The organism is Gemmatimonadaceae bacterium (genome assembly GCA_036003045.1).
Taxonomy (GTDB): domain Bacteria; phylum Gemmatimonadota; class Gemmatimonadetes; order Gemmatimonadales; family Gemmatimonadaceae; genus JAQBQB01.
In genome coordinates this window covers 1-50,865 of record DASYSS010000071.1, presented here as the reverse complement: position 1 = coordinate 50,865, position 50,865 = coordinate 1, and the positions used below count along the sequence as shown (strand labels likewise).

Annotated in this window: 77 protein-coding genes (1 of these 77 only partly in view); 6 read left to right on the top strand and 71 right to left on the bottom strand. The window is 65.5% G+C overall.

What is annotated here, in order from left to right:
- The 6 genes from VGQ44_17465 to VGQ44_17440 form a co-directional block, all read right to left on the bottom strand.
- Positions 1-78, bottom strand: the 5' portion of a protein-coding gene (locus tag VGQ44_17465; protein ID HEV8448625.1) for a hypothetical protein. The gene continues 378 nt to the left of window position 1, outside the view; the window shows 78 of its 456 coding nt (coding positions 1-78); the start codon lies at positions 76-78; its stop codon lies beyond the left edge, outside the window.
- Positions 75-407: a hypothetical protein gene (locus VGQ44_17460; protein HEV8448624.1), complete on the bottom strand. Its 333-nt coding sequence runs from the start codon at positions 405-407 to the stop codon at positions 75-77. The genes VGQ44_17465 and VGQ44_17460 overlap by 4 nt, the downstream gene beginning before the upstream one ends.
- Complete coding sequence (locus VGQ44_17455; GenBank protein HEV8448623.1) at positions 404-958, bottom strand: HNH endonuclease signature motif containing protein; 555 nt, start codon at positions 956-958, stop codon at positions 404-406. Before VGQ44_17455 ends, VGQ44_17460 begins: the two co-directional genes overlap by 4 nt.
- Complete coding sequence (locus VGQ44_17450) at positions 955-1,341, bottom strand: hypothetical protein (GenBank protein ID HEV8448622.1); 387 nt, start codon at positions 1,339-1,341, stop codon at positions 955-957. The genes VGQ44_17455 and VGQ44_17450 overlap by 4 nt, the downstream gene beginning before the upstream one ends.
- A gap of 249 nt (positions 1,342-1,590) precedes the next feature.
- On the bottom strand, positions 1,591-1,728 hold the full coding sequence (locus VGQ44_17445; GenBank protein ID HEV8448621.1) for a hypothetical protein: 138 nt from the start codon (positions 1,726-1,728) through the stop codon (positions 1,591-1,593).
- A 77-nt stretch (positions 1,729-1,805) separates the two neighbouring features.
- Positions 1,806-2,054 (bottom strand): hypothetical protein, encoded by a 249-nt coding sequence (locus VGQ44_17440; GenBank protein HEV8448620.1) that lies wholly within the window; start codon positions 2,052-2,054, stop codon positions 1,806-1,808.
- A gap of 125 nt (positions 2,055-2,179) precedes the next feature.
- On the opposite strand from VGQ44_17440, the gene VGQ44_17435 reads away from it, so the two are divergent.
- The 5 genes from VGQ44_17435 to VGQ44_17415 all read left to right on the top strand — a co-directional run bounded on the left by VGQ44_17435 (position 2,180) and on the right by VGQ44_17415 (position 4,038).
- Positions 2,180-2,434 (top strand): helix-turn-helix domain-containing protein, encoded by a 255-nt coding sequence (locus tag VGQ44_17435; protein ID HEV8448619.1) that lies wholly within the window; start codon positions 2,180-2,182, stop codon positions 2,432-2,434.
- A gap of 342 nt (positions 2,435-2,776) precedes the next feature.
- A complete protein-coding gene (locus VGQ44_17430; protein ID HEV8448618.1) occupies positions 2,777-3,196 on the top strand; it encodes a hypothetical protein in 420 nt (139 codons plus the stop codon).
- Positions 3,196-3,513: a hypothetical protein gene (locus VGQ44_17425; GenBank protein ID HEV8448617.1), complete on the top strand. Its 318-nt coding sequence runs from the start codon at positions 3,196-3,198 to the stop codon at positions 3,511-3,513. The genes VGQ44_17430 and VGQ44_17425 overlap by 1 nt, the downstream gene beginning before the upstream one ends.
- A 40-nt stretch (positions 3,514-3,553) precedes the next feature.
- Positions 3,554-3,769, top strand: a complete 216-nt coding sequence (locus VGQ44_17420; GenBank protein ID HEV8448616.1) for a hypothetical protein — start codon at positions 3,554-3,556, stop codon at positions 3,767-3,769.
- Positions 3,766-4,038: a hypothetical protein gene (locus VGQ44_17415; GenBank protein ID HEV8448615.1), complete on the top strand. Its 273-nt coding sequence runs from the start codon at positions 3,766-3,768 to the stop codon at positions 4,036-4,038. The genes VGQ44_17420 and VGQ44_17415 overlap by 4 nt, the downstream gene beginning before the upstream one ends.
- Here VGQ44_17415 and VGQ44_17410 read toward each other — a convergent pair.
- The 10 genes from VGQ44_17410 to VGQ44_17365 form a co-directional block, all read right to left on the bottom strand.
- A complete protein-coding gene (locus tag VGQ44_17410; protein ID HEV8448614.1) occupies positions 4,035-4,436 on the bottom strand; it encodes a hypothetical protein in 402 nt (133 codons plus the stop codon). The genes VGQ44_17415 and VGQ44_17410 overlap by 4 nt on opposite strands.
- Positions 4,433-5,947 (bottom strand): hypothetical protein, encoded by a 1,515-nt coding sequence (locus VGQ44_17405; protein ID HEV8448613.1) that lies wholly within the window; start codon positions 5,945-5,947, stop codon positions 4,433-4,435. Before VGQ44_17405 ends, VGQ44_17410 begins: the two co-directional genes overlap by 4 nt.
- A gap of 9 nt (positions 5,948-5,956) precedes the next feature.
- Complete coding sequence (locus tag VGQ44_17400; protein HEV8448612.1) at positions 5,957-6,331, bottom strand: hypothetical protein; 375 nt, start codon at positions 6,329-6,331, stop codon at positions 5,957-5,959.
- Positions 6,331-7,566, bottom strand: a complete 1,236-nt coding sequence (locus VGQ44_17395) for a hypothetical protein (GenBank protein HEV8448611.1) — start codon at positions 7,564-7,566, stop codon at positions 6,331-6,333. Before VGQ44_17395 ends, VGQ44_17400 begins: the two co-directional genes overlap by 1 nt.
- Positions 7,563-7,757, bottom strand: a complete 195-nt coding sequence (locus tag VGQ44_17390) for a hypothetical protein (protein HEV8448610.1) — start codon at positions 7,755-7,757, stop codon at positions 7,563-7,565. Before VGQ44_17390 ends, VGQ44_17395 begins: the two co-directional genes overlap by 4 nt.
- Before the next feature lie 7 nt (positions 7,758-7,764).
- Positions 7,765-8,103 carry a carboxypeptidase-like regulatory domain-containing protein gene (locus tag VGQ44_17385; protein HEV8448609.1) on the bottom strand — a complete coding sequence of 113 codons (339 nt, stop codon included), beginning with the start codon at positions 8,101-8,103 and terminating at the stop codon, positions 7,765-7,767.
- A gap of 3 nt (positions 8,104-8,106) precedes the next feature.
- Positions 8,107-8,331, bottom strand: coding sequence for a hypothetical protein (locus VGQ44_17380; protein HEV8448608.1), 225 nt, complete (start codon positions 8,329-8,331; stop codon positions 8,107-8,109).
- 70 nt (positions 8,332-8,401) lie between these two features.
- Positions 8,402-8,959: a hypothetical protein gene (locus VGQ44_17375; protein HEV8448607.1), complete on the bottom strand. Its 558-nt coding sequence runs from the start codon at positions 8,957-8,959 to the stop codon at positions 8,402-8,404.
- 22 nt (positions 8,960-8,981) lie between these two features.
- Positions 8,982-9,353, bottom strand: coding sequence for a hypothetical protein (locus tag VGQ44_17370; protein HEV8448606.1), 372 nt, complete (start codon positions 9,351-9,353; stop codon positions 8,982-8,984).
- Between the two features lie 27 nt (positions 9,354-9,380).
- Positions 9,381-10,121, bottom strand: a complete 741-nt coding sequence (locus VGQ44_17365) for a hypothetical protein (GenBank protein ID HEV8448605.1) — start codon at positions 10,119-10,121, stop codon at positions 9,381-9,383.
- Here VGQ44_17365 and VGQ44_17360 point away from each other — a divergent pair.
- Complete coding sequence (locus VGQ44_17360) at positions 10,105-10,335, top strand: hypothetical protein (protein HEV8448604.1); 231 nt, start codon at positions 10,105-10,107, stop codon at positions 10,333-10,335. The two genes, VGQ44_17365 and VGQ44_17360, sit on opposite strands and share 17 nt — an antisense overlap.
- A 317-nt stretch (positions 10,336-10,652) precedes the next feature.
- On the opposite strand, the gene VGQ44_17355 is transcribed toward VGQ44_17360, so the two are convergent.
- The 55 genes from VGQ44_17355 to VGQ44_17085 all read right to left on the bottom strand — a co-directional run bounded on the left by VGQ44_17355 (position 10,653) and on the right by VGQ44_17085 (position 50,825).
- A complete protein-coding gene (locus tag VGQ44_17355) occupies positions 10,653-11,282 on the bottom strand; it encodes a hypothetical protein (protein HEV8448603.1) in 630 nt (209 codons plus the stop codon).
- Between the two features lie 2 nt (positions 11,283-11,284).
- Positions 11,285-11,776, bottom strand: a complete 492-nt coding sequence (locus tag VGQ44_17350; protein HEV8448602.1) for a hypothetical protein — start codon at positions 11,774-11,776, stop codon at positions 11,285-11,287.
- A complete protein-coding gene (locus VGQ44_17345) occupies positions 11,776-12,459 on the bottom strand; it encodes a hypothetical protein (protein HEV8448601.1) in 684 nt (227 codons plus the stop codon). Before VGQ44_17345 ends, VGQ44_17350 begins: the two co-directional genes overlap by 1 nt.
- Positions 12,456-12,800: a DUF6527 family protein gene (locus VGQ44_17340; GenBank protein ID HEV8448600.1), complete on the bottom strand. Its 345-nt coding sequence runs from the start codon at positions 12,798-12,800 to the stop codon at positions 12,456-12,458. Before VGQ44_17340 ends, VGQ44_17345 begins: the two co-directional genes overlap by 4 nt.
- Positions 12,797-13,165: a DUF1353 domain-containing protein gene (locus VGQ44_17335; GenBank protein HEV8448599.1), complete on the bottom strand. Its 369-nt coding sequence runs from the start codon at positions 13,163-13,165 to the stop codon at positions 12,797-12,799. Before VGQ44_17335 ends, VGQ44_17340 begins: the two co-directional genes overlap by 4 nt.
- The gene (locus tag VGQ44_17330) at positions 13,162-13,839 is read right to left on the bottom strand and encodes a glycoside hydrolase domain-containing protein (GenBank protein ID HEV8448598.1); all 678 of its coding nucleotides are present in this window, start codon (positions 13,837-13,839) and stop codon (positions 13,162-13,164) included. Before VGQ44_17330 ends, VGQ44_17335 begins: the two co-directional genes overlap by 4 nt.
- Before the next feature lies 1 nt (position 13,840).
- Entirely contained in the window at positions 13,841-14,338 is a 498-nt protein-coding gene (locus tag VGQ44_17325; protein ID HEV8448597.1) for a hypothetical protein, read from the bottom strand.
- A complete protein-coding gene (locus VGQ44_17320) occupies positions 14,335-14,601 on the bottom strand; it encodes a hypothetical protein (GenBank protein ID HEV8448596.1) in 267 nt (88 codons plus the stop codon). Before VGQ44_17320 ends, VGQ44_17325 begins: the two co-directional genes overlap by 4 nt.
- Entirely contained in the window at positions 14,601-14,792 is a 192-nt protein-coding gene (locus VGQ44_17315) for a hypothetical protein (GenBank protein HEV8448595.1), read from the bottom strand. The genes VGQ44_17320 and VGQ44_17315 overlap by 1 nt, the downstream gene beginning before the upstream one ends.
- A 19-nt stretch (positions 14,793-14,811) precedes the next feature.
- Positions 14,812-15,378 (bottom strand): hypothetical protein, encoded by a 567-nt coding sequence (locus tag VGQ44_17310; protein ID HEV8448594.1) that lies wholly within the window; start codon positions 15,376-15,378, stop codon positions 14,812-14,814.
- Positions 15,379-15,609 carry a hypothetical protein gene (locus VGQ44_17305; GenBank protein HEV8448593.1) on the bottom strand — a complete coding sequence of 77 codons (231 nt, stop codon included), beginning with the start codon at positions 15,607-15,609 and terminating at the stop codon, positions 15,379-15,381.
- A 13-nt stretch (positions 15,610-15,622) separates the two neighbouring features.
- On the bottom strand, positions 15,623-16,012 hold the full coding sequence (locus VGQ44_17300; protein ID HEV8448592.1) for a hypothetical protein: 390 nt from the start codon (positions 16,010-16,012) through the stop codon (positions 15,623-15,625).
- A 24-nt stretch (positions 16,013-16,036) separates the two neighbouring features.
- Positions 16,037-16,519 carry a hypothetical protein gene (locus VGQ44_17295; protein ID HEV8448591.1) on the bottom strand — a complete coding sequence of 161 codons (483 nt, stop codon included), beginning with the start codon at positions 16,517-16,519 and terminating at the stop codon, positions 16,037-16,039.
- 1 nt (position 16,520) lies between these two features.
- Positions 16,521-16,940 carry a hypothetical protein gene (locus VGQ44_17290; protein HEV8448590.1) on the bottom strand — a complete coding sequence of 140 codons (420 nt, stop codon included), beginning with the start codon at positions 16,938-16,940 and terminating at the stop codon, positions 16,521-16,523.
- Between the two features lie 153 nt (positions 16,941-17,093).
- On the bottom strand, positions 17,094-17,309 hold the full coding sequence (locus VGQ44_17285) for a hypothetical protein (protein HEV8448589.1): 216 nt from the start codon (positions 17,307-17,309) through the stop codon (positions 17,094-17,096).
- The gene (locus VGQ44_17280; GenBank protein ID HEV8448588.1) at positions 17,306-17,491 is read right to left on the bottom strand and encodes a hypothetical protein; all 186 of its coding nucleotides are present in this window, start codon (positions 17,489-17,491) and stop codon (positions 17,306-17,308) included. Before VGQ44_17280 ends, VGQ44_17285 begins: the two co-directional genes overlap by 4 nt.
- Positions 17,491-22,515 (bottom strand): hypothetical protein, encoded by a 5,025-nt coding sequence (locus VGQ44_17275; protein HEV8448587.1) that lies wholly within the window; start codon positions 22,513-22,515, stop codon positions 17,491-17,493. The genes VGQ44_17280 and VGQ44_17275 overlap by 1 nt, the downstream gene beginning before the upstream one ends.
- Positions 22,516-22,520: 5 nt before the next feature.
- Positions 22,521-23,285 carry a hypothetical protein gene (locus tag VGQ44_17270; protein ID HEV8448586.1) on the bottom strand — a complete coding sequence of 255 codons (765 nt, stop codon included), beginning with the start codon at positions 23,283-23,285 and terminating at the stop codon, positions 22,521-22,523.
- A gap of 3 nt (positions 23,286-23,288) precedes the next feature.
- The gene (locus VGQ44_17265; GenBank protein HEV8448585.1) at positions 23,289-26,702 is read right to left on the bottom strand and encodes a hypothetical protein; all 3,414 of its coding nucleotides are present in this window, start codon (positions 26,700-26,702) and stop codon (positions 23,289-23,291) included.
- The gene (locus VGQ44_17260) at positions 26,695-26,889 is read right to left on the bottom strand and encodes a hypothetical protein (GenBank protein ID HEV8448584.1); all 195 of its coding nucleotides are present in this window, start codon (positions 26,887-26,889) and stop codon (positions 26,695-26,697) included. Before VGQ44_17260 ends, VGQ44_17265 begins: the two co-directional genes overlap by 8 nt.
- A gap of 68 nt (positions 26,890-26,957) precedes the next feature.
- Complete coding sequence (locus VGQ44_17255; GenBank protein ID HEV8448583.1) at positions 26,958-27,467, bottom strand: hypothetical protein; 510 nt, start codon at positions 27,465-27,467, stop codon at positions 26,958-26,960.
- Positions 27,468-27,584: 117 nt separating this feature from the next.
- The gene (locus VGQ44_17250) at positions 27,585-27,740 is read right to left on the bottom strand and encodes a hypothetical protein (GenBank protein HEV8448582.1); all 156 of its coding nucleotides are present in this window, start codon (positions 27,738-27,740) and stop codon (positions 27,585-27,587) included.
- A gap of 221 nt (positions 27,741-27,961) precedes the next feature.
- Entirely contained in the window at positions 27,962-28,873 is a 912-nt protein-coding gene (locus tag VGQ44_17245) for a phage tail tube protein (GenBank protein HEV8448581.1), read from the bottom strand.
- A gap of 10 nt (positions 28,874-28,883) precedes the next feature.
- Positions 28,884-29,534 (bottom strand): phage tail terminator-like protein, encoded by a 651-nt coding sequence (locus VGQ44_17240; GenBank protein HEV8448580.1) that lies wholly within the window; start codon positions 29,532-29,534, stop codon positions 28,884-28,886.
- Positions 29,531-29,905, bottom strand: coding sequence for a hypothetical protein (locus tag VGQ44_17235; protein HEV8448579.1), 375 nt, complete (start codon positions 29,903-29,905; stop codon positions 29,531-29,533). Before VGQ44_17235 ends, VGQ44_17240 begins: the two co-directional genes overlap by 4 nt.
- A complete protein-coding gene (locus VGQ44_17230) occupies positions 29,902-30,276 on the bottom strand; it encodes a hypothetical protein (GenBank protein HEV8448578.1) in 375 nt (124 codons plus the stop codon). The genes VGQ44_17235 and VGQ44_17230 overlap by 4 nt, the downstream gene beginning before the upstream one ends.
- 1 nt (position 30,277) lies before the next feature.
- Complete coding sequence (locus tag VGQ44_17225; protein HEV8448577.1) at positions 30,278-30,838, bottom strand: DnaT-like ssDNA-binding protein; 561 nt, start codon at positions 30,836-30,838, stop codon at positions 30,278-30,280.
- A 94-nt stretch (positions 30,839-30,932) separates the two neighbouring features.
- The gene (locus VGQ44_17220; GenBank protein ID HEV8448576.1) at positions 30,933-31,154 is read right to left on the bottom strand and encodes a hypothetical protein; all 222 of its coding nucleotides are present in this window, start codon (positions 31,152-31,154) and stop codon (positions 30,933-30,935) included.
- Positions 31,155-31,184: 30 nt separating this feature from the next.
- Positions 31,185-32,252: a hypothetical protein gene (locus tag VGQ44_17215; GenBank protein ID HEV8448575.1), complete on the bottom strand. Its 1,068-nt coding sequence runs from the start codon at positions 32,250-32,252 to the stop codon at positions 31,185-31,187.
- 17 nt (positions 32,253-32,269) lie between these two features.
- The gene (locus VGQ44_17210; GenBank protein ID HEV8448574.1) at positions 32,270-32,671 is read right to left on the bottom strand and encodes a hypothetical protein; all 402 of its coding nucleotides are present in this window, start codon (positions 32,669-32,671) and stop codon (positions 32,270-32,272) included.
- Between the two features lie 251 nt (positions 32,672-32,922).
- Entirely contained in the window at positions 32,923-33,600 is a 678-nt protein-coding gene (locus VGQ44_17205; protein ID HEV8448573.1) for a hypothetical protein, read from the bottom strand.
- Positions 33,601-33,630: 30 nt separating this feature from the next.
- Positions 33,631-33,975, bottom strand: a complete 345-nt coding sequence (locus VGQ44_17200; protein ID HEV8448572.1) for a hypothetical protein — start codon at positions 33,973-33,975, stop codon at positions 33,631-33,633.
- A complete protein-coding gene (locus tag VGQ44_17195) occupies positions 33,972-35,030 on the bottom strand; it encodes a minor capsid protein (GenBank protein ID HEV8448571.1) in 1,059 nt (352 codons plus the stop codon). Before VGQ44_17195 ends, VGQ44_17200 begins: the two co-directional genes overlap by 4 nt.
- Complete coding sequence (locus VGQ44_17190) at positions 35,031-36,581, bottom strand: DUF4055 domain-containing protein (protein ID HEV8448570.1); 1,551 nt, start codon at positions 36,579-36,581, stop codon at positions 35,031-35,033.
- 4 nt (positions 36,582-36,585) lie between these two features.
- On the bottom strand, positions 36,586-37,998 hold the full coding sequence (locus VGQ44_17185; GenBank protein HEV8448569.1) for a PBSX family phage terminase large subunit: 1,413 nt from the start codon (positions 37,996-37,998) through the stop codon (positions 36,586-36,588).
- Positions 37,995-38,786 carry a hypothetical protein gene (locus VGQ44_17180; GenBank protein ID HEV8448568.1) on the bottom strand — a complete coding sequence of 264 codons (792 nt, stop codon included), beginning with the start codon at positions 38,784-38,786 and terminating at the stop codon, positions 37,995-37,997. The genes VGQ44_17185 and VGQ44_17180 overlap by 4 nt, the downstream gene beginning before the upstream one ends.
- A gap of 102 nt (positions 38,787-38,888) precedes the next feature.
- Positions 38,889-39,254, bottom strand: a complete 366-nt coding sequence (locus VGQ44_17175; protein HEV8448567.1) for a hypothetical protein — start codon at positions 39,252-39,254, stop codon at positions 38,889-38,891.
- A gap of 23 nt (positions 39,255-39,277) precedes the next feature.
- The gene (locus tag VGQ44_17170) at positions 39,278-39,415 is read right to left on the bottom strand and encodes a hypothetical protein (protein HEV8448566.1); all 138 of its coding nucleotides are present in this window, start codon (positions 39,413-39,415) and stop codon (positions 39,278-39,280) included.
- Positions 39,412-39,663, bottom strand: coding sequence for a hypothetical protein (locus VGQ44_17165; protein ID HEV8448565.1), 252 nt, complete (start codon positions 39,661-39,663; stop codon positions 39,412-39,414). The genes VGQ44_17170 and VGQ44_17165 overlap by 4 nt, the downstream gene beginning before the upstream one ends.
- Positions 39,664-40,231: 568 nt before the next feature.
- Complete coding sequence (locus VGQ44_17160) at positions 40,232-40,672, bottom strand: hypothetical protein (protein HEV8448564.1); 441 nt, start codon at positions 40,670-40,672, stop codon at positions 40,232-40,234.
- A complete protein-coding gene (locus tag VGQ44_17155; GenBank protein HEV8448563.1) occupies positions 40,669-41,061 on the bottom strand; it encodes a hypothetical protein in 393 nt (130 codons plus the stop codon). Before VGQ44_17155 ends, VGQ44_17160 begins: the two co-directional genes overlap by 4 nt.
- Positions 41,058-41,306 (bottom strand): hypothetical protein, encoded by a 249-nt coding sequence (locus tag VGQ44_17150; GenBank protein ID HEV8448562.1) that lies wholly within the window; start codon positions 41,304-41,306, stop codon positions 41,058-41,060. Before VGQ44_17150 ends, VGQ44_17155 begins: the two co-directional genes overlap by 4 nt.
- A gap of 89 nt (positions 41,307-41,395) precedes the next feature.
- Positions 41,396-42,004 (bottom strand): hypothetical protein, encoded by a 609-nt coding sequence (locus tag VGQ44_17145; GenBank protein HEV8448561.1) that lies wholly within the window; start codon positions 42,002-42,004, stop codon positions 41,396-41,398.
- Positions 42,001-42,462, bottom strand: coding sequence for a hypothetical protein (locus tag VGQ44_17140; protein HEV8448560.1), 462 nt, complete (start codon positions 42,460-42,462; stop codon positions 42,001-42,003). The genes VGQ44_17145 and VGQ44_17140 overlap by 4 nt, the downstream gene beginning before the upstream one ends.
- A complete protein-coding gene (locus tag VGQ44_17135; GenBank protein ID HEV8448559.1) occupies positions 42,462-43,517 on the bottom strand; it encodes a DnaB-like helicase C-terminal domain-containing protein in 1,056 nt (351 codons plus the stop codon). Before VGQ44_17135 ends, VGQ44_17140 begins: the two co-directional genes overlap by 1 nt.
- Positions 43,514-44,335 (bottom strand): hypothetical protein, encoded by an 822-nt coding sequence (locus tag VGQ44_17130; GenBank protein HEV8448558.1) that lies wholly within the window; start codon positions 44,333-44,335, stop codon positions 43,514-43,516. Before VGQ44_17130 ends, VGQ44_17135 begins: the two co-directional genes overlap by 4 nt.
- Before the next feature lie 390 nt (positions 44,336-44,725).
- Complete coding sequence (locus tag VGQ44_17125; GenBank protein ID HEV8448557.1) at positions 44,726-45,055, bottom strand: hypothetical protein; 330 nt, start codon at positions 45,053-45,055, stop codon at positions 44,726-44,728.
- On the bottom strand, positions 45,055-47,838 hold the full coding sequence (locus VGQ44_17120) for a hypothetical protein (protein HEV8448556.1): 2,784 nt from the start codon (positions 47,836-47,838) through the stop codon (positions 45,055-45,057). Before VGQ44_17120 ends, VGQ44_17125 begins: the two co-directional genes overlap by 1 nt.
- Positions 47,835-48,080: a hypothetical protein gene (locus VGQ44_17115; protein HEV8448555.1), complete on the bottom strand. Its 246-nt coding sequence runs from the start codon at positions 48,078-48,080 to the stop codon at positions 47,835-47,837. The genes VGQ44_17120 and VGQ44_17115 overlap by 4 nt, the downstream gene beginning before the upstream one ends.
- Entirely contained in the window at positions 48,073-48,297 is a 225-nt protein-coding gene (locus tag VGQ44_17110; GenBank protein ID HEV8448554.1) for a hypothetical protein, read from the bottom strand. Before VGQ44_17110 ends, VGQ44_17115 begins: the two co-directional genes overlap by 8 nt.
- Positions 48,294-48,809, bottom strand: a complete 516-nt coding sequence (locus tag VGQ44_17105) for a hypothetical protein (protein HEV8448553.1) — start codon at positions 48,807-48,809, stop codon at positions 48,294-48,296. The genes VGQ44_17110 and VGQ44_17105 overlap by 4 nt, the downstream gene beginning before the upstream one ends.
- Complete coding sequence (locus tag VGQ44_17100; GenBank protein ID HEV8448552.1) at positions 48,806-49,195, bottom strand: hypothetical protein; 390 nt, start codon at positions 49,193-49,195, stop codon at positions 48,806-48,808. Before VGQ44_17100 ends, VGQ44_17105 begins: the two co-directional genes overlap by 4 nt.
- Positions 49,192-49,350: a hypothetical protein gene (locus tag VGQ44_17095; protein ID HEV8448551.1), complete on the bottom strand. Its 159-nt coding sequence runs from the start codon at positions 49,348-49,350 to the stop codon at positions 49,192-49,194. Before VGQ44_17095 ends, VGQ44_17100 begins: the two co-directional genes overlap by 4 nt.
- A gap of 459 nt (positions 49,351-49,809) precedes the next feature.
- Positions 49,810-50,334, bottom strand: coding sequence for a hypothetical protein (locus tag VGQ44_17090; protein HEV8448550.1), 525 nt, complete (start codon positions 50,332-50,334; stop codon positions 49,810-49,812).
- Positions 50,331-50,825: a hypothetical protein gene (locus VGQ44_17085; GenBank protein HEV8448549.1), complete on the bottom strand. Its 495-nt coding sequence runs from the start codon at positions 50,823-50,825 to the stop codon at positions 50,331-50,333. The genes VGQ44_17090 and VGQ44_17085 overlap by 4 nt, the downstream gene beginning before the upstream one ends.
- Positions 50,826-50,865 lie beyond the last annotated feature (40 nt).

The following is a 50,865-nucleotide window of genomic DNA, read 5'->3' as shown; positions in this document are numbered from 1 at the left end:
GTGCGCGTCCCATTGGCCAGGGACGGTGTCGGCGAGCATGGCGCGCAGAATCGCGACCGCAGTCCCCGGCGCGCTCATCGCCCCGCCTTCGCAAATGCCGCCCACGCGACAACGAGATCCAGCACGCACGACCGCATCAGACTTTTCTCAGCCCACCGCATCGGCCGCTGTAATTCCTTCACCGCGTGGAACTCGGCGATGATCTGCGCCTCGTCTTCGGGCAGGTCCGAGCCAATCCCGCCGAGTTCCTGCTGGACCCACCGGCGCATATCGGCGCGCTTCGCCTTCCAATACCGAGGCGCGAACCCGTAGCCAGCGTCTGACGGGAATTCGACGCGCGCCGGTGGCTCTCGATCTTCGGCGTCGAGAACGCCTATCGGGAGCGAGTGGTCGGGGCGGGCGCTCATGCGACCGCCTTTTGTCGTGGCGCAATCCCCCGCGCCCGTCGCTGCTCGGCCTTCTTCGCGAGAATCGCAATTCGATTGAGCCGATACCTTTCGGCGTTTTCTCGCTGCTGACACGACTTGCAGACTCGCTTACCAGCGGGACGCACAATTCCATCGCGCGTTCGGCGCGCCAGCGTGAAGGGCGTGCCGCATGAACAGACGGGCGTGCGTCGCGCTCGCTCGGCTAGCACATTGCGGTTCCGGCCCTTCGCCATCATGTCGGCGTTATTGTCAGCGAGCGTACCGAGAAACAGATGGTCCACGTTTACGCACGCGGGAACGTCGCACCGATGAAGGACGCAGAGTCCGTTGGGTATTTCGCCGTGCCGGATCAACCAAGCAACGCGGTGGGCGCGTTCTTGAATCCGCTTCGAAATCGCAAAACGTCCGTACCCGTTCACGTGAGCAGATGCAGTCCACAGCAGACAGCCGGAGTTAGGCTCGGGCACCGTCTTGGCGAAGAAGCGCCGAGCCAGAGACGGCGAAGCAATGCGCGCGAGAATGTCGTTCATCGCGCCATCGCCTCGGGCTCGCACTGCTGCCGAAAATTGAATAAGGCGACCACCGCCATTCCGATCAGGCTGTCGGCGAACGTGCCCAGATACTTTCCGTACGCCGCCGTGATCTTCCTCGAGACGAGCGCGTGCAGCTCGATCCCGTCGGCGATGTTCGCCTTCTCCTCGTCCGTGGCATCGATGCGCTGGACGGCGACGAGGATCTCGTCGGTCACGTAGTAGCCCATCCGCGACAGCGCGGCGAGCGTGAAGTCGGCGAGCGTCTCGTTGTCGCGAAAGACGGGCTTCGCGCGAAGGGTGGCGAGCTTTTCGTTACGCTCGTCTCTGAGCTGGTCGGCGAGACTGTGATCTTGGAGATCTTGCTGCCATGAGCGGAGCATGATTACCTTGCCTCTGTTGGTTGCGAGGCGTCGCGAGAAACCCTGCCCGGGTTCGCGGCGCTTCGTTGTTTCGGGGTACTGCGCCGGCTGACGAGCCCTAAGGCCCGTCTCTCCTCTTCGCTGGCCGGCCAGCGAACCTTCCTTTTGCATGCCCCGCGCGACGCCGACTCTTGGCGTAGAAGGCCCGCGGGATTCCCCGGTATCGATTGCGCTCGACAGCGCCCCGGTTCGCATCATCATGAGCATTTGCTAGAGCGCGAGCTGACGTCGGCGCTGCTCCGCGCACAGTGCGGCCGTCGCGTCGTATTCGGCCTTCCGCTCCTCGCGACGCTGGCGGAGCCACGCGATCGCGGCGAGGACAACGGTGGCGATCAGGATTTGTAGCATTTCGTTACGCCTCCGAAGAGGGGTGGAAAGAGTTGGCGCTGGCGAGTCGCGGCGCGGCTGCTAGCGTTGGCGGGCTTTCAGGCGGCTTCGCCTGCTTCGGCCGGCAGGTACTTCGCGATCAGCGCATCGATCGCGGCGTTGAGCTCTGCCGAGCCGTCACGCTCGCCCTTCAGGACTTCCAGGAGGTGGTGGACCGTGACCCGGTAGTGCTCGGTTCGCCACTGTTCTTGCGTCATCCCCGAGAGTGCTAAAGCCGCGTCAAATCGCTGCTTACGCGTCGGGGCGTTGTCAGGTAGACCCATGCGTCTCACCGTGATAAGTTTCACGGTGAGCAATGTGTGTTGGACATTGCGGTTTCCGCAAGGTCCAGAGCGCAGACCCCAGACATTGTTACAAAGTGTCCACAAAACCGGGCAGCGAACTAATTCGGCGAGCGGAGCGCGGGGGGCGGGTGAAGGACATCCGTGAGGCCGCTGGGCTGAGCCAGGCGGCCCTCGCCGCGGAGTTGACGACGATGGCCGAGACCTATGGTCTCGACGAGCTGTACGACGACAGCAAGGTCAGTCGGATCGAGGCTGGCCTGCGTGGGCTATCGCTTGAGGAGGGCGCCTTGGTCGTGCTGATCGACCCCGAGGGCCGCGGGGTCGTGTGGCTGGCCTTTGGCGGCCCCGTCGCCAAGGCGATGCGACGGGGGAAGGCTAGATGATGCGCAACGGAGGGATAGGGTCTGCTGCGTCCAGCGTTTCGAGAAGCCCGTCGGCCGCCTGCATGCGATTCGCGCCGTGCGGCACGACGAGAGGCGGGGCGACGAGCCGACTCCGACTATCCGTCGCGACGAGCACGAGTTCCCCGTCCGGTCCAAAGAAATCCGCCTGCCAAACGCCGCGAGCCGAGCTAGGCGTCGGCCGTTTTCCCGTCACCCGCATATCAGATGTCCTCCGTTGAGGCCGACGAAAATGGGGCCACCCTCAGCGTTCTGCAACGTCCTGTTACAGCAGCCCAATTATTAGACCGCTCTAATCTTCTCACCACGATGAGGATCTCAACCATGCGCGCCCGCCAAGCTGTCACGCTGTTCGGTCTCGGAATCGTACTCGGCTGCAAGGGCGCGGACGGCGCGACGGGGCCGCAAGGTCCGGCAGGTGCGCAAGGTCCGAACGGTCCCGCGGGCCCGCAGGGGCCGTCCGGTCCAGCAGGCTCAACGAATCGCGCCGACTTCACGGGCAACCTGTCCGGGACCGGCTCCGTCTCTGTTCCGTTGCCCGCGGCGTCGGTCGCTGGGAATAAGGTGCCCGTCGTCGCCTGTTACGTGAGCACGGATCGGATCACGTGGCTCGCGGTGGCGCAGACGCCATCGAATAGCCCCTTCGTGTTCTGCGGTCTCACGGGGATCGGCAGCGCGACGCCCGGCGTCACGCTCATCAACGGGATCGCGAACGAAGCCTACTACATCATCGCGGTCTGGTAGTGCGCCGCCTCTGGATCTCTCTCGCCATCGTCGCCGTGATAGCTCTCGCCGTGCTCGCCCGCGTCCGCAACCGTGGCGCGCCGTCCGCCGAGGGGCCGCCCGTGGACGGCTTTGTCGAGGGCGCGATCATGAACACGACCGCCGCGGCATTCGGCTGCGCGAGCCGTGACTCGCTCAGTTCGCACGGCGGGTGTCGGCCCGTGGCCCGCGGGACGCCGATGCTCATCGAGCGGATCGACTCGTCGGCGGTTCAGGTCCGGCGCGTCGGGGAGACGGTCGACCTCTGGATGGAGCGGGGCGCGTTCGCGGAGAAGTGAGTCGCCACGGCGCGGCCCCGAATCGAGTATAGTTGTCTCCATGCGCGACGACGACGCCCTTGAGAGATACGATGAAGCATTCCGCGCGCTGGCTGATGTGATGGAGCGAAACAACGAGGCGATGCGCCATCTTGCGAACGCAATGAGCGGATTGAACGATGCGCTCTGGGCGATGGTGATCGACGATACGTTCGGGTCGACCGCGCCGCCGATTCCGAACATACGAATCCTGTCGCCGCGTCGGGCTATCTCATGAGCGAGGAACGCGCCCCCGCAGAGAGTTACGAGCCCCCGATGTCTTGCTGCGACTGCGGCGAGCCATTGAAGGCGCCGAACGATTATCACGTGATCGCGATACCGGGCGCCATTTACGATGCGGCGAGCTGCCATGCGTGCGGCGCGACCTTCATTCTCCGCAAGCGCTCTCCCGAGCCCGCGGTTGTCCTAGAAGGCGTCTGGCGATTCTTTCACGGAATCCCAGACCTGAGCGCGTTATCTTCGATCGACGACCTGAAAAACATCTAGACCTGCGTCAGCTCCGCCTTGAGCGCCTTCTGGTATTTGAGCGTGATGTAGCGCCGCACGGCACCGCCGCGGACGATCATCAGGTACGGCGTCGGCGCGGGCGACACCTCGAAAATCGGCTGGAGCAGCGCTGGCGTCAGGTCGTCGGCATCGAACTCGACGCCCCACGTCCCGTCCGGATACCCGTTCGCGCCGCCGATGTAGACGGCGGGGCGCGTCAGGCCGGTGATCGCTGTCGCATTCGACAGGTTCGACGTCGACAGGAAACACGTCACAGCGCCCGTCGTCGCTGGCCCGAGCACGAAGGTCGCGGGATCCACCTCCTCGAGGACGAACGTGTAGACCAGATCGTTCGACGGTGACAGCACGTGGACCGATGGCGTCGGCGTTGTGGTCATGGGACGAGCTCCTCAATGAGTCGGGTGGCGTCGACGGACGGCGACAGCGCGGTCGCGACGGGATTCGGCGTGATGCAGGTGGCGAGCAATTCAGGCGAAAGGCGCGTGAACGGTACGGCGGGCGTGATGTTCGTCGCCGAGACGGTCGGCTCGACGCGCGTCGCCGTGACCGTCGCCAACAGTTGCGTGACGGCGCTGATCAGACAATAGGTGAGCGGCGAGGCCAGCGACTCGTGTGCCGCGGCCAGGATCGCCGCGACACCAATCAGCCATTCGTCGCCGCTCGACTGCGATGCCTGGAGCCCGACCAGCGATTCGGTGCCCGCGGCGGCGATGGCCGACAGCGTTCCCGCCGATTCGTCGCTGATGAGTTGCAGCGCGGCGAGCACCATCGCCCATTCATCGGCGGTGCCTTGTGAGCCCGAGACGCCGAGCAGATTCTCGTCGCTCGAAAGTCGCGAGGCCGTGACCCCAATCAGCGACTCATCCGCGCTCGCGAGCGTCGCCGCAACGGGACCGATCGACTCGTCCCCCGTCGCCATGGTCGCCGACGGCGTGCCTTTCGACTCGTCGCCGATCGCCAATGATCCCGCGACGCCGAGAAGATTCTCGTCGGCCGTTGCTTTCGACGCGGACACGCCGAGCGTGTTTTCGTCGCTCAAGCCAAGCGTCGTCGCGAGGCCGGTCAGCGACTCGTCCGACGACGCCAGCGACGGCGCGAGCCCCGTGAGCGATTCCGTAGCCGTCTGTTGGGTTTGCTGTACGGCGACAGTGCCAAGCGACTCGTCGCCGACGAGCAAGGACGACGTGATGCCGACGAGGTTCTCGTCCGCGCTGGCGAGCGACCCCGCGACGCCCAGCAGATCCTCGTCTGCCGTGGCGAGCGCCGCGGCGAGTCCGACAAGATTCTCGTCGGAGGACGGAAGTGTTGCTGAGACAGGAACAGACGACTCGTCGCCAGTCGCCAACGGCGATCCCAGGCCGATCAGGTTCTCGTCCGCGACGGCGTCCGAGCCGACGATGCCGACCAGGTTCTCGTCCGCCTCAGCCAGAGTCGCGCCCACGCCGATCAGCGACTCGTCCGCTGTCACCAAGCTCGCCACGATGGCGCCTAGCGACTCATCGCCTGTGGCGAGGGCCGTTGCGAGTCCGAGGATGTTCTCGTCGCCGGATGGAAGCGTGGCGGCAAGGCCGAGTACATTCTCGTCACTGCTCGCTAGTGTTGCCGCGACGCCGAGGAGGTTCTCGTCGCTCGTTGCGAGAATGGCCGCGACGGCGGTCGTCGATTCGTCGCCGACGGCGATCGAGGCGTCGGCTTCAGCGAGCGATTCCGTGCCCGTGCCTTGACTCGCGGACACCGAGATCGACACCGGGACTGCCGTCGGGTCGCGCAGGACAATCGTCTGATCAGTGAGCGCGACCGGGTACAGGACGATCAACGTCTCGGCCGCCGGTGCGGGCAGTCCTTCGTCCGCGATCGCCGCGCTGGCAATCGGAAGGAAGCCGAGCATCGGCCGGGCCTACAACTGCGCGAGGTAGCGAATCACCTGATTCATCTGCCGCGTCAGCGCTTGAACCTGCGCGACGGCCTGCGTCTGTGTCGGCGTGGCGATCGCCAGGAACGTCAGGTTGTCAGTCACCGCTTGCGCGGCAGCAGCAAAGAGGGCGGTCTGATTCGGATTCTGTTGCTGTTCCCACGCGAGGCTCGCGGCGTCGGACCAATCAAATGCTGTGAGCGCCGCCGCCGCGTTGGACCTCTGCGTGGTCGTGGCAGCCGCCTGAAAATCAATTCGGACGCTCGATGAGACACCGAACGTCCCAACGCTCACCCCGTCAATGGGAGCGAGAGCCGCAAGGGCGGCGACGAGGCGCTCGACGGTGAGTTGTTGAATCATTAGATGATGAGCATTGCGAGCAGGCCGGCCTGTTGTCCGTCGCCACCATTATCCCCTAGAAACGTGCAATTCACGTCAGCGCCCTTTTCGTTCCAGTTGAGGGTGTGATAGCCGAGACCTGGATACCCGATAAAGTTGCCATTTAACGGGACATAGAGGCCATTGCCGGGATCCGCGTTGGCGCCAGAAAACGCGAGCGCTTCGTAACCCCCTTGCACCGTGCCAGAGAGCGTGGTCGTGCTGTCAATGCCTACACCCATTTTGGCGGCATTTGCTGAGTTGTTTGCTATAAACGCGATCCCGAGCACCTCTACGTCGAGCATCACAGCCGCCTCGCCAACGACATACTCCACCCGGTTCCCTGCCGCACCATTCGCCTGGCGGACGGTATTGGTCGTATAGGACCAGTTATCCGTGGTATCGATCACCGAGAGCGCACGCTGGACGCGGTTGTACTGATTGAACAAGAACCGTTTCCCGCCGACCTGCGTCGTCACGCCACCAGCCGAATCTTCCGTCGTGGTCGTCGCCGTCGTGCGGAACGTGCCGAGATAGCGGCCCTGGTTCGCCGCCGGGCCGCCCGAGATGGCGACGTTGTTGACCAACACGCCGTTCAACCGCGTGAGCTCTGTCGTCCCTGCACCTGATCCGCGCGCCGTGTCCGAGGTCCACGCGGGCCCGATCACGCACCCGACCACGCCGCCAGAGTCGTACGCGAAGATATCGTAGTTCTTGGCGGACGTGAGCGTGCCGAGCGCGATCGTGATTTCTGAGAACTGGTAGAGCCGCCACGCGGCGCCGTTGAAGAGCCCAATCTGGTCGCCGATCATCGGCGTGAAAAAGACCGACGTCGCGCCGGTGACATCGGCGGTCGTGACGGGCGTACCGCTCGTCAGCGTGAGCCGCCCGTCACAAATCCGTGTCGCGTCCGGCACCTGCGTCGCAAGGACCGTGAGATAGACGTCCTTCGTGCCGGCCGAGAAGTTGACGGCCGCGTTGGCGTTCGACGACGCGATGACGGCCGTGCGGACGAGCGTGTTGCCCGCCTGCCACGTGCCGACGCCCGTCTCCCATTCGACGCCCCCCGCCGACGAGATCGTGTAGGCAACGGTGTCGTTATTCGCGCAGACCGACGAGAATGCGCGGAAGCCGACCGAGGCGCCGCTGAGGGCGAGGTTTCCCGGCCCCGTCGACGCGGTCGTTTCTTTGACCCGATCCGCGACAATAAATGTCACGATCCGTTGCGCATCGGCAGTCGCATGCCGGGTGGAACCAGCGCGATATGCCCAGCCGACGGGTCCTCGTGTTTCTTTACTTCATCGCGCGCGAGTTCAAGGATCCAGCAGCAGCGCATCTTATTACTATCGGATGCGTTGATGTTCATTTGGCCCGTCGTCTCGTCGAACTGGATCACGATATGGATCATTGATTCCTCATGTGCCGACCAGGGTGTTCACAGAGGTGCCGGCGAGGTCTGGGCTACCGGTCAAATAGGCGACGAGGTAGTGCTGAATAAACTGCGACGCGGCGAGCCGAAAATTGCCGTTGGCGTCCGTGACGGCTAATCCGGCGAACGAATTGTCGACGGTACGAAAGAGGGATACGATCGCGCCCGGGAGCGGCGTGCCGCTTCCATCGACTGCCTGCAGTGCGATCGAGTAGTAGTACTGGTACGCCCCCGTCGGCGTATCGTCGAAGTTGCGAACAACGGGTATCGATCGTGGCACGCGGGGAACGCCCCACATGCCGTTCGACTGAAATGATCCCGGCATGGCCTAGACGAAGTTGGTCGTGAGCCACGCGATCGCTGCCGGGACCGCAGCGGCAGGGATCTCCACCGCTCCCACGCCCGGCCCCGGCACGGCGCGCAGGTTTCCTTGTGGCGTGACTTCGAGGTGCCCGTTCGGTCCCGTAAGGGGCGCGGGAGCTGTAGCGGCAGCCGTCACCACATCGCCGGCCGCCGCGGCAACGGCGGCGGCGTAATCGCTTGCGAGAGACATAAAAGTTCGCTCAACGTGAAAAGGCATTCGAGGCGCATCGATGCACGAGCGGCGTCGCTCGGCAATCGGACTAATTGTAACCGTGAATGAAGGCGTATTGCGTCGTGAAGGAGCCGGCGACGCTCAACGTCTTGCTGATCGTAATGCCGGAATTGACCGTGACGTCCACGGTCGCCGACGTTCCGCCGAAGGCGAGATCGAAACTGGAGCCAGCCGTCGCGGCCGTGCCTGCCGCTTGGAAATACCCTGTCCCGATACACGTCGAGTTGACACCGCTGCCGATCGTCCGAAACACGAGCGTGAATTCCAGATACCACGGAACATTTGTCAGGTTGATCGGAACCGTCTGTGTGATCGAGGTCCCGAGCGTGGTGCCGCCCAACGCGCCGTACTGTGGAATCAGGATCAGCGTTCCCGACGCGCCGGTCGACAGAATACCCCCGGCCCGAACCGTGTAAATCTTCCCGGCCTTCGGATCGTTGGCATAGATGGGCGTGAACTGCGCGCCGATCCAGAGCGCTTCCGCCGAGGTCGAGACGAGGGCCGATCCAGCCGCGCCCGTGACGCCCGGGTTGGACGCGACCGGCGGATCGATGTACGGGCCTTCCGTGAAGAGTTGCCGTCCCATGTGAGTATCCGGTTGTCAGCGGTTAGGTGGTCGCGACGGCCGGATCAGCGGCGTCGGCTTCTGATAGACCAGGAAAGAGCGGTGCGCGGTAGCGTGCGTGCACGCCGCATCGCGGGCAGGTGTATTCGTGAATGGCGCCGTCGAATGGGCCGGCACAAATGACGTCGTTCGTGTTCGCGCCGCAGTTGTACGCGCCCGTGAGCGGATGCCGCCGACTGGCGTCATCCATATCGGCCGCTTCCGCGTTCCGTCCCTCGTCGAGCAGTTGCGCGATTGCGGCCGCGTGCTTCTCGCTCTTCGGGCCCCGACACGTTAGGTGTATCGAGCGCACGAACGCCTCGGCGTCCTTGCGCGTCGTGATCGTCGCGGGGTCGAGCGTGGTTGCTTCGTCCATTGGTTGAGTCTCCGGAGGGTGCGCGCGCTAAATCGAACTGCCGGCGAGTTTGGTGGTGTACGTCGACTTCGTGGCCGCGGCACCCGCGGCGAGCGTTTGCTGGATCCAGGTTCCGATGCGCGAGCCGGCCGGGATGTTGCCGCCACCGGGCACCGTGATCGCGACGGTGTCGTCGACAAAACTGAAGCCGGTCGACGTCAGTCGGTTCGCGACGGAGGTCGTCGCATCGATCGCCGCATCGGTCGAGATCATGATGTTCGCCGCGGCGTCTGTCGTTAGCGTGACGGTCGATTGCGTGAGCGTGAGCGATCCGTTCGTGTTCTTCCAGAACACTTTCTCGACGCGCGTCTTGGTCGAGACCGGGTCGCTCGAGGAGTTCTGGAACGAGATGTGGCGCGTCGTTTCGTTCGGGAGGATCGTCGCGCGCGTCGTGCCCGCCGCGGCCTCCTTCACGAGCACGGTGCGCGTACCGCTCGTCGCCGAGGCTACCGCGCTCTGCACGCGTTCCCACGTCTTCGCCCCAGAGACCGGCGTCGTGCCGTTCAGCGTGAGCACTTCCGTGTCGACCACGCCCGTCGCGAGGCGACCCGTAATCGTGACCGTGCGCGTGTCGGCGCCGTCGGAGACGACCTGCGCGATGTTGGGCGCCGCCCACTGGACGAGATCGGGGCGAGAGACGGCCGAGATCGCGCCGCCCGAGGTGGACACATCGTCCGTCGGCACGCTCGCCGCGTCGAAGCATTGGAGATCCGTGGTCAAGATCGACATGGGTCAGGTCTCAGGAAAGAGAAATCGCTGGCGTTGCGGCCGCCGTGCGGCGTCGCGCGAGCACGTCACCAACCGCAGCCGTGAGTTGTTCGATCGCCTGCTTTTCATCGAACCGCACGCCGCGGCCGTTGAGCATGAAGTACAGCTTTTTCACGGCGGTGCGGACGTGCCGCGCGCATCGAGCCTCGGCTGCGCGGTAGCACGATTCGCATAGACGGTTGCCGTAGTGGGTGCGGCTTGGATGGCAGGTCGGCCGCGTTTTGGGATCATCGTTCTGCTTTCGCTGGAACTGCGTTTTTCCCAGACGGAACCTCTGGTCTCGCGTCCAGCACGACTTGCAAAGGCCGCGAGCATGATGCCGCCGATCCCGATGCTTGCACTTCCAGGCACGCCGCGGCCGCCGAGCCGGTATCGGCTCGCCCACCCGAGCGCGACGCGGATGCCGAATCGGCGCACCGTGCCACGAGACGCGCCTCGACTCAAGGAGGGTGAACTCTGCCTCGGCCGCAGCCATCGAGTCGCGGTACGCCGTCACGGGGTCACGTGGGGCCAAGTGTTGGTCAAGCTCTTGACCTTCGTCGTCTCCGCGCAGTCGAATCGGTGAAACATCCCCGACGGATCGAGCGGGCCAGTCTCGCAATGATCGATCGGCGAGACACCCGTCGCAGGATTCACGGGCGCCACGCCGCTCCACACGCGGAGGAAGCCTAGCCACTGATCCGACGGTGCAGTGCAGCGCGAGACGTGAACGCTCGTGTCGGAGACAGTTCCCGCGCACCAGTGGCCAGTCGGCGAGAGAAAGAAGCCCAGACTGCCGCTGTCCGAAGGCGACGGCACCGGCAGTTCAGACGTGCACGAGCCGCCGACGGGCGCCAAGACGCTGACGGAGACCGTATCGGCCGACGCCACGATCGAATCCTGCGTAGCCGGTCGCAACTTCCACGGCCGCCAGAACATCTTGCTCGAGCCACAGCGCTTCGCGATGACACGACTCGGCGCGACACCGAGCACCGTGTCCGTCAGCACGGAATAGTGCATGACGAGCGTGTCGCCGACGCGAATAGCGATCGACTCCCGCGCCATTGTCTCGACTCGCGGCCCGGCAATCCCCAGCGCGCCCACCGTGAGCGCGCCAAGGAGGAAACTCGTTGCCCGGTTCACGACTACGGAACCGGCGTTTCCGGCACGGGCGCCGGGGCGGGATCGATCGTGCCGATCTGCGCCGTAGCGTCCTTCATCGTCGCCAGGATGGCGTCGAGTGCCGTCGTGTCCGTGCCGCCCGCCTTGAGCGCGTCGATCTGCGCCTGCAGGTCCGTGTTCGCCTGCGTCAGCGTCGCGACCTGCGCCTGCAGCGCCGTGTCGGCGGCGGCTTCCGCGTCCTCGTGCGCCTGAATGCGCGCGAGTCCATCCGTGACGGCCTGCTTGAGCGCGTCCGCTTGTGCCTGAAGTTCTGCGACTGATGCCATGATGGTCTCCAAAAGGAGGGTGTTTGCTTCTACCGCACGCGCGAGTCGCGTGAGGGCTTGCACTACATCACTCCCGTTGACCGACCCATCCTGGGCGAGCGGGGTGAGGAGTACGTCGAGCCAGATGTGCGCGTGCGCAGACGGGTGCGCGTGCGCCTGGCCTTGGTCCGATGCGTTGGGGCTTGGCATTACGGTTTTCTCCGAGAGTCGATGATCGCCTTCGCGATGAGCGTGGTGATCGTGACGGTGACGGCGGTCTCCGTTCGCGTCGGGCACTGAAACAGCCCGTGGCCGAAACGGCATTGACCCGCCGTTTTCACATCGTTCGCGAGCCGATCGTTGAGTTGCGAGGAGGCGACGAGGCGGATCGAATCGGTGCGCGCGCGCTGATCGGCGAACGCCGTCGCGATCTTCTGCTGTTGCAAGGCCGAGTCCAGACCTCGATTCGACGCGCGCAGCGAATCGTTTTCTTTCTGCGTGATCATCGCTACGCCATACCAGCGCGACGACGTGTCGCGCTGCGCCTCGGCGAGCTTCTGCAGTGCGAGGGCGATGACGTGCAACGAATCCGCCGCGTGTAGCGACGTCGTGGCCTGGCGGACGTGTGTGGACGACCGAAGCACGCTCGCGCCTTCGGCCTTCACGTTCTCTTTCCGCGTCGAGTCGTAGCCCTTCTGCGTGCCATGCTGCACGTCGAGCGCCTGCTGATCCTTCGCCGGAATCACGTTCGGCTGCGCCCGGCAGAACATGAACAGGAAGAGGATGACGAGGCCGAGGACGATCGCCGCAAGGATATACGACGCGCGGCGGTGCATCTTCGCCGCGGCGAGCACGGCCTCGAGATCCTGCTCGACGGAGCGAGGCGCGGTCATCGCATCACGCCATTTGTGATGAAGCCGTGCCAGCCGCAGCCGCCCGTCGACTTGCCGTTCTTCTCGGCGACGCAGTTGATTGACGGCGTGAGTGTCGGCCGCTCGACGTTGCCGTCCCAGCCCCAGACGTAGAGTTTGTCGTCGCTCGGCCGCGGAATCGGTTGCGGCGCGAGCGCAACCGAGCACCGATGACGGTTCGGGCACTCGAACGTCATGTGCGCCGTCACGCCCGGGTAGCCTTCCATGCCGTGCGGCACGATGTCGAACGTCCCCGGCGGCGCGTCGTCCGGCCATACATCGCGCCCGTCGCGAACCATGTCGCCATGCTCCGGCGCGCTCACGCGGCCCTCCAGTGCGAGCCGCCGAAGATCCGCACGGCGCGGAAGGCGAGCCACCGACGCCACCAGTAGATGTCTTCCTGCTTCATCAGGTCGTAGAAGATCCGATCGACGACGTTCCGGCCGACCGTGGTGAAGTCGTCGATCTTCCCGAGGCGCTGATAGAGGAGATCGTGTACGAATGGCGCGATGACCGAGACCTCGAACGGCGAGACGATCGGCCAGCAGATCCGCGGAATGCTCGCGCCGTCCGAAAGCGTCCCCTCGGGAATCGTGATGCGATACCCGGCGGCGATGACCGTGATCGGCGCGTCCATGCGCCACGTGTCGATCGTGGCGGGCGAGATCTGCGGCACGGGAAGCGTCACGTCAACCACCCGTCCGGCGCGTAGACGATCGGCAGGCCGCCGAGATTATCGGCGCGCACGGTGTCGACGTCGATCGAGTAGGGAAGTCCCGCCGGAACGTCCTTGTGCAGTGCGGCGTGCTGCTTCATCTGCAGCCCGCGGATCGCCGGCTCTTCGTCCGAATTCAGATTATAAGCCCCCCAGAAGTGCGCGAACTTGAGGCCGCGATAGAGTTGGTCGGGCGTGAGGCCGCAGTGCCAGCCCACGTAGATGCCGGGGACGTAGCCCTGACCCGCGACTGCTTCGAACCACGCGTTGCAATGCGCGAGCGTCGTCGCTGCGGGCGTGCCGCGCGCGACGCCCTCCAGGTCGCACCACACGACGACGCCCTGCGGAATGCCGAGGAGCCCCGTCGCAGCGGCGGCGTTCGCGCCGTACTCCGCGCCTTTGTCGACCGAGGGCACCCACGAGGTTTCTGACTCGACGTGCTGCACGACGCTGACGGCGAGCCCCGCGTCGTGAAGTCGCTGGATCTCGGCGACGCTCAGATCGTTCGCGCGCGCCAGGACGCGCCGCACGTAGCGCACCGCGAACCGATACCCGTGCTCGTAGAACGCGACCGCGCCCTCGGCATCGAGCGGCGTATTCGTGTCGAAGCCAAGCGTTCCGGCCGGGGCGACTTTCGTCGACGGCATCTCAGCCCTCCCGCGAGGGAACCGGCGTCTCGGCGTCCGGGACGGGTGCCGGAGCGGCGGGCTGGTTTACATTGACTTGCGTGGCGGCGGGCGCGGCGTTGATGGAATCGACCTTCGTGACGATCGTGGCAACCGCATCGCGAATGCTCGATCCGATGCCCGCCACAGCTCCCGCAGCGCCGGCACCAAAGTAGGAGGCGATACGCGGGCCGAACACCGCCAGGGAGATGGCGCCCTCTGCTGCCCACCAGGCACCCCAAGCAGCATTCGAGATCGAGACGTCGCCAGGTTTCAGCAATAGCTCGTGGCGGATCATGACCCAGCCGACGTACGTCCAGATCGCGAACATCCACCGCGACATGCTCGGCTTGCCGTTCTCGTCTACTAGCATGCCTAGCAAATAATAGAAAATGCTCTTGCCACTTTTCGGCAGCACGTGCCAGTCGGCGGCCCTGCGGCCGCTCTTCACCTCGACCGCGACGACTGCCGGCCCGGTCATCGCGGATTCCCCGCCTGCAGCACCCTGCCACCTTCGGGGCGCTGGTGCGCCTTCTCGATTGAGTCGATCACCTGCGCGGTTCGCGCACGCTCACGCTGTGCGAACACATGGCGCAACGAGTCGTCGTGCACATAGAGCGCGAACACGGGCGCGGCAACGTACCGCCCGTCGAGGTACGATCGCGCGTAGCCGGTCACGGTCGCGATCGACGCGAAGGCGCCGCCCACCGCGCCGATCGTCACGAGCAGCGTGCGGACGGTCATCAGGTGACTCGCGTCGACATGCCGCGGTCGAACAGCGGCCAGAACACGGCGATGATGCAGACGACCACGACGACGGCGATCACGATGTAGAGCAACCGCTTGTACTGCGCATCCATGTTCGGCCAGACAGCGGAAACGACCGCGCCGAGCACGATGGCGATGAGGGCGAAAATCAGTGGGTAGAGATTCATCGAACGTCTCCGGTTGAAGTCATTCGTCGCTGATGCACACCCACGAGAACGCCAACAGCCCCGCGAGCAGCACGCCCTGGTACGGCCAGTACGTCGGCGCTGCGCCGTGGGCGAGCGGATGGGCGTGAACCCACATCGCGTGCGGGATCCACGCGACGAGGCCGAGGCCGAAGTAGATGAGCAGTGAGCCGCGCACCAGCCACGAGGCATCCCGACGGTCGACCACAATGGCGACGACAGCGAGCGACGCGGCCGAGTGGAGCACCACGTCCGGCGCGTGCAATCCTCGCCAGACGATTGCGGCCAGTCCGATCGCGCTCAGGTCGAGCACCAGCAAGAGCACCATGCGGCGCGGCCAGAACGCCGTGGCGATGAGCGCAACCTGCGTGACCGGGTATACGAGCGTCGGTGCCCAGCGGTCGTTCGGCGGAAACGCGAGCGCGGTCACGTTCGCCAGCCACGAGACGGCGAAGCCGGCGGCGATCCACCAAAGGCGCGCATCCCGGCGCCGCCCGGCGAGCCGAAGCCCGCCGAGCGTGACCGCTGGCAACAGCGCCATGACGATGGCGACTGTCTCGGCGTCCATCTAGCACCGCGGGCTGCCAGGACACTGCGTCGCTTCGTTGAGGTCCGTGGGGTGCGCGCCTTCGGCATTCGAGACGCGCGCGAAAAAGTCCTTGCCTTTCTGCAGGATCGTGATCGCGGCGTCGTCGCCGCTGTACTCCGGATTCGCGAGTAGCGCACGAAGGTCGGCGATCGTCGTCCCGCCGGCGCTGTCCGGACCGAAGACGCAGAGGGGTTTCAGCTTCTGGGCCATGGGAATTCTCCGTTTAGTGCTGGTGATTGGTGGCCGTCGGATGCCGTAACCTGAGTTCCCTTGCGACGCCCATCAACTCCTCGAGCACGGAGTGACTTGCCTCCACGACTCGCCGGTTGTCGTCTTGCATGATCCTGATCTCTTCGCGCACCAACTCGTCGGATTTCATCTTGACTTCGTTCGACAAGCGCACAGAGAGGGCCGTCTCTTCGTTGGACAAACGCACGGCAACGGCCGCCTCTTCGATCCGCCTCGTACGGTCCTCGGACACCCGCTCGAGGGCGGCGAGGTGGCCGATGTGCGGACGCAACGCGCGGCGCAGACTGACGGCGAGGTACGTGGCGAGCCACGACATGAGGGCCACTGTCAGCCAGAGCCAGTCCCGCACGTCGTGGTAGTTCATCCATGCCTCACGCCTCTCCTCGGTTCATCGGTCGCCGTCGCGTCGTCGCGGGTGGTTCGTTGCTGTGTATCGCCGCTCTTCCGTCGCTCCATCGATCTTCGCGAGCGCCAGGGCGAGGCGATCGATGCTTGCATCGAATCGTTCGACGACGGTCTCGAACCGTGAAGCCAGTTCGCCGATCCGGAGATCCGTGCGCGTCTGCGTGCGCGCGAAATCCTCGAAGCGGTTCTGCAGCGTCCGCACCGCGCTGGCCGTGGTCGCTAGTTCGACGTTCACGCTTCCCATCGTCTCGCCGAAATACTTCTGGAAGTAGAGTTGGCCGTCCTCGTGCCGCAGGAAGTAGAAGAGGAGTCGCGTGATCGCCGGTCGGACGATGTTCCAGCCGAGCGCGATGGCGGCGAGAAACGCGGCTGGCACGATGAGCTTGACCCACTGGACCCATGCGCCATCCGGGGGGACCGTCTGATCCTCGAGGCGCATAGCGCTCCACGCGGTGAGAGTGAGCACGTCATTTCTTCGCGACGACCGCAGCGACGAGCGATCCGACGGCGACCAGCGCCATCACGCCGCTGAATACCCACGCCCAGACTTCGCGACCGCCCTTCTGCTCGGCGTTGCGCGCGGACGTCGCCTTGGTGATCGACTCGAGCCGCGCTTCGATCGCCCCCATGCGCAGTTCGGCTTCGGCACGAGGCATGAGCGTTCGCTGTTGATCGGCGAGCGTCTGACGAAATTCGTTGACGCCCTCGAAGCGCTTCTCGCTGGCCATCTCGGCCTTGAGCACTGCTTCCTTCGCTGCGTTCAGCGCGGCGTCGACGGCCGTCTGCGAGTCCTTGAACCGCTGCTCGTAGCGTCGATCGTTCGCCCCGAGCACGACATCGAAGTGCTCGCGGAGCGTCTCGATCGTCCATCCGCCGTTCGCAGCCATTCACGAGGACCCCCGCAAACGAAAAAGGCGGCCCGCGATGCCCCGATGTGCTGGGAGCCCTCACGTGCCGCCGGAGACGCACTTGGTCGTGCGCGATGTGTGACCCGTTCTACATAGCTACAGCATACTCTAAAACACCCGCTTTAACCAGCCTTAGCCGGCCTGGTAGATGGGCGGGTCCTCCTCGACCTCTTCCGCCTTGAACTGGACCGCGTTCTCCGCCCGACGGCTGACATGCGCGATCCACCGCTCAGCGGCCGCCCGGTCGACGAAATTGATCCGCGTCGCCTGCTGCCAGCCCGAGGGCGGGTCGAGCGCCGTCGAGCGTCGGAGCACGATGTAGACGGACCGCCGTTCTGTGGCAATCACGTGGGCACCTCGACGATCTTGAACACGGCGTCCGGATTGGGACGATCGGCGACCCACGCGGCCGCGTCGGTCCGGACGTCGTTCGTTTCGCCGTTCGTGTCGAATCGACGACCCGTCGCGATGCGCGTCTCGCCGAGGGAACCGTCGGGAAGGCGCGTTTGCCGAAACACGAAAAACGTCATCAATGCGTCCACGCGTAGAGGAGGGAAATGACGACCTGGCGGATCCAGTGGTCGTTGTTGTGGGCCGAGAGGAGATAGCCCACCTCGGCGTTGCCGCCGCCGAAGTCCGCCGGGGCGAGCGCCGAACCGGTCGACGGGTTGAGCGTCGCGACGAGCGGACGACCCAGGCTGCTGCTCAGGTTGAGCTTTCCGCCATCGCCGTCCGGCCAGTCGTGCGTGATGTTGAATTCGCGGCCGCGCAACTCCGCGCCGCCGATGATCATGGCCATTCGGCCTTGGTTCGTCCCTGAGCCGCTCGGCGCGCGAGAGACATAGACGATTGGCATCGCCCCGAGGACGGTCACGCAATCGCCCGGCGCGCCCTGCACCTTGTATGTGTCCTCCTGCGCGGCCGCGGTGAGCACGTTGTAGTCGCCGTCCGGGATGGCCCCAGAGCCGAGATCATCGGTGACTTTCGTGTACGGTCCGCCCGAGCTGTTATGGGCGCCGACCGCGTTGGCGAGCAAGGTGGCCGCGCGACAGCCGCCGAGCCCTGTTCCGCCGCCGGTCGTGCCGCACGAGGCCACGAAGGCATCGCTGACCGTGAGGCCGTCCCCGTTCGCCGTCCCGAGCGCGAAGCCAAACGCGACGCCGCCGATGTTCTTCCCACTCGTGTGTCGCGTGTCGATGCCGCTCGCGCTGCCGATCAGCGTGCGCGTGCCGGTGCTCCCGTCGATGCGCCAGACGTTCACATAGCCAAAGACGGTGTCGAGCCCGAGCTCGACTTCGACCTGATTCAGCCCGTTGGAGCTGAGCGCCGTCGCCGTCGCCGCGACCAGGTTGAACGGATTGCCGGCGCCGTGGATGTTGTCGACGCGAACCTTGCGCGCGGTCGTGAGGAACACGGCCACGGCCTCGACGCCGCTGGTGTCGTAGAACGAGAAGAGCTTGAGGTCGGCGGACAGCGTGTTGCTGTGGAAATTGACCCAGATGCCCGCGGTCTTCTGCTGGGATCGTTCGATGAATGCGGGCGCGCTGAATGACCCGTTCGCGAACGAGGGCGGGAAGTCTGTGAGCCAATACCCGCCGACCGGGCCGAGAATGACGCCGAAATTGCCGCCCGGCCAGACGCCGCTCCCGGCATAGGAGTGGTTGTAGGTCATCGCACGGCCGCCGTCCGCGCCGGCGGTCGCATTCGTGAACGGGTCGCCCTGAATCCGGTTCGTTCCGGCCGAGTCGTTCTTGTAATTCGCGTGAACGCCCTGGCCGGTCGTGTTGGTGGCGCCGAGGTCCATCCATTCGAGCGGCGTGACGGGCTGGTCGCGCGAGCCGACGCTGCCGTTCACCTGGCCATCGGTGCCGTTCGCGGGGCGGTAGACGATGGTGAGCCCGGCTTGCGTCATCACGAGGCGATCACTGCCCTTCGATTGGAAAATGGGCTCCGCCGCTTGTGCGGCGCTCACCGCCCACGCGGCGCTCGTCGCCGGGTCCACAGTGAAATAGACGGCTTTATCGAGGCCGTCCGACGGCTTACCGAGCGAGCCGCCCCAGTCGCTGAACACGACGCGCAAGTCGGTGCCGTTGTCTGCGTCGGTCGATCCGGATCGAACGCCCGGACGAATCAGCGCCCCCGTTCCGGCGCTATTGGCGTATGTGCCGAACGGCGAGACGGCGAGAACGGAGCCGACGTTCGCGGCGTTGAAGGTCGCGATGCCGTAGCTGTTGCGCTGCGTCGACGACTCGAATTCGCCAGCGGAGAGATAGCCCGGCGCCTCTTTGCAATTCAACAACTGCCACGGGATCGGCGCGTCGGCGTAATGCCCCGCACTCGCCACGAACGCGCTGAGCGCCATGACGTCGCCAACGAACGCCGTGTGGCCGAGGCCCGTCGCGTCGAAGAAGGCGAAGCCGCCCATCGGAATGTCGTCGATGCCGCCGACCTGGAACGCCGTCGTCGTAAAGGCATCGGAGCCCCACGAACAGATTTCGATGTCCTCGGCGACGCTCGCGAAGCTGCTCAGCGTGTCGATGCCGGTGACGTCGAAGAAGTCGGTCTTTGTCGTCGGGCTGCCGGCGCTGATGTCGTAGCCGCGGCACGTCACATACCCAGCCGAGGCGTGAATCAGGAAGCCGAACTCGAGGAGGTACCGTCCCGACGCCGGGACGGTCACTGTGGACGTCTGCAGCAGGGCATCGGAGCCGTTGTCGGTCCGATATACGAGGACGTGGCGCGAGCTGTCGAGACCGAACGCGAGATGGCACGAGCCAGATGCGCCGTTGTTCATCGCCTGGTACAGCAACTGCCCGTCGGCGACAATCGTCTTCCCCGTGAGGTCGATCCAGCAGAGAACGCGGCCTTCCTTCGTTCCACTGCCAGAACTCATATAGGTCGCTTGGCTGGTAAAATTGCGGGTCAGCCAATGCGGCCCGTTGTTCCGGCCGCCCGTCATGCTGTGCACCATCCCTTCGTTTTCGTAGATGTACAGCGTGTCAGTGTGCCGCGGACCGCCGCCGCCGTCTTCCACGAAGAGCGGTGCCATATCCGTCCGACCCGGCACGCCCGGCGGCGCGGCCAGATTGAGATGCGCGAAGCCAGCCGGCGTCGTCTGGCCGAACGTGTCCTTCCCGACGACCGTGATGTAAATCGTCTGCCCGGAAGTGATCGCGGACGTCGTCGCCGTGAAGTCGGCCGGCGCGTCGATCTCCGTCCCTGCCAGTGCATCGGCCGCGGTAGGCTGCGCCGATGTCGACCACGCGTACCACGTCTTGTTCACGCCGAGCGGCACCGTCCACACGGCAGTCGGCACGTTCGAGCCGTCGAGCGTCAGCGTCACCACCGGCGCGGCGAGCGTTCCGCCAGAGCTGGGCGGGCTGGTCCCACCCGTCGAGGCTACCGCCGTCGTCGTCCCCGCGAGCGGACTGCCGCTCTTCGGCGCGCCGGGCTGGAACAGGAGATCCGTGAGGCGCTTGTTCTTGTTCGAGAACGTGAGCTTCGTATCGCCCTCGACGCACTGGTTCTCGACGATCTCAACGAGCCGCTCGTTGTCGTTGGCCCCGACTTCCGCGTCGAAGATCACGCCACTGCCGCCGAGCGTTGGCGAGGCGGAAGGGTCGACGTCGAGATTCAGCCGCGCCAAGTCCAGCAGGGCGACTTCGTAGCTCGCTTGCGCCGGGTTCACGAGGGCGAGGCCCGCATTCGTGGCCTGCCATGCCTGATTGGCTTCGCCGAATTCGCTCTGCGTGTCGGGCGGGACGCCGCCCGGCGTGATCATGATCGAGTCGATGTATCCCTCGATCGGCGTCAGCGCGAACCCCGTGATCGCCGACCACGCGAAATTGAGCATAACGACGAGGCCCTGCGCGGAGCCTGAGAGATCGCTAATGTCGCTGGCCTGGACGGCCGCGAAGATGCTTGGCGCGAGGAGCGACGGCGTCGTGATGTCTTGATCTTCGAGAATGATGTCGACGAACTGGCCCTCCGGTCCGAGCGTGCCGCCGAGCGACGGCCGGCCGTTGCCGGGCTGTGCATATGCCACTCGCTTGTCGTCGAACCATTGGACGATCGAGCCATCCGCCTTCATGATGCCCAGATTCATCCGCATCAGGGCGCCGGAGTTGAGCGTCGGGTCCCAGCCGTTGGTCAGGATCAGCCGAAGGCGCACCGAGACCGGCATCCCATCGAACCAGGGCGTGACCTTCGCCGGCGGCGAGACGAGCGTCCCATTGATCGCGCGAAAATGGAGATTCTGTTTCGCGACGTTCGTGAACAGCGGATCGGTGTTCTGACTGATGTCGATGTAGCCGCCGCCCGCGATCGGCGTGGGCGTTGAGGTTGCCCCGGTCGCCCCGAGACTGCTGAATTGGCGAAACGTGTAGCCATCGGGCAACGCCGTCGGCGTCGCCCACGAGCGCATCGTGCCGTTGACGGCGAGGTTCGGCACGGCCTGGAGGGTGGACTTGTCGATCTGACCCGCGACGATGCCAATGCCCGGCGGCGTGGTGGACGTGAAGAGCGGCCAGTCGAGGAACGTCGGCACGCCCGCCGGCGAGCCGTTCGTCGTGCGGAACTGGAGCAGCATTCCGTTCGAGATGCCGGTGCCGCTCGTGAGCGTGACCGTCTGATTCGCGGCGCTCGAGTCGGTGATGGCCACGAACGAGCCGGTCGCCTCGACGTAGACGTACAGGCCGTTGAGCTGATCGTCGAAGCCCATGGGCCCCGCGCCTTCCGCCGGATCGGCGAGCGTGATCACATTCGACGCGACGTTCGTCACGGCCCAGCGCGCATTCCCGATCGCCGTGGTGGTGCCGTCGCTCAGCGTCGCGAGCTTCGGCGAGAGCCGCGAATACTGCTGCGAGCCGTCGACCGTGCGCTTGAGACTTTGGAGGTTCTTCCCGACGCGCACGAAGAACTTGGGCGCCGTCGACCCGATCGTGGTGAAGATGTTGATCGCGCCGCTCGGATCGAGCTGGAATTCTGCCAAGACACCGAGTGCCGCGAGGGCGCCGAGCCCGGCGGTGATGAGCGACAGCGTGTTGACGTCCTGCACGTCGAGGTCGAATGTCGCCGTCGGCTCAATCGTGCCGAGCGTGACCCACGGCAACACGCTCGTCACGCTCGCGTTCGTCGTGACGTACGTGGTCAGCATTTCCGTGAACGTCAGGCCGACGAACCCGAACGACGTCGACGGAATGCCGTTGAGTGGCGAGGCCAGCGGGTCGGCAATGATCCCGTGCTGGCCGAGTAGGAAGCTGAGCGGGCTGCACGTCACATCGACGTCGGTGCCCGACGCGCGATTCGTCACAACCTGGTCGATCGGCCACCAGTCGACGTCGCTGTCGGATTTCCACCGTCGCGCGACGAGCCCCTTCCGGACGAGCGAGGCGGCTTCCGAGTTCCCCGGAATCGAGAACGTCATCGACTCCGGGTTGATCAGCGACCGCGTCGTCGACCACGCGGTGCGATAGGGAAGGAAGCCGCCCGTCGAGAGGCGCGAGCCGCCGTTCGCGGCGATGGTGTTCCAAAGCTCCAGGCGGGCGAGCGGCATTTCGACTATCGAAATGCCTGCGTGTACACGATCGACGCCGAGCCGGACGAGATGCGCACCGTCGGCGAGCCGCCCACGGCGTCCACGGGCGAGAGCGCGAAGAAGTCTCCGGCCGTGAGATACTCGTCATGCCGCACGCCAGCCGCCGTCACGCGCTGCAGGAGCATGTCGACGACGATCGTCGCGGGCGAGCCAGGGAACGTGATCGTCGCCGTCGCGATCGTGGTGCCCGCGTGGTTCTTGTACGTGATCACGAGGGGCGACGTCGGGCTCGTCGCGGTGACGACGGGAAAGCTGTCCTCGCTGCCGACTGCGCACGCCAGGTCCGAGCCGGACGAGCCGGTGACCGTCGTCGCCGACGTCGCGTACGCGATCGGGTCCTCGCAGTGCACCGTAATCAGGATCGGTGCCTGCGCCGCGCTCGGGTAGAGTTGCGGATACTGAATCGACGTGACGCTGCCGGTGCGCTGGCGCGCCGTCTGATTCCCGCCAATCAGGACGGCATCGCCGAGCGTCGCGAGGTGCAGGGCATCGCGCTTGGACTCAAAATCGCTCGGCGACGTGCCGATGAGGTTCCCTTTGACGACGTAGTCCGTGGGCGCGTATTGGCGTTTCGCGCTCGTGCGCACCGTGCCGCGGCGACCGGGGATCTGCACCTCGGGATACGAGATCGCGGGCGCGTCCCAATTGTTCGGCAGGTCCGAGACGATGACGCCGTACGTCGTGACGTCGACGCCGCCGATCTTGAGGGCGAACGAATAGACGGGCATCGGTCAGCCTCCGATGAGCGAGCCGGTGCCGCCGATCGTGTTCACGCCTCGCGAGCGATCGGTGTTAATCTTGAGTGAGCCGAGCGCCTCGTCGACCGTCTTCGCGATACGCTTGCCCGCGGCGACGTCGTTCTGGCTCGCCCCCGGTGGCACTTGGACGATGACCGTCACGCCGCTGCCACCGTAGGCGTTGTTGCGCGAGTTGCGATTGTCGTCACGAATTTCCGTCGTCCGAATGACGAGCGTCGCGAGATAGTCGGCCATGCGGTTGCCCACTTGATCGGTCAACGCGCGCGCCCCGCTGGTGATCGCCGTGGTCGCTGACGTGAACGCACCGGAGGCCGGCGAGGCGAGCGCCGCCGCGGCCGTCGCCATCTGGGGACCCCACTGCGCCTCATCTTTGAAGAACTGGTCGATCGCGGCGTTCTGCGCGCGCTGCTGATTCGTGAGCCCGCCCTGCTGCGTCGGGTCGGTATAGAGCGATTTGAGTAGCGCATCGGTGATCGTCGACGGATCGATGCCGAAGAGCGTGCCGAGGTTGGACCGCTCGCCGGCGAGCCCAGACGCGCCGCTGATAAACCCACCCGAGACCGCATTCTCGATGTCCGATGTCGACTGCTGCAGCGCGGCGACGGTCGCCTGAAAAGCCGTCGCGGCAATCGCGGCCGCGTCGGCGGCGAGCGTCACCTGCAAGGCGAGTTGCGTCATCGGGTCGACCCCGTCGATCACGGCTTGGTTATACGCCTCCTGATCCGCTGCCTGTTTCTGCAACAGCGGCGCGAGCGACGCCGCCAATGCAGACGCCGCCGTGCCGCCAGGGCCCCCAGCGAGATTCTGCGCGAGGGCGTTGTTCGCGTCAGCGAGTTGTTTCTTGAGCGCCGCCTCGTCCTCGAGGCCCTGGATGTATTTCAGTTGCGCGATCTGGGCGTCGGTGTAGCCCGCCTGCTGAGCGTCAAAGAGTTCCTTGTCCTCTTGCGCGCGCCGCGCGATCGCGTCGCCTTCCGCTGTCAGGCCCTTCGCATACGCCTCGCGCGCGTCGAGCGAGAACTGGAGCTGCTTGGCCGCTTCGGCGTAGGCCGCGTTGAGCGCGTCGAGTTTCTTCTGGTAGAGCTCTGTCGCCTGATTGAGCTTGTCTTGGCCGCCGAAGGTCGCCTCGATGGTCGCGACGTTGTCGGCATACTCTTTGTTGAGCGCGTCGAGCGCGTTCTGGTAGTTGCCCGCCGGGCCGTTCAGTGCGTTCAGTTGCTGCGTGAGGCCCGCGAAGAAGTTCTGAACGATCCGTTGCGCGTTTGCCGCGTTCTCCGCGTCGAGTTGACCCAATTGCGTGACGCCGGTCTGAAACGCTCCCCGGTCTCCCTGGTGCGCCGCCTCGCGAATGTCGTCGATGATCGCGCTGCGGAGTTGCTGGTACGTTGCCGCGTTCTGCGCGAGCGCCGCGGTCGGCCCGCTGAACCCGGCGAAGTTCTGCAGCGACGCTTGGATTCTGTCACCAGCCGCATGTAGCGCGGCCGCGGCTTCGCGGTGTGCTTGCGCCGCGCCGAGGAGGCCGCCGACTACACCAGCGACAGCGCCGATCGCGGCGCCGCCCGGGCCAGCCGTCAGGAACCCTTGCGCCGCACCGCCGACAGCGCCGAGGCCCGCTTGCCCTTGCTGGCCGAGGGAATAGCCGAGCGAGAGGCCGCCAATCCCAGCGGCGAGGTCCTTGATCTTTGCGGCCTGAGATTCGAGCTGATCGAGCTGCCCCTTGATCGTCGCGACCGCACTCTCCCCGGCCACGCCGCCAATCTTCATCGCCTCTTTCAGCTTCCCCTGCAGCTCGCTCACGCCCTGATCGAACTGGCCCACGATCCGGAGCGCGAGGTTGCTCCCGTCTTTCAAGAAGGTGCTGAACGAGATGTTGCCCGACGCCGCGAAATCGACGACGGCGCGGACTAATTCGCGGCCGACTGTCTCCGACAGGTGATGCACCTCGTCGGTCGCCTGTCGCGTGATCTCGGCCGCCTTCGTCATCTGGGCGGCGTAGTCGGTGAGCCCCTGCCGCGTGAAATCGTTGAGCGCGGCCGTGTCCTTCTTCACCTCGTTGCCGAGCGTCGTCAGGTCGCCGATCGGGCCGCCGGTGATGTGGAACGGATCGCCGGCGAGCGCCTTCTTCTGCTCCGCCGTGAGGATCGACGTCGCCTCGGCCGTCTTTCGGAGCTGGGCTTCTTCCGCCGCGAGCAGATCGGTTAGCCGTACCGTGGTCGCGATGGTCGACTCGTACACAATCTGACCGTCTTTGGTAACCACCTGGCCGTCGCGGACGGCGGCGGAATATTTCACGACGTCGACTGTTAGCAGATCCTGCAGCGCCCGCTGTTTTTCCGCCTCGGCGGTTGTTTCAGTCAGCGCGTCGAGCCGGTGCATCTCGGCGGCGTGGAGCGCGTCGGTGAGCTGCGTGAGATCAGCGAGGAGGCCCGCTTGCTGGCGAAGGTTCAACTCCTTGTTCGCGTCGGAGAGTCCACTATACGCCTGCCTCAGCCCATCGAGCGCGTGCTGGTAGCGTGCGATCGCGGCCGAGGCGTCGGCGTAGACGGCACCCGACGCTTGGCCGCCTGAGATCAGCGAAGCGAGGCCCCCTGACTGCTCGGAATTCTTTTTCAGCCCCTCGTCGATCAGCGCGGCGAAGGCCGCTTTCGCGGCGGCCTGCACTTCGGCTTCGCCCTTCGTGATCGCATCCTTCTGCGCCTGGACGTATTGCGCCCATCGTGTCGTAAACTCGATGCCGGCTTGGTTCGGGTCGAAACTGCCGGCGACGATCGCGGCGACGTCGGCCTTGAAGACCTCGAAAATGCCGCCTGCCGACGTGCCGCGCAGCGTGTTGTCGAGCGTGGTTCGGAGTGAGCCGAGCGCCTTTTCTTCGGCGCCGATCTGTTGGAGGAACCCGCCCCCGGCGCCGCGCTGCTGCGCGTCATACCACTTGCCGAGCGACTCCGTGAGCTTGTCTTGTTCCTCGCGCGCCTTCCGCGTGTCCTCGGTGAGCAGCTCGTAGACCTTGAGCACGGCGAACGTGCCGCCGAGCACTGCGATCATGCCGACGGCTCCGATCTCCAAGTGACCGAACGCGGCGGCGAGGAGACCAACCTGCTCGTTCGCCCCCGTGGTCTGAACGATGAAACTCTCAAGCGAGCGCTCCACGCGGCCAAGCGTGATCTGATGATGGCTCGCCGCCTCGGCCGCGCGAAGATTCGCGTCGCCGAACCCGCCCACCGCCGCCGCGCCAGCGCGCGCCGCCGAGGCCGTGTTGTTCACCGCGCCGCTCACCGTGCCTGCAGAGCCTTCCGCGCGCGCGCCAGCGTCCGCGAGCCGGTTGAGGCGCGCCGTCATCTCGTCGACGCCCGCGCCCTCGATGTTGACCTGTAGCGTCGCGAGATCAGCCATCGACCTCGCCCTTCGTCAGAAACGCGCGGTCGAGCGCGCGAATGGCGTCGACGTGCACGCGCTCGAGCCGCCGGCCACGCACAGAGGCGTAGGCCGCGATCTCCGTGTACGAGATGCCCGCCGGCGCGCCCATGCCGCTATACGGCCGGCTCACGTGCAGGTCGAGGAAGAGATCCCAGAGCGACAACGCGCCCTCCGGGATCGGTGGCGGAATGAGCGCCTCTGCGGCCGACGGATCGACGTCGCGCGCTCCCTCTAGCCATTCGCGGACAGTTGAAGCGCTGGTTCCTGGCCGCTCGGCGAGTCGGAAATGGTGTCGTCCGAACTCGACGAGGGCGGCAATGAGTTTCCCAGGAACGCCGCCTCGCGACTCGCCAGCGCATCGACTTGCTTCTTCGCCCACGGCAGGCGCGTCATGAGCATCTTGGCGCTCGTGAGACTGAACGGGACGGGCTTGCCCTTCCACTCGACGTTGACCCACGGACGGGCCATCAGGCAGCGCGCCGAGCGGGCGATGAGAAATTCGCGCGCCTCCTCGTTCGACATCGAGGTGGTCCGCTTGAGGTTCTTGTTCGCCTGTTCGTCGTTCCACGTGACCATCGTCTCGCCGTCGAGGCTCAGGACATAGAGCGTCGCGGGCGCCTCTTTGCCGCCGACGGGCGAGCCGTCGCGCGGGTCGATGAGGACGAGGGGCTGCGGCTCTTCGCCGCGTTCGTACGTGTCGAGCTCCGAGAGATCGACGGCGTTTTTCGCTTTCTTGGTCATTTCGTGCCAGCTCCACGAGTTGAGGGGGAGTGCTCGGCGCCCGTCAACGCTGGCCCTCGCTCGCCGGGGATGCCGCTCACGGCTAGAGGATCAACGAACGCCGAACACGAGGGACTGCTAGTACGCGGTCGACCCGAGCCCGGGCTTTCCGAGCTTCCGCGCCAGCGACGCGGGCATGCGCTTCTTGCCGCCCTTCGATTTCGCGCCCGCCTTCTTCTTTTTCACGAACGGGCGCAGTGCTGCCGGAATGACTCCCTTTCTCGCTTTCGCCATGCGAAAATCCTCCTAGATGCCCATGTTGTGACGGCCGCCGCCGCGCTTGTGCGCGGACAGCTTGGCGAACCTGGCCGAGCCGAACTTCTGGCGGCCGATGTACGCGGCCAGGGCGTCGGGGTTCGTCGCCCCCGTCTTGGGCGAGCGACGACTTGAGCGACGCGAATCGCTTCCCGGTGCCGAGCTTCGGCTTCTTCCGTTTCGCCATCGAATCCTCCGACTTACGGATGCCTGGTGACTTGCGCGGTCGAATTCGTCGGGTCGGTCTTGCACTCGTACGCCAACTCGACCACGGCGGCTCCGTTGACGACCAGGTTCGCGATGTTCGACAGCGTGAGCTTCGTCTTGTTGAAGAGGAAGTCGTACTTGAGCGTCGACGCACCGCCGATCGAGACGGCGACCGCGTTGTCGGAATAGGCCGCGGCGAGGTCGATGTTCGTCCGATCCTTGAAGTACTGTTTGATGGTTCCCGTGGCGACGAACTGACCGAGCTGCAGGTCGGCCAACTGCAAACTCCCGAGCTGATCGAACTCGATCAGGTTTCGCGTGACCGAGAGCGTCCACTCCTGCGGACCGTCGACCGCGACGGACGCGACCGCCATCGACTGGAAGCCGGCGATCGGGTCCATGATGCCGTTGGTCTCGACCGCCGTGACTGACGTTGCGGCGGTCGTCGCTGACCAGACGCACGGTTGCGAGACGAATTCAGCCGACCCGCTCACGACTTGGCCCTTCACGACGCTCAACGCGAGCGTCTTCCACATCGCGCCCTTGTAGAGCGCGAACTGGTTGATGCCCGAGAACCCGAGCTCGAACGACATCGACTCCCGCGTATTGCCCACCTTGAGCACGTTCGTCGCCCAGGCGGCGCCCCACAGCCCGGAGAGGATGTCGTCGAGGTTGCCGTACGACATCTCGAAATTGAACGCGAGGCCGCCGCCCTCTTTCGTCCGGATATAGTCCTGAATTTCACCGGCGGTCGTGAGTTCCTTCGACTGGACCGTGGTGCGCGAGTATTTCGGCGTCACCGACGTCACGCGCAGCGCCTGCATCGTTGGCGTGGCGGGCGTCGTCCCCCACGTCACTTCCGGGATGTAGCGCGCTAGGACATGCGTGCCGACTTCGAGTGCCATAGGAGGAGGCTCAGTTGAGAGTGTAGAACGGGATCGTGATTGGGATGCACGACCAGCCGACGGCGACGCCAGGCAAACGCTGGCCGCGGTACGGCGCGGGGCTGGACATGACGCAGAGGAGCGAGCCGTCCGCTGCGGTCAGGGTGAGGCCAGGCGGGAAGAGCGCCAGAATTGCGTCGGCGTATCGGCCATCGGCCGCGATCGCCGTGTTCGACTTGACGAAGATCCGCGGGCAGTACATCGGGCGCGCTTCGCTCCGCGCGCCCGGCCCGAGTTCCTGCACAGCCGCAGGCCCGGGGACGTATTGCTCCTCGACGTACGGCTGGCCCTGAATCGGCTCGACCGTCTCGTTCTCCCACGCGCGAAGCGATGGGAGGCCGACGACGAGCGAACGCCCTGCCGCGGCGGCCTGCGCCGAACGCGTGCCGGAGACCGAGACCGCGAGTGCGGTCATGTCGCTGATCGTGCCCACGGGGTTCGACGAGAATCCCGAGGGCGTGAGCTCCATGCCCGGCGCCAGTCCGTCGGTGACGAACGACCCCGTCGAGCGCGCGTAGCCCGTGAGCGTGGCCGCGAGGGTTGCTGAGCCAGTCGTCGACACGACGAGCGTCATGAGACGCGCGCGCATGGCGAGCTGCATGGCGAGGTGATTGTGAATCACGGCGTCCCGCCCTGCACACGTGGCGTGACGTACGCGACGATCCGATCGAAGTTCGCGCGCGTTGACGCGACGGAATGAAAGCCGCCGACCTGGCTGCGCAGCGTCAGCGGTCCGAATCGGCCGACGCCCTCTTCGATCGGCGGCGCGTATTCGACGTTCGTCGAGACGCTCCACAACAGCCGCGAGAGTTGCTCGAGCTGCCACGAGTTGAGGAGCCGGGCCGTGTCGACGGGCTGGCCGGGCGCGCCGGTGAGCTCCGAGCCCGTCTTGATTGAGCGGAGCACTTCAATGGCCGACCCAGCGACGACGTTCTCGCTCTGGGCTTTCACCTTGAGCCCGAACGACCGGATCGCGTCCGCGAAGCCCGTCATCGCGACAGCACCACGCGCGCGGCGAGCGTCGCGCCGCCCGGCTGCGTCGGATACGCGGCCTTGACGGTGTAGGCGGCGCCGGCCCATGTGATCGTGTCGCCCTCGAGCGGCAGCGTCTCGGCCTGACCGGCGTCGGGGATGAATTCGATGGTGCGCGCCGACGATTGCACGAGGCCGAGCGCGAGGTATTCGTCGACGTCGCCCGCGGAGCCAATGCCGACACCAGTGATCGTCGTGATGACCGGCGCGCCTGGCAGGCCCGTCGTCGGATCGGACGCGCCCTGCGTCCGCCGCTCGAACGTGACGTCGGTGCGCAGTTCGGCGGGAATGCTTCGAACCGCCTTCCGGATAAGCGCCGCGTAGGTCCCCATGTTACGAGCTCCGCCGCGCTTCGCCGCCGAAGCCCCACCCAACGTTCGTGAGGATGCGCACGATGAGGAGCGGGCCGAGGAGCCGTTGGACGATGCCCGGCAATCGCTGGAGCGCCCAGATCGTGCCGTTGATGGAAGCCGGCGCGAGCGGGTCCCACGTGACTGAGACGTCGCCGGCCTTAACGTTCGTGATGCCGGATTGCACCGGCTCGAGGGCGGCCCCCGTCGGGTCAGCATAGTAGACGATCGCCAGCTCGATCGTCGCCGCGACGAGCGTCGGCGGCAGGACACCGGGGAGATAGTCGCGCGGGAATTCCAACGATTGTGTGTCGGTCTCGCGCGCGCCCTTGAAGTCGACCTCGCTCTTGAGCGCTGGGCCCGAGGCGAGGGAATCGATGTCGCGCGTCGCCGTGATGAGCGCGCGGGATTTCCCGTCGTCGTCGCTCGCGGCGAACCATGCCGCCGCCGCGGCACCGATGCGCGTCTCGGCTAACGCGTCGGCGTCCGGGATCAGCGCGTAGGTATTGGCCGCCGGATCGCCGACGGTGGCAATCAAATCCATCTATGCCTCCTCGGCGACTGGTGAAATCCCCCCAAAAAACAACGGGGCGGCGACGAACCTCCGCGCCGCCCCGTCTCGCGCCCCCGCGAGTTCGCTACGGCTTGTCGGCCGCGGGCTTCTTCGCAGCCGTTCTCCCCTGGAGGATGTCGGCCAGCCGCTCCATCGGATCGACCGACGGTCCACCAACGGCACCCGGCTGCTCGCTGGGGTCCGTGTCCTTGTCCTTTTTCGGCGCGTCCTTGATCTCGACGCCATTCGCGTCGACGGCGGTGTCGCCGATGTAGTACAGGCCGCCGGGCCGGAGTGCTTCTGCCATGAGAACCTCGAGAGAGCGATCAGCGCCCGGTTAGAAGGTGAGCGTCGGCGCCGAGTAGCTGGCGTTGTTGAACTGCAGGACCGCGCCGTTCAGCCGGTTCCACACGCCGAAGCCGAACTTGTTTTCCTGATACTGCGCGCGGAGCGGGAACGTCTCGAGCTCGGCCTCGACGTGGAGACCGGCCTGCGGGTCGAGGTCGTCCGTGCGCCGCAGCAGCGGCTTGGCGGGCGAGGAGACGTCCGTCGCGAACGCGTAGTTTGCCGGCGCCCATGGCTTCGACCAGACTTCGGCGGCGTTGAAATAGCCGATGAACCGATTGTCGAGGCGCGTGATGTCCAACCGCGGCTCGGCGACCTGGTTCGCCGCCTGATTGATCTGCACGTACGGCACCTGGAGCGGCACGAAGCCCGTCAGGCCGCTCCACGCGGCGACGTCGGCCTGATTGATGTGGATCCGGAGACGTCCGCCGAACCCGTGCTCGACGACGTTGGTGATGAGCGCCTGCGCGGCCGCGACGGTGAGCGTCGCAGATCCCGTGTAGTGCGTGTGCGTCGTCCCGTCGAACACTTCGCCGTTCGGCCCGTTCGGGATGGCCGTCGAGTCGGCGTTGATGAACGCCTTGACCGCGAGCGTTGCCTTGTCGCGGAGGAAATCGACGAAGGACGTGTTCGTCGGCGTGTAGATCGCCTTCTGCATCTCATACCGCATGCGACGGAGGTTCGCGCCCTGCGCGGCCTGCTGCGAGATGGCGAAATCGGCCGGCGTCTTTTTCTTCTCCCACTCCCGCGTCCAGCCGATCGCGAACTGGTACTTGCGGAGCGGGAAGCCGATCAGGTACGAGGGAATGTCGCGCTGCGTCGGGATGCGCGAGTACTCGCTCGCTTCCTGCATGTCGCCGCCGATCGAGTTCCCGGCGACGCGCTGGCGATCGTCCGACGTGTCGCAGAGATCGGTGAGCGCCTGCTGGACCTGGAGGTTGTACTTCTCGTTGTCGGCCGCGAGCACTTGCTCGACCGTCGACAGGCCGAACTTGACCGCGGACAGATTGCGAACCGCGAGCAGTGACCCAATGTCGAAGGTGCCTGTTTTCTGTGCCATGAGTCAGGTCGCTCCGGTTAGAACTGCGCGATGACTTGGATGTCCGTCGCGGTGATCACGCGGGCCACCGCCGTCAGGCCGCCCGTCGTGGCCGCGGTGTCGAGCAGGCCCGCCGTGGCCGCGATGAAGAGCTTCGCGCCGATCGTGAGGCCGGTGCCGTAGCGCATCCGGAGGCCGAGGCCGAGCAGCGTCACCGGCTCGCCGATGTTGCGCTGTTCCGGCGTGAAGCCGAAGAACGTCGCGGGTTCCGTCGCCGCGGTGCCGTTCGACTGGTACACCTTGCCGTCCGACGCCTTGATGTAGCACGCCGCGCAGGCGGACAGCGCTTCACCGGCGTAGATGTTCCCCGTGATTTGGGGGGCGAACATCGCCGACGATGCGTCGACGCTGGCGTTCGCATCGCGAGTGACGAGAGCCATTGGCTGCTGTCCTCAGAAGAGCGTGAAAACGAAAAAGCCGGGGTGACGCAGTCGAGACCTGTCCGCGAGGGACAGCATCATCGATCCGCATCACCCCGGCATCGCGCCTGGGCCGATCAAGCGAGGGCATCGCGCCCGCGCTCGCCGTTGGTGCTATTTTCTACGCCGATTCGGCATCGCGCCTACCGGCTCACAACGCAAGAGTACGTCTGCCGCCGCGTCCTGTCAAGATGACAGCGACCGAACGCACATCAGAAATTGCTCGCGATGCGCTCGCGCCGCGAGATGTCCGTCGCCTTCGCGGCGGCCGGAACGAGTTCGATCTCGCCCTCTTCCTCCTCTTCCGCAGTCGAACCCGTCGCGCCGGACCCGCTCGCGCCAGATCCCTTGTAGAGCCACGGCTTCTCGGCCTTGAACGTCTTGCCGAGGAAGTCGTCGAGCGTCTCGGCGGTGATCTTCCCGGCCTTGTCCTTCACCGCGACCGCGCCAGCGTCGGTCAGTTCCGTGCGCGTGTCGAGCAGCAGCATGGCGTCCTCGATCCGGTCGGGCATGATGCCTTTCGCCAGCGCCAGCGTCCGGACCTTGTCGGTGCGCTTGAGTTGGTCGTTCTCCTTCCGCAGACGGTCGCGCTCGTCCTCGATCGGCTTTCGCGCCTTCGCCTCGTCGTCGCGAATCCGCTGCAGCTCCTCGTCGCTGATCCCTTTCTCGCGCGCGGCCTGCGTGCGCTTCAACTCGTCGCGCTCTTTCTCGGCGGCTTTGCGCGCCTTCTCCTCCTCTTTTCGGTCGGCGCGCTCTTTCGCGAGCGTCGATTCGAGTGTTGTCGTGTCAACCGGCTCTTCGACGGTGAACCGGCCGTCTTTCAGTTCGATCGCGGTCTCGCGTTGTGCCTCGGGGATTTCCTCTTTCTTGGCGAAGAATTTGAGCGGCATCGGCGGCATCCTGGTGGTGAGGGAAGGGAACTACGGGCGGGGCGGGAGATACGACTCGATCACGTCGGCGAGGTTGGAGATGAACCGGCCAGCGCCGTCCGGGTCCGCACCCATTCCGGCGCCGCGGAGAAATGCCGGCATCTGTCGAAGCACGTCCACGGTAACGTGAGTGAACTTCCGCGGATCATCGACCGGCAGGGCGGCGTTGGCGAGCGCGATCATTTTGGCGAGCAGCCCGCCGTTGGCCTCATGGAGTGAATTCGCGAGCGCGCGCATCGCCTCTCGATGCGCCGGGCCAAACGTAGGCAGATCGGGTTCGATTTCGCGCCACTCATCTGCGCGGAGCGCCGGGGAGACGGTTTCCCGATCGTTCATAGGCTAATTCCAGTGGTGGCGCGCGCCGGCGTGAGCCCGACGCGTTTGACGAATTGCGCGAGCGTGAGCGTCCTCGTATCCGAACTGATCGCATCGGCGAGGGACATCGATCCGTTCCGCACGGCGGACGCGCGGACGCCGAGGAGATCGTCCTGCGCGCTCCTGCTCTGGCCGTTGAGCCAACTCGCGTACGACCGGAGCGTGAGCGGCTGATCGCGCTGTTCTGTCACCGTCGCCTCGCCGCCGCGGAGGATCGGCAGCGTCGTCGAGCGGCAGTTCAGGTGCTGCGGCGGCAGGACGCGGTTCGGGTCGTCGTAGCGGTAGACGTTCCCGTCCAACTCGCGGCAAATCTCCGACGTCCGGTTGTCGAGCACGGCGACGTAGCGGTACGAGTTGCTCACGCCCGGCGGCAACGACTGATAGCTCTCGAACGCCGCGGCGTTGTGGACGGCGGTCGTCGCGGTGCGCGTGATGATCCGCGCCTCGTTGACCGCGCGCCGCGAGAGCACGGGCTCCAGCGTTCGCGTGTCGGCGACAATCCGGCGGGAGATCTCCGCCATCCCTTTGCCTTCGACGAGGCCGTTCTGGATGATCCGCCGCACGTTGAGCGACATCGAGTTGGCTTGCGCCGTGAACCAGTCTCCGAGCGTCAGACCTTGGATCGGCAGTTCGGCGATCGCGCGAAGGGTCGTCTTCGGCAGGAACGCGCCGAACCGGACGCTGAGCGCGTCGGGCACGCCGGACATCACCTCCTCGCGGGCGATGAGTTGCTCGGCGTCGGAATACTTCGCCAGCTCGCGCGTTGCGATGTTGGAGACGTCGCCGTACATCGAGCGCATCTGTCGGTCGAGATCGCGGAACAGGTCCAACTTCCGCGCCTGCTCGAACTGGCTGAGCGACCGGAACGAGGGCGAGAGGATCGTGTCGACGACCTTCCTGAATTCGCGCTCAATCAGCGCGCGCACTTCGGACGCGAGCCAGCGTTCGTACTTGGCGCGCTCGATTAGGAGTTGCAACTGGACGCCGCGCGCGTCGCCGGCGAAGTCGATCGCCATCTACGCCGCCGCCCCCGTATCCGTCGTCGCTGCGGCGGGTGGTAGTGTGGTCTCCTTCAGAATCCGCGCGAGCTCCGCCTCGCGATCGAACCCGTCGTCCAGCACCTGGCCGCGCTCGAGCAGTGCGAGCAGCGTCTCGATCGACAACTTCCCGTTCGCCGCCAACGTGCCGAGCGCCGAGATCGTCGCGGGGCTCATCACGGCGCGCTCAAAGTCGGTGTTGACCGTGATCGATCCCTCCTCCAGGTCGGGTAGCCCCATGAACGCGACGGTATGGCCGGCGGCCGCCTCAAGGCAGTCCTGCAGGTTCGACGCGAACGTGGCGAGCGACGCGTTCTGCGCGGCGGCGTCGATGCGCTTGGCCTCGGCCGTTTCGTTCGGCCGCGCCTGTTCCGGAGCCAAGAAAGACAGCCCGGACGTGCCCATGTCGAGCTTGACGTCCTCGAGCGACTTCATGGCTGGATCGAGCACCGCCGTGTCGGGCGTGAGCCACTTCACGTCGCCCTCGATCGGTACGTCGATGACCTGCCGCGGGCCGAGGAGTACCGGCGCCGGATCGGGGTCGCCGTTGTCGTCGACCGGCGCGACGTAGCCCTTCCGCACGACGGTCGGCACCATCGCCAACCGTTCGAGATTCCGAATGTCCGTCTTGATCTGGTGGTGCTCGATGTTCAGGTCCGCCAAGTCCAGCAACGCTGGCCGGGTTTCGACGAGCGTCAACTCATCGCCGGCGACGCACTTTTCGAACGGGATCTCCGTGACGTTCAGCATCGCAGTCGGCTTCTGCGTCTGCGTCGGCGTGCCGCCGCCAGGGGCAGAGGTCCACAATTCGCACATGACGCGGCCCTGCGTGCGCTCGTACACGCGATACCGCGCGCGCGCGCGAATGCCGAACCGATTGTACGACTCCTCGACGATCTCGCGCAGCACGAGGAGGACGAGCGTTTGCTGGCCGTTAATCGCCTCGAATAGTTCCAGGAAAATGTCTTGCGCGCGAAACTTGACCCAATACGGGCGCAGGCCGAGCGCCTTCTCCTGTGAGGCATCCACGCTCGAGGCGTTCGGCACGCGCTGGTAGTCGACCAGCAGTCCCGCGTGGCCGTCGACCATCGCGTCGGTCGCCAGTTTCTTCGTGAAGACGGCACCGTGCGTGCCCTTGCCGTCCACGTTCTCCCAGAAGTCGACGAAGTCGGTCGGCATGTCCTGGCCGAGTTCTGGGCGCTTCTGCAGCAACATCCCGACGCACGCCTTGACGGTGCGCGCGAAGAAGTTGGTCAGCGCGCAGAGGGAGATCCGCGCCGCGAGCTGGTCGTCGGTCTCGCCATCGAACCGCGGGTTGTATAACTCGCCCCCCGCGCGAATCCCGTCCGAGCCGCCCATCAGCGCGCGACAGCGGAGCCAGCGTGGCTTCATGCGGAGGTACGCCGGGCTCGGATGGTCCGGCGTTGCGCCGGCGCTCGACTCGACGAGCTGCGCGGCCGAGGAGTCGGCCGTATCCGCCGTGCCGTTCTCGTTCATGTTGCTGCCGATCACGTCGAGGAGCGTCGTCATCGCATCACGTCCGGTAGGTGGTGGTGCCCCAGCGGGCGGGTTCGGTGAGCACGTTGAATTCCTGCCACAGCAAGTAGTCCATCGCGTCGCAGATGTGGAAATACGCCCCGCCGCCGCGCTTCGTATCGCGGAGGCTCGTGCCCTCTTTGTACGTCAGGTTCGCGAGGCCCGTGATGAGCGCCGTGGCGGCGGTCGGGTGAATCCGCACGCGTCGGCGGCCCGTCTTTGGGTCGAAGTACATCGCCTGCGCGTTGTTGATCCGGTCCACGACGGGCGGGTGCGTGCTCGGCGCGCGCACCTCGAACCGATGGCGCTGGAGGATCGTAAAGTCCGTCTGCCCGACCGGCGCGTTCGTGTGCCGCTGATTCCCTGCGGGGTCGGGGCAGAAGATGACGCGGCGATTCGGGTATCGGCGTTTGATCTCGGCCGCGACCTCTTCGGTGTTCGACGTCGGGATCTCGAGCGCGTCGATCACGTGGCATTCGTCGACGACCTTCACCGCGATCACCGACGCCATCGGGTTGACGTTGAAGTCCTGGCCGACGTACAGGTCGCCGCCGTGGTCCGTCACTTTCTCGTCGAGATTGCCGGCGGGCGCGAGTCGGTTCACGAACGACGAGTAGACGCGACCCTGGCCGCCGAGGAAATAGCCGCCGTCCCAGATGTGCGCCGCGGAGTCGGGGTCCGCCGCCTCGAGCCGCGCCGCCTCAGCGCGCATTACGTCGGGGCAGAACGGATTCTCGCGGTACGTGGCGTGCCGGTGAATGGCGCCCGCTGGCTTGGATGCAAAGAACGCGTCAACGGGGTCGGTCGCGAGTTCGGGGTTCCAACTAAACCAGATCTCCGACTGCGGCGCGCGGATCGTCGGGAGTAGGAGGTCGAACGACTTCTTGCTGATCGTGTGGGCCTCCTCGACCCACGCCCGGCCGAATCCCTCGAGCGACTTGATCGACTCCGCGGTGTGATCCTGCATGCCCTCGAAAATCATGATGCCGTCGTGGCCGGCGCGGCGGATCTTGGTCGAGAGGATGTCGAAGAGATGGCCGACACCGAAGGCGCGGATCTTCGCCTCGACGAGCGACTTGACCGAGAACTCGAGCGACTGCTGGATCTCGCGGATGCACACGAAGCGCAGGGCGGGGTTGAGCACCATCGCCTCGACGGCTTCCTCGGCGAAGAAATGGCTTTTACCGCTAGCCCTTCCGCCTGACGCGCCCTTGTAGCGCGCTGGCTGCTGGAGGTCGACGGCCCACGGCGGCACGCGGCGCGCGAGCGCGGGCGTCTCGGCACTCCGCTCTACCGTGGCGCGCGTCTCGGCCTCGAGGCGCTCCAGTTCCGCGGCGCGCTCCCGCTCACGGCGGCGACGTCGGGTTTCGTCCTCTAGCGCGAGGGCGCGCTTGTATTCGAGAACGCTCATGAGGCCCCGGGGATCGCTGCATGATCGGCCCTTGTTTGAACGTCGAACGCGTAGGTTTTGCGGACGACTGCGACGGACGGATTTCCGGCCTCATGCTCGGCGCGCCAGAAAGTTCCGGAATAGCGGCCGAAGAGAGGACGGTCTTCCGAGTACCGCGCGAAGTGCCCGCGCACCAAGTGAAGCGGACGCTCCATGGTCGGCATCGCCGAGCGCTGCTCGCGCTCATCATCCTTGCCGAATGGGCGAAGCCGAAGCGTGTGATAGACAGTCGGCCCGCGCAGGCCGTCTTTCTGTGCACGCCGACGCATAGCGCGTGGGAATTGGACTTCTCGAAGCCCGATATTGCCGACATGGAACATCGCGAGACCGCAAGCGATGACCTCGGAAGTAAACCCATCCGGCCCAAGCAGATCGTTCGAGTCGCGGGAAAAAGTGATCCTCTTATTCACGCAACCTCTCTCGTCAAGCCCGAGGCCGCCGACGGTTATAGGCATGAGATCCACGCCAAGCTCGAACATCACGACTTCAGCCTCCGACTTGCGCTCTACGAAAGCGACTATGAGTCTGCGGCGCGGATCGGCGACGGGAAGCGGCACGTTTGTACAATCTGTCACAATTCCGACGACGCAGACCTTGAACGGCGGTCGGGCTGGCGTTTCCTTCAGCAGAACGTCCAGTTCCGGCCCGTTCGCGTCGTCATGCCATTGGCCGACACTCGACATGTCGACACAGGTCAGGGCGCCATCGTCGGGAGTGCTCGCCTGAAGCGCGGCGAACATTTCGAGCATGCGCCTCCGTGCCGAGTCAGGTTCCCGGCAAACGATCATAGGCTGCGACCGATCAGAACGGTATGGAGATCTCATTCCAGATGTCGCCTCATAACTGGCCGCTCATCGCACGAGGCCCATGCGGCGCTTCTCGCGCTCCATCTCGCGGTCGGTCAGCTTCGGAATCTCGTCGACCGGGATCTGTCGCGGGTCGGTCTCGCGCCATCCGCCTTGGCATTTCAGGAAGAAGATCGCGGCCGTGATGTTGCCGCTGAGTGCCTGGAAGACGAGCGAACGGGCGACGGCGGCGACCGTCTCGTTTTTGCCCCTTTTATAGGCCGCCACTGCTCGCGTGTCCTCTTGTAGTCGCCGCTGCAACGTGCGCGTCGGCACCTCGAGCACGCTGGCGATTTGCTCCTGCGTGAGGTAGCGCGCCAGACGCTCGATCTGTCGAAGCTCTTTGTCAGAGAGGTCGATGCGTTTCGGCATGATTCTCTAATCTACTCTCGGAATCATCGTTCGCCCCGTGATATGCGCTCTCGCTGCCACGCCCAATAGCAGACATCCATCGCGACTTTGGCCACGCCGGATGCAAACGCGGACAGCATGAGCCAGTGCAGACCGCGCCACGGATGCTCGCGTTTCGTCATCGCTTCCACTCCTCGCCGTCGTTCTCCATCTCCGTCAGCCGCTCCAGTGCGCGCGTGAGCCACGCGTCGAAATCCACGGCGAGTCCGATCCCGAGGCGCGTGCGAATGGACTCGACCATCGTCACGGCTTCGTGGGTCAGCTCGACCGGCCGATCGGCGCGAAAGGTCGAGACGAACGGGCAGGTCATCTTCGGCGGCGCGTGGTGCGACCAGAGCCGGCCGCAGCGGTCGCAGACGGGATCGTTCATCGCACGGGAAGAAAACGACCTGACTCATCCCGCTTTTTCTTAGCTGACCAGCCGTCGCCGGCCGCGTCATGCTCAGCGGCGTGGCAATCTCGGCAGAGAACCTCAATGTTCGCCGGATCGTTGTTGTACGGGTCGCGATCTCTGTGGTGACGATCATGCGCGCGTGGACCAGGCGGGAGTCCGCACCGCTCGCAGCGACCTCGCTCCTTCGTGACTCGTCCCGCACGGCCGCGCGCTGCTTGTGGACTGGCCGCGTCGCCATGCGAGTGTTCGCGAGACATTAGTTCGGACGTACAGGATCGCCTCCCGCAAGTCTTCGCCGCCTTCACGCCGCCGCGAACCCTGAAGCGGTCGCCGCAGATCGGACACGACGCCCACGTCCCGCCATAGGCGTACGGCGACGAAACGCCCGCTTTTTCTAATGCAGCCAGCCAACTACCGAATCGCGCCGTGATCGCGGGGGCGCTGATCGCTGGTCGCGCAGCCGTATACAGCGGGCGGCTCAGAGGCTCGCCAGCGGCCACGCGGCGCAATTCCGCCAGCATCTCGTCGTCGGAGTAGCGCGCGGTCACTTGATCAACACTCCTTGCTCGTTGAGGTAGGCACCGAGCACCGCATCCGTCCCGACCACGTATGTCCAGTCGACCGATTCGACGAGCGCCTGAAAGTCGCGCTGGTGCGGCGACTGTTTGCCAGTGGATGTCTTGGCTTCCCAGAATACAGCTAGGCGGCGTTTTGCGTTGATGTATAATCTATCGCTAATCCCGGCGGTCTGTTTCGTCGCGCGTGGCTGCGAGAACGAGATCACTCGGAATCCGTGCGCGAGCATCAGCTTGTCGCCCGCGTGCTCGACGTCCTTCTCCCGACGCGCCTCGACCTTCACGGCCGCAGCGTCCTGCTCCGCGGCGACCTCGGGCCACTGCTCGCGGGCGAACTTCTGGATCTTCTCCTCGGGGATCTGCCGCTCGCGCATGGCGCGCACCGTGGCCTCGTAGCCGAGCTGGTTCATGCGGCCGCCGCAGGTATGAGGAGGATCCACCACGCCACGTCGCCGCGGAGACCGTCACGCGACGGATGCGGATCGAACACGATCTCGCCATCGAGTGCGACGACGGCGTGCTGTTCGTCTTGCCGCGGCGATGTTCCGCACGCCACGTGATAGCCCTTCGGTGCGATTGGCGGAAACAGCTTCGAGTTCTGGTCGTAGATGACCGGCACGAGGCGGTGCGGCGCCAAGGCGTCGCGCAGAACGCCGAACCAATCGAGGCCACGCTGCTCGTGGTCGTACACGTCGGGCAGCGAATCGATCGGGCACTCGACGATCGACGCGATGGCGGCCATGAGACAATTCGCGCGCGGGTTCCCGACGCCGACGTGCGTCTGAGTGACCGGCTTCATCGCGCACCGCCGTACTCGATGACCCACGCCGGCACGGTGCGCCGGTAGTCGTCGATCGACCGCAAGACGCGCTTCCCTTGGCGCTCGGCTCGTTCGCGCTCCTGCTGGTAGAGCGTGATCGCCGCTTGGCGCTTGGGGTTCTCGAGGGCCGCGCGACGAGCGTTGTCGGCCCGCTGCGCACGTTCGTCGGCTTCGCGCTGGCGCTCGATGCGCTCTTTCGCGAGCACGGTGGATTGGCTCGGCATCACATCCTCCGGAGTCGGCGGCCAGCAATGCGCCGCATGCGTAGGCGCCACACGAAGGCGCGGAAGCGGGCGAGGAGTCGCGTCACGGCTCAGGCTTTCGGCGCCGGCGTGAAGTCGACGTAATACTCGTCGCCAACGGTGAACTTGCCGTGGAGATTCGGGTTGGTGATCACGAGCGACAGGCTGCCGCTCGGCGTCCAGCGCGAGTAGCTGTTGTTCTCGCTCTCGCCGTTCGGCCCGAACGTCTCGCCGCTCACGACCGGCGCCATGTGCAATTGCTCAGCGCCCTCGTACGGCTTGGTCACTTCACGCACGCTCATCTTCGCTCGCATCATCGGTCGATTCCTCAGGTGTTGGGATTTGTGTTTGCAACGGCATTCGTACAGGTGGAAACAGTACTCGTGCACGTCGACGAATTCGCTCGATGGCGGCAGGTCCATCGTCATCCGCAGTTCGTCGCCGAGTAGCGTGTACCGCGCCGATTTGATCTCATCCCACGACGGGTCGCGCCACGGATGCGAGATCGAGAGATGCCAGCCCGTCGCCGGCTCGTGGCTCACCAGCACCTTGCACAGCGTGCGTGTCGAGACGTAGAGCCGCGTTCGGCCCGCGACGAGTTGCTTCACGTCGGGCGGAAGCGACGCCTCGCGCCACTCGATCAGTGAGGCCCTGCCGGGTTGCGTCGCTGCGCGGCTCATGCGCTGAACGCCTCGGGTGAATGGGGAACGTCAGGGAACGACGGTTCGCGAATCGTGACGAGCCCGCACGCGACGAGCGGCTCGAGATGCTGCGCCACGTCCGCCGACGCACGCTCGACCGTCAGCGTGCCGTGCGAACTCGGGTCGCGTCGGTTGCGACGGATCTCGCGGAGCTGCGTGCTGATCCGCGCCAAGACGCCGAGGCCGTGCTTCTCGACCACGACCACATCGGCCAGGTCGAGCACGACGTCCGTCACGCCGCCCGCGAGCTGGTCCGAGATCAGGATCCCGAGCCGGAGCATGGTCTGCGTGTCGATCGCCGCGATCCAGATCCACGAGTCCATCCGGCCATCGGCACGCATCGCGGTCTTGATCGCACGGACGCCGCATGCGCTTGAGTCGGCGAAGAAGCTCGACGCGAAGCGGCGCTCGGCGGGCGTGGGGTTGGGGGCGCGCATCAGAATTGCCTCCCGACGTCTCGGGATTGTGTCGAGTAGCGATCGGCTTCGCGCATCTCCTGCACGCGCTGGTGGCGCACGAAGAGCTTCGCCACTTGGCCAGCGACCGGGCCCTCGAGTCGATGCTTGAGCACCATGACCGCCATCGTGTTCGGCTCGACGACCGTGTCGCGGAGCGCGAGGCCCTGGCGCACGAGCTTGAGCTGCTTGTCGCTGACGCTCGGCTTGAGCGGGCGATAGACGCCGAGGACAGTGTCGGACTCCTCCTCTTTCGTTCCGCCGCCGCGGAGCGCGTGCAGCGAGGGCGGCATGAACTGCTCGGCGGCATCCGCGGGGCGACCCATCTGCGAGGCGACGAGCATCACGATGTGATTCTGCACGGCGAGTTCTTTCGCGAGCCGCACGGTCTCGCTCATCTCGTGGAACGAGTTCTTCCCGTCGCCGTGCGCGATGCGATCGACGTGGTCGACGACGACGAACTGGCACCCGAGGTCGACGCCCCAATCGGTCCAGCGCTTGAGGCCCGCGGCGTTGATCCGGCGCGTCGTGGCGAAATGCGCGCGCTCACGGACCCACGGGTCTCTCTGCCACGCGATATGCCGCTGCACCTTGCCCATCGCGTCGTGCCAGACCGGCGTGCCACGAATGTCGCCGGCGGCGAGCACGACCTTCGGCGGCACGTCCATCGCCATGCACGCCCACTTGACGCGGAGCACCTCGGGGCCCTGCTCGAGCCCGATGTACAGCCCGCGAAGGTTTGAGCGAATCAGCGAGTCGAAGAGGTTCTGCAGGAAGAGCGACTTCCCGCCGCCAGTGCGCGCCGCGACGAGGATGAGGTCGCCGGGGCACATCGGCCCGGCCAGCGACGCAAGGTCGCGCCACGGGTACTTCGGGTACGACGTCGAGTCCTCGTGAATCCGCGCCGTCGCGGCCGAGAGCTGCTCCTCGACAAGCATGTCGGCGTCGGGCATCTCGGCGCGCGCCCGGCGCTCTCGCTCGTCGTCGAGACTGAGCACCGGCCCGGTGCGGTCGTAGTGGTTCAGCGGTGCGGTCATTCGGACCTCATCGCGGCGAGGCCGCGTTCGTTCAGGAACCCGTGCTCGTCGACGAGGGGATGCTGAATCCACTCGCCGAAGGTCTGCGCAAAGCGCGCGAGCGAGACGAACCGCGGCTCGGTGCGGTCGAGGTAGACCTCGAGATGCTCGCCGAGTTCGGAGTCTGTGTGACCGGCCTTGCGCAGCGGCGCCAGTGCTTTGGCGGCTTGACCAGCGACCCCGGCGAACGATCCGGGGCCGTACTTCGACTCCCACGCGGCGCACGTCGGTGTGAGCCAGGACTCGCGCGGCGGGGCATGCTCCGCGGGCTGGTCAATCGCCCCGGCCGAATCCTCGCCGCGCGGTTTGCGGCGAGAAGACGGTCGTTGGTCGTTGGTAGTAGGTCGTAGGTCCAAGGTCGGAGCGCGAGACTTCTGCGAGACTCCCGCGACACTCTCTATAGAATTGCGCGAGTCTCCCGCTGGCGTCTCGCTACCATTCCGCGAACCCGTCGATGATGGGCCTGGAAGAACGTACTTCGAAGGCTTGTCTACCTTCTGATGCCGCAACCAGTTAGCGACCTGAATGATCTTCTGCCCGCTGTCGGAAACGTACCGGATGACCCTGCCGTGTCTCGCGAGAATCTCCAGAGAGTCGCGCGCGGTTTCGCTGGATTCTGGGAAAATGAAGCCGTCGATCGTCTTCACGTTGTCGACGAGGCGACCCGCGTCGTCAGCCATGCTGATCAAGCCGAGGAACACCAATCGGTCGATCGAGGCGAGGGGGGCGAGCTTCTCGTCGCCCCAGAATTCCGGCTTGATCGTGCGGATGCGCGTCATGGGCGGCGCCTCGTTGCGCGCGCGAGAATCCGACGCCGCCTTGCCTCGTCCTCGGACGACGACGGCGGGGTCGTGGGGTGGGAGATTCGGGCGAGCACACGGCCGAGAATGGTCGCGATGTGCTCGAGCTGGCGCGGGTAGCTACCGCGGGACGGGAGGAGATTCGGCCGGTCGATCAGCACGGCGCCGCCATACAGCCAGTCGGTATCCGACGTCGGGAGTTATCCGTCCTAAATCGCGGACTGAACCGGACACGACTCGCGCGATGCTGCGCCGATGACGGCGCGACACCAACATGCCGCCACCGAGGTGTCATCACGTAAGTGCATATAAGATGTAGCGATGCAACTCTCGCGACACCTGAATTAGAGAACACTGTCGCAACTCGGCTCATGCTGCCGCCCCTTTTCGAGCGTAGACGTCCTCACAGTTCGGGCAGCGGCCGAGAGACCTGACAAGGCCCTCGGTCAGCGCGACGCGACGGATGGCCGGCGGCACAATCTCGCCACAGAGCGTCAGCGATGCGCCCTGTAGCGGCTCGCCCACGCGATGGACGACCGAGAGGCCATCGGTCCGCCGGTAGTGGCAGTTTACCCACGCCACGAGGCGACCAGCCGCCAGCGGGACGGCATCCTCGCGCCGCAGCTCGGCCTGGACCTGTTTCCGCGCCGCCGCCTCGATGCCGCGCCACACCTCGACTTGCTCGCTCGTGGCTGGCATCAGTCGAGGCCCTCGGGGAACAGCACATCCGTCGCGACGACCGACCCGTCGCCGGGATACGCGAAGGCGCCGAGCGATCGAAGGTGTCCGACCATGTTGTTGAAATGCCCGTTCTCCGTGTAGCCGGTTTCGGCGGCAAGGTCGGCCCGGCTGATGGGGTTGCCGAGCCCTCGGTCGATCACGACGCGGAGCAGCTTGCCCTCCGACGCGGAGACCTTCGAGAGCCACAGGGCGTGCAGATCATCAAGCGAGCTGACCGCGTTCCGGCTCGCGTCGGCGATTGCTCGGCCTTCGTCGGTGAGCTCGATCGTGCCGTCGCCCGGGTAGTTGAGGTAACCGCTCGTGCGCAGCGTGCCGACCATGTTGTTGAAGTGGCCATTCTCGGTGTAGCCGGCCATGAACGCAGCGTTGACCCGCTTCACGGGCGAGATGCCGAGCGTCTCGAACAGCGCCAGGCCGTCGAGAATCCGCTGCATCGCCTTCGACACGCCTTCCGCCTGCACTGCCGCCGCGCGCGAGACTGCACGCGGTGTAACCCTCGCCGGCGACAGAAGGGGCGTTTTGTTCGATGTGACAGATTCTGTTCGCGGGATGTGGCCGTTGCCGTTCGGCGCCGCGATCGCTTCGAGATTGATCCCCTCGAGCGCGGCGAGGGACTCGACGAGCGGCTTCGCGGCGCGCGCGACACCGGCGACCGCGCGCCGTATGTGTGCGAGGCGAGGGTTGACGTCGACGAGGATCGCGGAGGCCGCGGCCTCCGCCGCTCGCTTGATCGCCCGCTCGTCGACAACCGTCTTCTCGACGACGCGCGCGGTCTGTTGCGCCTTCGTCAACTGCGTGCGCAGCGTCGCGATCTCTTTGCGTAGCTCCTTCGGGTCGTCCGCCTTCGCCTTCTCGATCGCCGTCGCCATGTTCGCGCGGAGCTGCTCGAGATCGATCGGCGACAACTCGCGCACGGGCGACGCCTGAGCGCCGAGTTTCGGCGTGCTCGACGCGTCGAAGGTCCACTTCGGTCCGATGCTGATGATCTTGCTGACCTTGAGCCACGCCGGCGACCACGCGTGCGGATGGCCGCGTTCGAGCTTCGGCAGCTCCGCTTCGATGTCCTCGCCGTCAATCCCCTTGTCACCGATCCACGCCTCGACCGCTTTCCGTTCGTGCACGCCGGTGAGCTGGAAGACGAAGAGCAGCTCGGCCAGGTTGAGGACCTTTTTGTTCACCTCTTGCGGGCGCTGCGAGATCATCGAAATGCCGATCCCGAAGTTGCGCCCGAGCTTGGCGAGGCGCGTGAACGCGTGGAGCATCAACGGCTCGTCCTTCCCGGGGTTCTGCGGGACAAACTCCTGGCAGTTCCCGGTAACGAACACCGTTCCATTGCGTCGCGCGACGAACGCTCCGGATGGAACCGTAACACAGTAGACGTTCCCGCTATACGCCACGGAGGTGCGGCGATTCCGAACCCAATGGTCGCGAGTCTCCGATATCATCACGACCCACTGCCCATTCTGCGGAACGAGCTTCTTGACGGTCCGGACGCCGAGCCTGGTCGCGATCTCCTGAAAATCGTCGGCGAGTCCCTCGCTCAGGCCGGCGTAGAACCGAGACCAGCGCCCCGCCTTCGCAGTGCCATCGCCCTCAAGGAGGCCGAGGTACAGCACCTCGAGCTGGCGGCGCGTGCAGTCCCGTAGAAGCTGACGTGGAATGCGATGAATCTCGTCGCCGAGAAGTGCGCGAAGTGCACGGGAGAGTCTCGCTCCGAGGTAAAACTGCGAAGATTCCACTCCCCGTACAGGTCCCTGAGGAGCCGACGTGACGCGCGCCGCTCGCGCGTAGTCCCCGACGCAACCGAGGCGCGCAAGAACGGTCCGCATCGTCTCCACGACCGGTTGGCCCATCTTCACCGTCGACGACGATTGCTGGATACCGATATACCCGCGGGTCCGGTCGTTGAAATAGCCATCGGTGATCACCCAGCCAATCGTACGAAGGAGATCGTCGGGAACGTCAACGCCTTCGCCGTACGGCGCTTCGCCGCTCGGAATCTGAAAGTCGCGAGGGAGCTTTGACGCTTCGCAGAAAGTCCACGGATAGAGCTTGTATCGTTTCGGGTCGTGCTGAAACCTCCGCATCACGGCGCGATGACCAGGCGTCGCGAGGCAATCGATGGAGGTTGTTTTCAGGTGAACGAGATCGCCTTTGAACGGCTTCTCGATTACGCGCGAGATAGCCTCGTTCGCGTACCGTCCAGACGTCGGATCGTACGCAACGACCTGTTGGCCGGCGGAGAGAAGATCAATGCGCTGCCAGCCGCCCGGGGTGAGAATCTCTGTGTCGGGAGTCAGGCACTCCTCGAGGAAGACGTGCACCGCGGACGGCGCGGACTTCTTGCGGAAGTAGAACCGCTCACAGAACGCCCGGGCGAACCGTGACTTGTCGGCGTCGGACTCGAACTGGGAGACGTCGATCACGCCTGAGATGCCCCGGTCCACGATCGTGTCGGCGACGAGCTTCCCCGCCGTCGGCTCGAGCGGGACGTCGCCCTGGAGCCCGCCGAAGACCGGAATCGGAATGCCGGCGTCCTTGCCGTCCGCGGCAAGGCGAAGCGCCCACCAGTTGCCGACGGGGTCCAGCACGACGAATTGCGCGCGCGCGCGGTGGAATTCTTCGGCGAGTTTCTGCGCGGCGTACGACTTCCCCGAGCCGCGGCGGCCGAGGAAACCGATCGCCTCGGTCACGGCCTCGGTCGGGAGCGACAAGTCCGGGGAGATCGTCAGCCGGCTCACGGGGTCTCCGGAGACGAGACAGCACGCAACTCGCTGTCGGATATGGGAGTTAACTCGGACGGCAGCACGGGCGATTGCCGGCCGTCGCCCCATTGCACCCAGAGCGACGAATTGATGCCGTAGTCGGTGATAACGCATTCCTCGCCGTCGCACGTCGGCCGCGAAAGTGGCGGGTAGTGCATGTTGCGCGTGAACACGCATCGCATGCCGACGGCGAGTGCTGGCGCTGAGTGCTCAGCCATCGGTCTGGGTCTCCGGGGACGCAGCCAGAGGACGTAACTCGCGGGCGTCGGCGCCGATCTGCATGCCGTCAGCGAACTGGATAAGAAGCCAGCCGTCGTCATCGACGCGAGCGATCGTGCAGATCCCGCCCGATCTTGATGTCCAGTCGCTTCGGCTGTGGAACACGGCTCGGTCTCCTATCTGGAACGAGACCCGAGCGGACGAGTTTTCGCTCATGCAACCTCCGCCAGCAGTTCGAGTTGACCGAACGGCGCTATGGCAGGAGGCATGTCGGCGGGGGCGAGTTGCCACGCCCACAGGCCGCCTTTCGTGTAGCCGACGTGTCGAAATCCGGCGCGCAAATAGCAGTAGCCGAAGATCATGGCCCCGCGACGCTTCACACCCGGCACTTCGCGCGAATCGACGAAACTCACCATGCCGAGCGGCGGCGGTTCACCGAAGATGCCGCGTGTTCGCGCCACAGCTTCCAGAATCAAATCGCTCGCGACCTCGGATGACTCGTTGCGAAAGAGAGAGTTGACCCACGCCCCTGGCCATGCATGACGGACGTACTGAGCGAAGGGCCAGCTTGTCACCCATAGGGCGTCCGCGTCGCGCGTGAGCATCACAGCGCAGCGACCGGGCGGAACGAACTGCGGCGAGCCAATCTTGCGCCGGTTGTAGTGGCGATCTGCGAGCGGCAGAGCTCTCGCGTCAACGCGATGCGACGGGAACCAGCGCTCACTCATGGTCTGGGGCTCCCGTAGAAGGCGCGGCGGCGGCGAGACGCTTGGCAGATGTACGCGGCCTCGGCGGCAAAACGCAGCGCGGCGGCGGTAATGGCGGCGTGCTCTGCCTGCTCGTAGCGGCCATCGGGGTCGCTAAGCTCCTCGTCAAGCCACATCAGGACGTGCTCCTCGACCATCTCGGCAATGTTCTTCGCCGATGGTAGTTCCATCGCCGCGAACGCATGCACCGTCACAGTCTCGGGCAGGTCGCCTTCGTACGCGTCGCCCCAATTCTCGACGGCTTCATCGATCGACGTTGCCACCAACTGCTCACGATCAGGCGAACAGTCATAGAACAGAATCGGTCGCGGCGTCCCGGCGTCTCCTGAATGGGGGCGGTCGCTCATCGGGCCGCCTCGTATTGCTTGATAAAATCCGCGACCACTCGCACGCGCGACGGGTCGAGCCGCTTGAAGAACTCGATGGCACCGAGACCAGAGCGCGCGTATTCCTCGTGCCAGACCCACATCGCCACGACCTCCGGGCGCGTCAGTTTACCCATTGGGGTCGGTCTCCGAACCTGCCGGGGCGACGGCGGGGCCATAGTCAGCGATGTAGCGCGGGTCCGCCCACATGCAGGCATCGCAGATGAATACTTCCCATTCACGATTCGCGTATTTCTCCCACGCGCTGGCGACGTAATAGCCAGCCGTCATGGAGCCAGAGGGCGGCACAAAATCGCGAATCGGGCGACGACAACGCGAGCAGCGGCCGTAGTGAGCGTCAACCCGAGCACGAACCCACGCAGGAAGCTGACTGCTAGCCGCCTCGTCGATGATTCGCAGGAGCGCGCTAGCATCTTGATACGCGGGGGTCCTGGCGGGAGGGATCGGTCCGGCTGGCGTTTCGAGCACCGTCATACGAGATATGACAGACTTCGGATGAGCGCGCCGATTTGGGCACGCGCTATAGTTCCACGAGTCGGTCCACCGGTAACCGCAGACCCGACACTGAAAGTCGCTCATGCGTTCTCCTCTCCTGCGGGTCGGATTGGCTCCGGGGAAGCGCCCAACAACGCTTTTCGCAAGTCGGCGCGGGCTTCCATCTCCATCGCATGCACGGCGAATAGGTGGTCACGTTGCGCGCTCGACATCTCGGGAAGGCGCGTCAGTTCGCCCACCTTGTCGATGCACGCCGCGTATCTGCTGAGCATCTTGTCTGCCTCCTGCGCGGTCGGTCTCTCTGCTCTCGCGGTGGCGAGGTCGGAGCGCAACTGTTCGATGTCCGCGAGACGAAATCTTCCCGGATACTTCGCGAACTCCTCGTCCGTCCACATCTCATGATTGGTGCGTAGAATTGCGTCGATGCGATCCAGCGCCGTCTCGCCGTCTGGTGTAGGGACGCGCCGCACGCTCGCGACGTGCCATCCCTGGACGATGCCGTCGCGGTCGAAGCGAATGTCCAGTCCTTCGGGCGAGTGAACGTCAATCACGGTTCCTTCACCTTCACCGTCTACCTGTACGCGGTCGCCAACGCGGTAGCTCATGGCTTCTCTCCCAAGAGCGCAGCGCGACGTAACCGCTCGATTTCAGCGACGATCAACGCGCCAGCTTTCACCAGTTCGCGAATGCGATCGTCAGGCGTTGGCTTCCAGAACTTCGCGTCCCACGGCCATCCGAATGGGACGCCCGCGTGTGTCCTGTCTGGCCGGAATGCTTTGGGTGTCGCGTACATGGCTGCCGCGCGTGCCAACTCGCCGTAGTCATGCGCGTCGTCGTGCTCCTGTGACCATCCTTCCGCCGACACCTGCCGATCGCGTTCTGCCGTGATGAGGACCAGCGCGTCGGCCTGACTCAGTGTCGGTCTCTCAGACGAGAGCGCGCGAAGTCGTTCGTGGGAATCGCAGAGTTGTATGCAGACGCCGTAGAACCAACCCTTGCGCTTCTCTGGCGCGTGGATTCGTGCGTACTCGCGAACTTCCGCGATCATCTCAGCCGAGAGCGTGTCGGGGGACGAGACTGGAGACGTCATCCCCATGTGCGGTGCACCTCCTCGACGTGCTCTAGACCGTCGTAAT

What these genes read in the sequence shown, in the direction of transcription:
- VGQ44_17460 (HEV8448624.1), bottom strand. Translation starts at nt 407, where the DNA reads ATGAGCGCCCGCCCCGACCACTCGCTCCCGATAGGCGTTCTCGACGCC.
- VGQ44_17455 (HEV8448623.1), bottom strand. Translation starts at nt 958, where the DNA reads ATGAACGACATTCTCGCGCGCATTGCTTCGCCGTCTCTGGCTCGGCGC.
- VGQ44_17450 (HEV8448622.1), bottom strand. Translation starts at nt 1,341, where the DNA reads ATGCTCCGCTCATGGCAGCAAGATCTCCAAGATCACAGTCTCGCCGAC.
- VGQ44_17445 (HEV8448621.1), bottom strand. Translation starts at nt 1,728, where the DNA reads ATGCTACAAATCCTGATCGCCACCGTTGTCCTCGCCGCGATCGCGTGG.
- VGQ44_17430 (HEV8448618.1), top strand. Translation starts at nt 2,777, where the DNA reads ATGCGCGCCCGCCAAGCTGTCACGCTGTTCGGTCTCGGAATCGTACTC.
- VGQ44_17420 (HEV8448616.1), top strand. Translation starts at nt 3,554, where the DNA reads ATGCGCGACGACGACGCCCTTGAGAGATACGATGAAGCATTCCGCGCG.
- VGQ44_17415 (HEV8448615.1), top strand. Translation starts at nt 3,766, where the DNA reads ATGAGCGAGGAACGCGCCCCCGCAGAGAGTTACGAGCCCCCGATGTCT.
- VGQ44_17410 (HEV8448614.1), bottom strand. Translation starts at nt 4,436, where the DNA reads ATGACCACAACGCCGACGCCATCGGTCCACGTGCTGTCACCGTCGAAC.
- VGQ44_17405 (HEV8448613.1), bottom strand. Translation starts at nt 5,947, where the DNA reads ATGCTCGGCTTCCTTCCGATTGCCAGCGCGGCGATCGCGGACGAAGGA.
- VGQ44_17400 (HEV8448612.1), bottom strand. Translation starts at nt 6,331, where the DNA reads ATGATTCAACAACTCACCGTCGAGCGCCTCGTCGCCGCCCTTGCGGCT.
- VGQ44_17390 (HEV8448610.1), bottom strand. Translation starts at nt 7,757, where the DNA reads ATGATCCATATCGTGATCCAGTTCGACGAGACGACGGGCCAAATGAAC.
- VGQ44_17385 (HEV8448609.1), bottom strand. Translation starts at nt 8,103, where the DNA reads ATGCCGGGATCATTTCAGTCGAACGGCATGTGGGGCGTTCCCCGCGTG.
- VGQ44_17380 (HEV8448608.1), bottom strand. Translation starts at nt 8,331, where the DNA reads ATGTCTCTCGCAAGCGATTACGCCGCCGCCGTTGCCGCGGCGGCCGGC.
- VGQ44_17375 (HEV8448607.1), bottom strand. Translation starts at nt 8,959, where the DNA reads ATGGGACGGCAACTCTTCACGGAAGGCCCGTACATCGATCCGCCGGTC.
- VGQ44_17370 (HEV8448606.1), bottom strand. Translation starts at nt 9,353, where the DNA reads ATGGACGAAGCAACCACGCTCGACCCCGCGACGATCACGACGCGCAAG.
- VGQ44_17365 (HEV8448605.1), bottom strand. Translation starts at nt 10,121, where the DNA reads ATGTCGATCTTGACCACGGATCTCCAATGCTTCGACGCGGCGAGCGTG.
- VGQ44_17350 (HEV8448602.1), bottom strand. Translation starts at nt 11,776, where the DNA reads ATGCCAAGCCCCAACGCATCGGACCAAGGCCAGGCGCACGCGCACCCG.
- VGQ44_17345 (HEV8448601.1), bottom strand. Translation starts at nt 12,459, where the DNA reads ATGACCGCGCCTCGCTCCGTCGAGCAGGATCTCGAGGCCGTGCTCGCC.
- VGQ44_17330 (HEV8448598.1), bottom strand. Translation starts at nt 13,839, where the DNA reads ATGCCGTCGACGAAAGTCGCCCCGGCCGGAACGCTTGGCTTCGACACG.
- VGQ44_17325 (HEV8448597.1), bottom strand. Translation starts at nt 14,338, where the DNA reads ATGACCGGGCCGGCAGTCGTCGCGGTCGAGGTGAAGAGCGGCCGCAGG.
- VGQ44_17320 (HEV8448596.1), bottom strand. Translation starts at nt 14,601, where the DNA reads ATGACCGTCCGCACGCTGCTCGTGACGATCGGCGCGGTGGGCGGCGCC.
- VGQ44_17315 (HEV8448595.1), bottom strand. Translation starts at nt 14,792, where the DNA reads ATGAATCTCTACCCACTGATTTTCGCCCTCATCGCCATCGTGCTCGGC.
- VGQ44_17310 (HEV8448594.1), bottom strand. Translation starts at nt 15,378, where the DNA reads ATGGACGCCGAGACAGTCGCCATCGTCATGGCGCTGTTGCCAGCGGTC.
- VGQ44_17305 (HEV8448593.1), bottom strand. Translation starts at nt 15,609, where the DNA reads ATGGCCCAGAAGCTGAAACCCCTCTGCGTCTTCGGTCCGGACAGCGCC.
- VGQ44_17300 (HEV8448592.1), bottom strand. Translation starts at nt 16,012, where the DNA reads ATGAACTACCACGACGTGCGGGACTGGCTCTGGCTGACAGTGGCCCTC.
- VGQ44_17290 (HEV8448590.1), bottom strand. Translation starts at nt 16,940, where the DNA reads ATGGCTGCGAACGGCGGATGGACGATCGAGACGCTCCGCGAGCACTTC.
- VGQ44_17280 (HEV8448588.1), bottom strand. Translation starts at nt 17,491, where the DNA reads ATGACGTTTTTCGTGTTTCGGCAAACGCGCCTTCCCGACGGTTCCCTC.
- VGQ44_17275 (HEV8448587.1), bottom strand. Translation starts at nt 22,515, where the DNA reads ATGCCGCTCGCCCGCCTGGAGCTTTGGAACACCATCGCCGCGAACGGC.
- VGQ44_17270 (HEV8448586.1), bottom strand. Translation starts at nt 23,285, where the DNA reads ATGCCCGTCTATTCGTTCGCCCTCAAGATCGGCGGCGTCGACGTCACG.
- VGQ44_17265 (HEV8448585.1), bottom strand. Translation starts at nt 26,702, where the DNA reads ATGGCTGATCTCGCGACGCTACAGGTCAACATCGAGGGCGCGGGCGTC.
- VGQ44_17255 (HEV8448583.1), bottom strand. Translation starts at nt 27,467, where the DNA reads ATGACCAAGAAAGCGAAAAACGCCGTCGATCTCTCGGAGCTCGACACG.
- VGQ44_17250 (HEV8448582.1), bottom strand. Translation starts at nt 27,740, where the DNA reads ATGGCGAAAGCGAGAAAGGGAGTCATTCCGGCAGCACTGCGCCCGTTC.
- VGQ44_17245 (HEV8448581.1), bottom strand. Translation starts at nt 28,873, where the DNA reads ATGGCACTCGAAGTCGGCACGCATGTCCTAGCGCGCTACATCCCGGAA.
- VGQ44_17235 (HEV8448579.1), bottom strand. Translation starts at nt 29,905, where the DNA reads ATGACGGGCTTCGCGGACGCGATCCGGTCGTTCGGGCTCAAGGTGAAA.
- VGQ44_17230 (HEV8448578.1), bottom strand. Translation starts at nt 30,276, where the DNA reads ATGGGGACCTACGCGGCGCTTATCCGGAAGGCGGTTCGAAGCATTCCC.
- VGQ44_17225 (HEV8448577.1), bottom strand. Translation starts at nt 30,838, where the DNA reads ATGGATTTGATTGCCACCGTCGGCGATCCGGCGGCCAATACCTACGCG.
- VGQ44_17220 (HEV8448576.1), bottom strand. Translation starts at nt 31,154, where the DNA reads ATGGCAGAAGCACTCCGGCCCGGCGGCCTGTACTACATCGGCGACACC.
- VGQ44_17215 (HEV8448575.1), bottom strand. Translation starts at nt 32,252, where the DNA reads ATGGCACAGAAAACAGGCACCTTCGACATTGGGTCACTGCTCGCGGTT.
- VGQ44_17210 (HEV8448574.1), bottom strand. Translation starts at nt 32,671, where the DNA reads ATGGCTCTCGTCACTCGCGATGCGAACGCCAGCGTCGACGCATCGTCG.
- VGQ44_17205 (HEV8448573.1), bottom strand. Translation starts at nt 33,600, where the DNA reads ATGCCGCTCAAATTCTTCGCCAAGAAAGAGGAAATCCCCGAGGCACAA.
- VGQ44_17200 (HEV8448572.1), bottom strand. Translation starts at nt 33,975, where the DNA reads ATGAACGATCGGGAAACCGTCTCCCCGGCGCTCCGCGCAGATGAGTGG.
- VGQ44_17195 (HEV8448571.1), bottom strand. Translation starts at nt 35,030, where the DNA reads ATGGCGATCGACTTCGCCGGCGACGCGCGCGGCGTCCAGTTGCAACTC.
- VGQ44_17190 (HEV8448570.1), bottom strand. Translation starts at nt 36,581, where the DNA reads ATGACGACGCTCCTCGACGTGATCGGCAGCAACATGAACGAGAACGGC.
- VGQ44_17185 (HEV8448569.1), bottom strand. Translation starts at nt 37,998, where the DNA reads ATGAGCGTTCTCGAATACAAGCGCGCCCTCGCGCTAGAGGACGAAACC.
- VGQ44_17180 (HEV8448568.1), bottom strand. Translation starts at nt 38,786, where the DNA reads ATGCTCGAAATGTTCGCCGCGCTTCAGGCGAGCACTCCCGACGATGGC.
- VGQ44_17175 (HEV8448567.1), bottom strand. Translation starts at nt 39,254, where the DNA reads ATGCCGAAACGCATCGACCTCTCTGACAAAGAGCTTCGACAGATCGAG.
- VGQ44_17170 (HEV8448566.1), bottom strand. Translation starts at nt 39,415, where the DNA reads ATGACGAAACGCGAGCATCCGTGGCGCGGTCTGCACTGGCTCATGCTG.
- VGQ44_17165 (HEV8448565.1), bottom strand. Translation starts at nt 39,663, where the DNA reads ATGAACGATCCCGTCTGCGACCGCTGCGGCCGGCTCTGGTCGCACCAC.
- VGQ44_17160 (HEV8448564.1), bottom strand. Translation starts at nt 40,672, where the DNA reads ATGAACCAGCTCGGCTACGAGGCCACGGTGCGCGCCATGCGCGAGCGG.
- VGQ44_17155 (HEV8448563.1), bottom strand. Translation starts at nt 41,061, where the DNA reads ATGAAGCCGGTCACTCAGACGCACGTCGGCGTCGGGAACCCGCGCGCG.
- VGQ44_17150 (HEV8448562.1), bottom strand. Translation starts at nt 41,306, where the DNA reads ATGCCGAGCCAATCCACCGTGCTCGCGAAAGAGCGCATCGAGCGCCAG.
- VGQ44_17145 (HEV8448561.1), bottom strand. Translation starts at nt 42,004, where the DNA reads ATGAGCCGCGCAGCGACGCAACCCGGCAGGGCCTCACTGATCGAGTGG.
- VGQ44_17140 (HEV8448560.1), bottom strand. Translation starts at nt 42,462, where the DNA reads ATGCGCGCCCCCAACCCCACGCCCGCCGAGCGCCGCTTCGCGTCGAGC.
- VGQ44_17135 (HEV8448559.1), bottom strand. Translation starts at nt 43,517, where the DNA reads ATGACCGCACCGCTGAACCACTACGACCGCACCGGGCCGGTGCTCAGT.
- VGQ44_17130 (HEV8448558.1), bottom strand. Translation starts at nt 44,335, where the DNA reads ATGACGCGCATCCGCACGATCAAGCCGGAATTCTGGGGCGACGAGAAG.
- VGQ44_17125 (HEV8448557.1), bottom strand. Translation starts at nt 45,055, where the DNA reads ATGCCAGCCACGAGCGAGCAAGTCGAGGTGTGGCGCGGCATCGAGGCG.
- VGQ44_17115 (HEV8448555.1), bottom strand. Translation starts at nt 48,080, where the DNA reads ATGGCTGAGCACTCAGCGCCAGCACTCGCCGTCGGCATGCGATGCGTG.
- VGQ44_17110 (HEV8448554.1), bottom strand. Translation starts at nt 48,297, where the DNA reads ATGAGCGAAAACTCGTCCGCTCGGGTCTCGTTCCAGATAGGAGACCGA.
- VGQ44_17105 (HEV8448553.1), bottom strand. Translation starts at nt 48,809, where the DNA reads ATGAGTGAGCGCTGGTTCCCGTCGCATCGCGTTGACGCGAGAGCTCTG.
- VGQ44_17100 (HEV8448552.1), bottom strand. Translation starts at nt 49,195, where the DNA reads ATGAGCGACCGCCCCCATTCAGGAGACGCCGGGACGCCGCGACCGATT.
- VGQ44_17095 (HEV8448551.1), bottom strand. Translation starts at nt 49,350, where the DNA reads ATGGGTAAACTGACGCGCCCGGAGGTCGTGGCGATGTGGGTCTGGCAC.
- VGQ44_17090 (HEV8448550.1), bottom strand. Translation starts at nt 50,334, where the DNA reads ATGAGCTACCGCGTTGGCGACCGCGTACAGGTAGACGGTGAAGGTGAA.
- VGQ44_17085 (HEV8448549.1), bottom strand. Translation starts at nt 50,825, where the DNA reads ATGGGGATGACGTCTCCAGTCTCGTCCCCCGACACGCTCTCGGCTGAG.